This is a genomic window from Legionella pneumophila subsp. fraseri, assembly GCF_000586315.1.
GTDB lineage: Bacteria > Pseudomonadota > Gammaproteobacteria > Legionellales > Legionellaceae > Legionella > Legionella pneumophila_B.
Genome location: NZ_JFIM01000002.1, coordinates 230,687 through 283,543 on the forward strand (window position 1 = coordinate 230,687; position 52,857 = coordinate 283,543).

The window sequence follows — 52,857 nt, forward strand, 5'->3', positions numbered from 1 at the left end:
CTGCATCTGCGCCATCTTAACCCATTACCTGATGATTTGGGTTCTTTATTGAAAAAATATGACAAGGTATTGGTTGCTGAATTGAATTCTGGCCAATTATGTCAACTCATCAGAGCAGTTTATCTGGTCGATGCGCAATCGATTAGCCAATGCAATGGTCAACCTTTCAGTGTTAATCATTTGGTAAGTGCCATTAAAGCGGAAGCCAACTATGAACAGCAATTATAAGCGTGAAGATTTTGCGAATGAAACAGAGGTTCGCTGGTGTCCTGGTTGTGGTGATTATGCCATTTTGGCTGCTTTGCAAAGAGTACTTCCTGAATTAGGCTTGCCTCCTGAGCAGCATGTTTTTGTCTCAGGCATCGGGTGTGCTGGGCGGCTTCCTTATTATATGAACACTTATGGATTTCATACTATCCATGGCAGGGCTACAGCAGTAGCAACTGGTTTAAAGACCATGCGAGAGGATTTATGTGTCTGGGTTATCACTGGAGATGGTGATGCTCTAAGTATAGGTGGTAATCATTTGCTGCATATTTTAAGGCGTAATGTCAATGTCAATATCCTTCTGTTTAATAATCAGGTTTATGGGTTAACCAAGGGGCAATTTTCTCCAACTTCTCAAAAGGGACAAGTGACTAAAACATCACCCAAAGGAGTAACGAGCGAACCAATTAATCCACTCATGATCGCGTTGGCTTCCGGAGCCAGTTTTGTGGCCAGAGCGGTTGATAAAGATCCTGTCCATTTGGCTTCTGTGCTTAAAAAGGCTTATGAACATAATGGATGCTCTTTTGTTGAAATATATCAAGATTGCAATATTTTTAACCATGGAGCTTTTGATGATTTTGCAGTTAAAAGTAACCGGGCTGAAAATACCATAATATTGGAAGATGGCCAGCCGCTTATGTTTGGTGCTCAAAAAGAAAAAGCGCTGCAGTTGGATGGTGAGCAATTTGTTCAAGTTTCAATTGAGGAAAAAACGCTTTATAAGCATGATGCGAAAAATGTAATTAGTGCCATGCGTTTAGCGCGATTGACGTTCCCTGATTACCCGGTGCCTCTGGGCGTTTATTATCAAAAGGAACGCGAGCTTTTTACTCTGAACCAGGAAGTAAAGAAAAAACCGGAAGATTTGCCAGAACTTTTTAAAGCCAAGGCAAGTTGGAAACAAAGTTAATTTCACATCGATTGATCATACTTCTGGATTTTATAATGTAATTATTAGTAACTGTCCAGGGTATGAGAATTTTTCTGCTTATAAGCCTATTTATTTGAGTTGTCTTTCCCGCGAAGGAGGGAATCTAATTAAAAATTAACCCTGTGTGGTAATTTTATAGATGGATTCCCGCCTTCGCGGGAAAGACATAGGACTTAATATTCCTTAATTACATAGCCGTGAACGGTTGACAATTAAAAGGCGCAGGTCGTCTCAGTATAGATAAATTGCCTTGTACCAGACCAGCGCCTCCATGTTGAAATATTCTCTTACATTTCCTTTAAACAATTGATCGATAAAAAAATCCCGGCATACAGCCGGGACTCAGGTAGAGGAGACGATATTGATTAGTCGCGACCTGAAAATGCGCTTAGCAGGTTCAGCAGGCTAACAAATAAGTTATAAATGGAAACAAACAAACCAATCGTAGCCATTATGTAATTGGTTTCCCCTTCATGGATTATGGCGCTGGTTTGTAACAGAATTAAGCCAGATGAAATTAATACAAAAGCAGCAGAAATTACTAATTGCAAAGCTGGTATTTGTATAAATATTCCCGCTATCATCGCCAATAAGGCAACCATAACGCCAACAAAAAGAAATCCACCCAAGTAGCTAAAATCTTTTTTCGTTGTCAGGGCATATCCTGATAGAGCAAAAAAGATCATTCCAGTACCACCTAAAGCAGTAGCTACTATTTGTGGGCCATTTGAAAAACCTGTAATGTAATAATTCAGTAATGGGCCAATGGTATATCCTAAAAACCCTGTAAAAGCAAAGACGCTTACCAATCCCCAAACGCTATTTCTTAAGGCTTGAGTTAAAAACATCAAACCATAAACGCCAACTATCATTAATAGTGGATTCATTGGGCGAGCTCCACTAATAAAGGCTACATAGGCAGTTAATGCGCTAAATATGAAGGTTAAACTTAGCAGTAAATACGTGTTTCGCAATACCTTATTGGTTGCGAGCACAGATTCTCTTTGTTGACCAAGTATGGTGATATCATTTCGGTTCATTGTTCAGAACTCCAGTTATTTATTATCAGTTTAGCATATCTATGGTCAAATTTCCTATTTTTCAAGTCGCATCACTTGAAAATTATGTAATAAAATTTACATATAGACCTGTAGACAATTTATTATTAAAGCGAAAGGGCTGTCATGTCAATTTTGTTTTGGGCTTATGTCTAACGATATAGTAAGATGAAAAATACGAATGTCATTTAGGAAAAAGGATGAATCGAGTAGCGCTTGTACAAATGGTATCATCAGCCAAAATAGCAGATAATTTACAACTCATCGAACAATATGTAATTCAAGCCAGGGAACAGGAAGCCAGTTTGGTTGTACTACCTGAGAATTTTGCTTTCATGGGGATGAATGAGCGAGAGAAGTTGCACATTGCCGAACATTATGGTCAAGGGCCTATACAAGAAAAAATCAGTGAGTTAGCGAGAGATTTACGGATATGGATAATAGCAGGAACAATCCCGTTAAAAAGTAAGGGTTCAAAGGTAAGAGCAAGTTGTATAGTTTATGATGATAAAGGCCTAAATGTTGCTCGCTATGATAAAATTCATTTATTTGATGTCATAGTTTCCGAGCAGGAAAAACATCAGGAATCGTTAACTATAGAAGCAGGAAAAGATATAGCGCTTGTGGATACACCAGTGGGGAAAGTTGGGTTAACTGTCTGTTATGACTTGCGTTTCCCGGAATTGTACCAATATTTAATGCAAAGAGGCGCACAATTATTTTCAGTTCCCTCTGCTTTTACTGCAATAACGGGAGCTGCGCATTGGGAGGTTTTACTCAGAGCAAGAGCAATCGAAAACTTATGTTATGTATTAGCTCCCAATCAGGGTGGAATTCATGAAAACGGACGTCATACCTATGGGCATAGTATGGTGGTGGAACCATGGGGTAAGGTGTTGGCTCAAAAAGAAGAAGGGCAGGGAGTAATTCTGGCTGATATTGATTTAGAGAGATTGTTACAGTTGAGAAGACAATTTCCGTGTGTTGAACATCATGTTTTAATGTAAAAGGTATATAAATGACAAAATCTCTTGTGATAGCAAAAAATATTTTATTGACACCAGCATCCCTGGATGAAGTCGGCATAGAAAAATTATTCAAGACCATGTTTAATCGGAACGTCGATGATGCTGATCTTTATTTCCAAAGTTGTAGTTATGAATCCTGGTATTTGGAAGATTCAGAGGTTAAAAGCGGTAATTTTTCTCTGGATAAGGGGGTAGGAATCAGGGCGGTAAGCGGTGATAAAACCGGCTTTGCCTATTGTGATGATATCATGCTGCCTTCCATGCTTCGTGCTGCTGATGCGGCGCGTTCCATAGCCCTTTCTGGTTCAAAAACAGTACCTGCCGTCAAGGTATTAAAGGCTCCTGTCAATCGATATGACAATTTAAATCCTTTGGAAGGAATGAGTAAACAGGAAAAAATCGCTTTATTGGAAGCCATTGACAAAGAAGCCCGTAGTCTTGATCCCCGGGTGATACAGGTTAATGCCTCCTTAACCGGGTGCTATGAAGTAGTGATGGTTGCCAATATGAACGGGCAGATGATGGCTGATGTAAGGCCATTGGTTAGCATTAATGTCAGTGTTATTGTTGAAGACAGTCATGGCAGAAGAGAATCGGCACGATCGGGCGGTGGTGGACGAGTAGCCTATTCCTATTTTACCGAGAAGGAAAATGCATTGAGTTATGCGCGTGAAGCGGTACGAGAAGCATTAACCAATTTGCAGGCAGAACCTGCTCCTGCTGGAACCATGCCAGTTGTTTTGGGCCCAGGATGGCCAGGGGTGCTTCTACATGAAGCTGTTGGGCATGGTTTGGAGGGTGATTTTAACCGCAAGGGGTTATCCGCTTTTTCAGGTCGATTGGGTCAGCAGGTTGCTGCTGCGGGCGTTACAGTAGTGGATGATGGTACTTTAGAGAATCGACGCGGTTCTCTGACTATAGACGATGAAGGGACGCCCTCACAATGCACCACTTTAATTGATAATGGAATTTTAGTGAATTACATGCAGGACAAGTTGAATGCCAAACTCATGGGAATGCAATCAACAGGTAATTGTCGCCGTGAATCCTATGCCCATGTCCCAATGCCGAGAATGACCAATACTTATATGCTGGCAGGGCAGTACGACCCTCAGGAAATTATTCGCACGGTAAAAAAAGGGTTGTATGCGGTGAATTTTGGAGGCGGACAAGTTGATATTACTTCTGGCCAGTTTGTATTTTCTGCGAGTGAGGCTTATTTAATAGAGAATGGCAAGATTACAAAACCGGTGAAAGGAGCCACTTTGATTGGGAATGGCCCTGATGTGATGAAAAAAATAAGTATGATTGGTAATGATTTGGCATTGGATAGAGGGATTGGTGTATGTGGAAAAGAAGGACAATCTGTTCCCGTTGGCGTAGGGCAGCCCACTTTGAAAATTGATGCCTTGACGGTTGGCGGAACCAAGTAAGAAAATGCCAGTCAAGAGTGTACCAACTATTTCCAGGAGTTATTCTTGACAAATCAATATCCTAAAATCGGTTTGGCTTTAGGTAGTGGATCAGCGAGGGGCTGGGCCCATATCGGGGTAATTCAAACGCTCAAACGATTGGATGTAAGGATTGATTGTGTCGCTGGATGTTCCATAGGCGCATTGGTTGGTGCCATTTATGCCTGTGGCACCCTGGATCTGTTTGAACAATGGGTGTTAAAGCTTAATAAAAGAGAAATGGCTAAACTCATTGATGTGAATTTTTTAGGTGGCGGGGTTCTCTCTGGTAGTAAGCTGATGACCTTTTTCAAGGATTTTGGTCTTGAAAAAAATATTGAGGAGCTCTCTTTGCCTTTTAGTTCAGTTGCTACTGATTTGAGCACAGGACGTGAGATCTGGCTAAGTAAAGGTTCTCTTGAGCTTGCTATTCGCTCATCCATGTCTTTGCCAGGTTTATTTACCCCTCAGCGTTATAAGGATTGCTGGTTAGTCGATGGTGGTTTAGTTAATCCGGTGCCTATTACATTGTGTCGTGCTATGGGGGCAGATGTTGTAATTGCCGTCAACTTAAATCATGACTTGTTAAGAGTACCTCCGAGCACGACAGAACACCCAGGTTTTTTTTCAGTTCTCTCAGGCCAATTTGATAAGATGATAAAAAGAATAATGGGTATCAGTGATGGACCTGGATATTATGATGTTTTGACCAGAAGCATCAAAATAATGCAGGACCGAATAACCCGAGCAAGAGCGGCAGGTGATCCTGCTGATTTGACTTTGGTTCCTCAATTAGGAAACATCATGCTTTATGATTTTCATAAAGCAAAAGAGGCGATTCATGAAGGTGAAAATTGTGTTTTGCGAGAAAAAAATAATATTTTACAACTAGTTGGTCTAGAATAGTAATTAAACAAGCTTAAGGAAGAGCCATGCAAAAAGAATCCAATTCCAATTCATTATTTGACTTACTGTTGAAAAATGAAAAAAATTCGGCAGACCGTGTGTATTTAAGACAGCCAAAAAATGGAGTTTGGCATGAATACACCTGGTCGTCAGTGATGTTGCAGGCCAGAAAAGTAGCTGGTTTTTTACACCATCTGGGGTTAAAAAAAGGCGACCATATTTCCATTATCTCCAAGAATTGCGCGGAATGGTTTATCGCTGATTTTGGAATTCATATTGCTGGAATGGTCAATGTTCCGCTATTTGCTAATCAGAATGAAGAAAGTGCGCATTATGTTTTAGAGCATGGGGATGTGAAACTGGTTTTTGTTGGAAAATTAGATGATCATCAGCGAGTCAGACAATTTATCCCTAAGAGTTATCCTACAATTGGTTTTGATTACCATAAAGATTTGCAAGTTGATTACGAATGGTCTGATGTTTTGAAAAGTGACCCTATGATTAACCTGGTGGAGCCAGAGCCAGATGCGTTGTATACCATTATTTATTCATCCGGGACTTCGGGGGCACCCAAAGGCGCTATGTATACCAATCGGTCCATAGCCAATTACTTGACAGTTTTCCCCAAAGACTTGCTCAGAATAAGAGAGTTGGAACATTATAAATTAATATCTTATCTTCCCCTGGCCCATGTCTATGAGCGATCTGCAATCCAATTAGGCAGTGTTGCTATTAATGCATCGGTATCTTTTGTTGAAAGTCTGGAGAAGTTTGCAGAGAATTTAAGGGAAGTTAGTCCCACCTTTTTCACTGCAGTTCCACGCATTTGGGGAGTATTTAAGCAAAAAATTGAACAAAAATTACCACCAGCCAAATTGAATTTTTTATTAAAAATTCCTCTTATATCCAGTTTGATAAAAAGAAAGATCATCCACAGTTTAGGATTAAGTGAGTGTACTAATTGTTTTAGCGGAGCATCTCATCTGCCAATATCCATTATTGATTTTTTTGAAAAACTGGGAATTTATATTCAGGAAGGATATGGTCAATCCGAGAATTTGGCTTATGCCACCTTATCGATGTTAAATGAGAGAAAACGTGGTTACGTTGGTACCCCGAGGCTGGAGGTTGAGATAAAAGTAGGCGAAGAGAATGAATTGCTAATGAAGTGCCCTTGTCTAATGTCAGGTTATTATAAAAATGAACAAGCAACTAAAAATGCCTTTACAGAAGAGGGTTGGTTGCGAACAGGAGATGTTGTTGATGTTGATAATGAAGACAGAGTTAAAATATTAGGAAGACTTTCTGAGAACTTTAAAAACCAGACAGGAGAGTTCATTGCTCCTTCGCCAATAGAAAAACTGTTTTCAGTGAACCCTATGTTAGAACAACTGTGCCTGGTAGGCAGAGAGTTGCCCAATAACGTTTTGTTAGTTACCTTGAATGAAGGGGTGCGTTTGGGTATGCCAAAAGAGGAGATCACTCACTCATTGCAAGAAACCTTAAAGCAAGTCAATTCCAAATTGGTTAAATACGAAAAAGTCAGTCACATCCTTGTGCTGAAAGATGCCTGGACCACTGAAAATGATAAATTAACACCTACACTGAAAGTAAAGAGAAGGGTAGTTGAAAAAGATTATGCCGAGTTAATCCAAAAGGCACTGCAGCAATCTCAGTCAATCGTTTGGGAATGAGGAGACAGTTTATTTAATAAAGAACTGATTTCAAATATTCGTTCCTCTGCTGACGTGCTGTCTAAAGTAAAGCGCAGACGTTGCGGTCCTTCCATTTGATAGCGTTTGGCATGTACTTGTATTAAGCTAATCAGTGTTCCAGGGTCAATTGATGGTTTTTCACTAAAATCCAATTTACCTTGTTGAGCACTGGCACTGATTTTTTGAATGCCGAGCTGTTCCGCTTTTAACTTTAATTCAGTAATCAAAAACAGATGTTTGACTGGTTGCGGGAGTAAACCAAACCGGTCTATCAGTTCTATTTGTAGTTCTCTAAGCTGTTGGGTAGTTTTTGCATTAGCAATTCTTTTATACATGATGAGTCTATTGTGTATATCACCTATGTAATCTTCGGGGATAATCGCGCTAATTCTCAAGTCAATTTCAGGTCCTTGATGCATGGGTGCTGACAATTCAGGAGTTTTGCCGGCCTTTAAATCGTTAACGGCACGGTCAAGCATTTCCATAAATAAATTAAATCCTATGGCATGCATATTACCACTTTGTTCTTCACCAAGGAGTTCACCTGCTCCACGAATTTCCAGATCGTGTGTTGCCAAAGTGAATCCTGCTCCCAAATCTTCTAAAGACACAATGGCTTCGAGGCGTTTCACCGCGTCTGGTGTTAATAGTTTTTCATTTGGAGTTAACAAGTAAGCATAGGCTTGATGATGAGAGCGTCCAACACGACCACGTAATTGATGTAGCTGGGCTAATCCAAATTTGTCGGCACGATCAATAATAATGGTATTGGCTGTAGGAATATCAATCCCCGTTTCAATGATCGTTGTGCAAACCAGGACATTAAATCGGTGATGATAAAAATCAGACATGATGCGCTCTAATTGCCTTTCCCGCATTTGCCCATGTGCACTTTGAATTTTTGCTTCAGGCACTAAAGCTTCCAAATCCTGGCAAACTCTCTCTATCGTTTGTACATTATTGTGCAGGTAAAATACTTGCCCACCCCTTAATATTTCACGCAGTATCGCTTCTCGTATGGTGAGATCATTTCTTTCTTGCCAAAATGTTTTAATTGCCAAACGCTTTGCGGGCGGTGTTGCAATAAGTGAAATATCTCTGATTCCCGCCATCGCCATGTTCAAGGTTCTGGGAATTGGGGTAGCAGTCATGGATAAAATATCAACATGGGTGCGTAGCGATTTAATATGTTCCTTCTGTTTCACTCCAAATCGATGCTCTTCGTCAATAATCAATAATCCCAGATTTTTGAAAGAAATGTTGTTTTGGAATAATTTATGGGTTCCAATCACAATATCTACTTTGCCTGATTGCAATGCGGCAAGGACTGCTTCGGACTCTTTATTACTGCGAAAGCGGGATAATAATTCAATATTAACGGGAAACTCTGCAAATCTATCGCGAAATGACTCAAAATGTTGTCCTGCAAGCAGTGTGGTTGGGGCAAGGATACAAACTTGTTTTCCATTTTGTACCGCCACGAATGCAGCACGCATGGCGACTTCGGTTTTACCAAATCCTACATCACCGCAGATTAGGCGATCCATCGGTCTTGGTGATTGCATGTCCTTAATAATTTGTTCAATGGCTTGAAGTTGATCTGGTGTTTCTGTGAAGGGGAAACCACTGGCGAATTTTATATATTCGGATTGATTGAAATCGTATTGGTGTCCTGGCTGGGCTTCTCTTTTAGCATAGAGATCCAATAATTCAATAGCAACATCATGAATTTTTTCGGCTGCTTTCTTTTTTTCCTTTTGCCATTGATCAGAACCCAGTTTATGCAGAGGGGCATGCTCACTATCAACACCAGTGTAGCGGCTTATCATATGCAGAGAAGTGACTGGTACGTAGATTTTGTCATCCCCTGCGTAAGCAAGAACCAGGAATTCACTGGGGGTACCATTGGATTCAATGTATTGCAAACCTTGATAGCGACCCACTCCAAATTGAAGATGTACCACTGGAGCGCCTAATCGGAGTTCGGCCATATCTCGTATGATTAAATCTGGGTCAACTGATTTTTGAGTACTTCGGCGTTGGGGGGTGCTTTGTTCACCAAATAATTGCGATTCGACAATGATGACAATTTGTCTGTCCGTTAATTCACAGCCATAAATCAGTGGGCCAGTAGTTATGTTGATGGAGGACTCATCCTGAATGAAGTCTAGCCAGGAGTTTTGTATTTTTGGAATGATATGGCTTGATTTGAGCAGATCCAGTAACACTTCGCGACGCCCTGCGCTTTCAACGACAATAAGATAGCGCCGAGTTGGATCAGAACAATATTCACTTAATTGGCGAAGTGGTTCAGTATTTTTTCTGTCAATGGGTAGTTGCGGAGCTTTGGCAATATTGAAATTTAAGGCTCCTTTTTTTTCTGAAGGTTTATGATACAGGCGTACTTGTTCATAATGGTTTGCTTTGGTTAATAACTCGGTGGGATTAATAAAGCAATGATCTGGGGGTAAAATAGGGCGGCTGACATCATGGCGCCGTTGTTCATAGCGTTCATTTAATTCTCGCCAGAATTTCTCAGCATTCTCCTGGATTTCTTCAATTAAGCAAATTTTGGCATTGGCTGGCAGATAATCAAAAAAGGTAACTGTTTTATCAAAAAATAAGGGCAGGTAATATTCTATGCCGGCTGGAAATTGACTGTTACTAATTGCTTCGTATATTGGGCAATTACTCGGATTTCCAGGAAAAGACTCTCTGAAAGCGCGTCGGAAGTGTAATTGACTTTGTTCATTTAATGGGAATTCACGAGCGGGCAACAAATGGATTTGATTGATTTTTTCAATCGTGCGTTGTGTTTCCGGATCAAATTCTCTGAGACTTTCAATTTCATCATCAAATAGCTCAATACGAAAGGGTAAACCACTACCCATAGGATACACGTCAATAATGGAGCCGCGTAGCGCGTATTCACCGTGTTCGAGTACTTTATTAACACAATGGTATCCAGCTTGTTGCAACTGATTCCTGAACGAGTTCAGATCGAGTTTTTGTCCTTCTTTAAGCATTAAAGCGTATTGATTTAAAAACTCTGGTGGAGAAAGCCTGTGCATTAAAGTGCTGGCTGAAGAAATGATGATCCCATTGGTAATTTGTTGAACTCTGCTTAACGTGTAGAGTCTTTCTGAAATAATATCTTGATGAGGAGAGAACTGATCATAAGGCAAGGTTTCCCAGTCGGGAAAAAATAATAATTCCTGGGTATTTTGGTTTGGATTTAGAAAAAATTGCAGTTCATCCTGCAATTGACTGGCACATAGGTTGTCTTGCGTAATAAGTAATTTGATCCCGGTTGTTTGTTGGCAATATTCAGCTAAAGCAAGTGCCTGACTGCTACCATAGAGTTGTCCCCATATTTGTTTGTTTTTTGTGGGTTGGTAAAGTAGCGTTTTTGTATTCATTGGAATTTAATGACTAAAACTGAAAACCGCTTAGTATACCGCTAAATTAGGTATTCTGCACTATAAAGAATTTATTTTAGATTGATTCGGGCTCGACCAATTCTAAGTTAGTGACTTCCTGTTCGTCCAATTCGATATCGACCGATTCAATTTTTTGGAATCTGGAAGTGATCTTTTTGGCTGAGGTATTGACTTCATTGACGTCCTGATGTGCTAAGTCAATGTGTTTGGATAATTTATCCATTCTCTTTTCAAAGCGTTGAAAATCATTGGCCAGGGCTTGAAGATGTTTTTGAATAATATGTACTTGTTTGCGAGTTGCATCATCTTTAAGTACTGCCCTTGCTGTAGTCAGTACAGCCATTAATGTGCTAGGCGATACCAGCCAGACTTTTAGCTTTTGAGACATGGCAATTAAATCAGGATAGTTTGCATGAATTTCAGCAAATATGGATTCTGCAGGAATAAACATCATAGCACCATCTGTTGTTTCATTGGGCACGATATATTTTTCAGCGATGTCCTTGATATGCTTTTGAATGTCTTGGCGAAATTGTTGTTGTAATGACTTACGATCAGTGGATAAGGCATCACTGTTGATTAATCGTTGATAAGTTTCCAGGGGAAATTTGGCGTCTATGACAATATTTCCAGTGGGCTCGGGTAAGAACAAAACACAGTCAGCCCGTTTTTGATTACTGAGGGTATATTGCATTTGATAACTTGCGCTGGGAAGCATATTGCTGATGAGTGTTGATAATTGAACTTCACCAAAAGCACCGCGAGCTTTTTTGTCCACTAATACGTCCTGAAGGCTGACAACATGACTGGAGAGTTCAGTGATTTTCTTTTGTGCCTCATCAATGATGGTCAATCGCTTTACCACGTCAATAAAAGTAGACGAAGTTTTTTCAAAACCTTCGGTCAATTTATGATTAACCTGCTGAGTTAGTGTGTTTAAATGATTACGAATTTCCTCAGTTAGTAATTGTAAGTGAGAAGTGAGTGAGCTCGCATGATGTTTGAAGCTATGAGTCATTTGCTCTCTGACATCGGCCATTTGTCTTTGTATGGCATCACTAATGAGCTGTTGTGTAGCCAGTTGTCCTTGAGCTATCTTTTCATTAATAAATTGTTGGCTCGTTTGATATGATTGGCTTAAATCAATATGTAACTGGTGAAGCTGGGTGATTAGCGTTTGCTGTGTTCTTTCGCCAAGCTGCTCAGTCAGTTTTTTTTGTTGCGTTTGTTTTACTAAAACCCAGAGAAGCAATAAGAATTGAAGGGCAATAGCTAGCGCTATGCCCTCAAACAAAGTGACAGAAGAAAATAATGCCATTCATTAATCCACTAACTGGCTAAGCTTGACAGGTTGGTTGTATTGATAAACAGTTTTTAACTGCCCATAGTCTATCAAGCGTAAATAACCCAAATAGAGGTTATCGTCCGATAATTGATTGTGATTGTCAAAGGTAAATTGCAAAACATGCTTGCCAGGTTCAAGCCATTGTGCTCTTTGCGAGGTCTGAATAGGTCTGGCCTCTCCTTTGCCATTTTTTTGGAACAACACACTTTGTAAAGCGTATCGACTTGCAGTTGCAACATCTACAGTGACAACAAAAGTCAACGGTTTAGAGGACACTTTTTTTACATTCATAAGGCTGGCTGAGGGAATGGAGTATGAAAAGGCTGTGTGGCCAGATCGTCTGATGATTTCTTGCCCGTATTCTGTTTGAACATCGGTTTCTAAATACCAGTTTTCACCGCGATCATTTAACTCGGAATCCAACGTAGCGATTCCTTCAAATACATTGGATTTTAACTTGGTCAGATTGAGCGCAATAACTTGACCTTTAGGGCCTACAAGTCGAGCATCAACGTCATTGACGTCATACTCAGTGATATCATTGTGAAGCGATATGGTCGCTTTTAGCTTATCTCCATACTGGTAATGGAGAGAATCGGTTTCAACCTCCAGGTAAGTGATGGAAAATTTATCAAGGACACTGATCATATAAGCATCGGCATATTTGTCAGTAATGTCCTTGCTTTTTAGTATAAATTTTCCATACCCCAGTTCAGGTTTTATTTGTAACATAACCTGGTGTTTTGTAATGGCTAAAGGATTATTACCAACCTCGTCATCCTGATTATAGAGAGAAGAGGCTTCTTTCAGGGGCAAGAGTTGGTTTTTTGGCGTTTTGATAAGTAATTCCGGGATGGATTTATTCTGCAAAGGGGTAATGCGAACGACAGCGCCAGGAGCCAATGTTGATATAATAACTCCGCGTTGTAATTGTTCCAGAGAAATACGTTCTTTGTAACCATAACTTCTACGAACATTACTGATGTTGTTGTTTAATGGTTCATTGGTAATTTCCCATTTATCATGCAGATTTTCTCGTGATAATTGACTGCAATTCTCGCATTCATAAGATTTGGTTGGTTGTCTTGGTAATGTAAACGCATGAGCTTGGGCAATACAAAATGCGGATATCCATATAAGGTGAGCAGTTTTCATTTTACAACTCCTTCATTAACTAGGGCACTGATAAGTATTTGATCCAAACCAAAACAAGAATGTCGACTTTGATTATGGCTTAAAGGCAAATTGTAATCAGTTTTGTCTATATCATAGAACCATACTTCTCCTGCTTGAGCTTGTGACTCACAATCCAGAAAGCCATCAGCACACTGATTAAGATAGAGTTTGGCGATTTTTAGCCCGCTATTGAGCATGTATCCATTGCAATAGCTGGATGTTGAAAATGGTGAAGCATAGACATCAGTACCCACTATGACTTTAAAGGGGATAGATAGAGAGGGTCGACCTTTGCTTCCCAAGAGCAATTCTTCATTATAGATCAGCATGTCGCCTACACGTTGTTGTTTCACTGCATCTGAAAGATAACCAAGTAACCAGGCCAAACTCGTTTCAAATATGCCTCCATTTAATACTTCATCAGCAAGAGGCGTCCCTCCACTGGAAGGTGCAATAGCAATAACTTGAGTGATTTTGTGTTTCAGAGTCATATATCGGCCATCATAAGTTGGATTTGAAAGTATCCACCGTATGATATTAGCGCCATCAGAATGGGTGTAGACAGTGAGAGAACTCACATTTTTGTCATTGATAAATTCCAGCAGTTGATTGGCAACGCAATTGGCGGCATCTTCATGCCACATATATTGGCTAAAATCACAATGAACTACGTAGTGATTTTCAGGTTTTGCCAGGGTTTGGGAGATACTCTGAATAAAATCAATTTTCCAATACCCTCCATAGGCATCTTCTCTGTGATCTCGAGTACCATGTACAAAAGCAATGCCTTGATTAGAATTGGAATCGGAATGAGAATGGATAAGGGTTGAAAACAATAAAACAATAAGAGCGGATAAAATGCGTAGAAGTTCCATTTTCAAAATATCTCCTTCAATACAGAGACGTATCTATATCATGGTTCCGGCAAAAGATTCAAGAGAGGGGATTGATACGCTTTGAGGTATCCCAAAAAGGATTTTGTCTTGAATGATTAAACTACTCATATTTTAAAGGGATAAAAAAATGATAAACTGTTGTTTTTATTTTGGGATTCTTCATTAATGAGTGATCAAGGGATTAAGGAAACGATAGAAGCGCTTAAAGAGCAAATAAGAAAATACGATTATCACTATTATGTTTTAGATGAACCTTTAGTTCCAGACGCGGAATATGATCGATGTTTCAAGGCATTGCAACAGCTTGAAGCGCAATATCCCCAATTTTTATCGCCAGATTCTCCGACACAGAGAGTCGGTGGTACTCCTTCAGATGCTTTTATGCCGGTAGCCCATAAGCAACCTATGTTGTCTTTGTCTAACGTATTTACTGCTGATGAATTAAAAGCATTCATTAAGCGAGCAATTGAGAAATTGGATGAACCAAACCAAAAACTGGTATTTGCTTGTGAACCGAAGCTGGATGGGTTGGCAGTGAACATGACTTATGAGAGTGGAATCTTGACTCATGCCGCAACTCGTGGGGATGGTGCTGTAGGAGAAAACATCACGGCAAATATCAAGACTATTGCTTCAGTTCCATTACGATTAAGGGCGAATAATCCTCCAAAACTGATCGAAGTGCGGGGTGAAGTGTATATCCCTAAAGCCGATTTTGAGGCCTACAACGCAAGGGCTAGAGAGCTGGGTGAAAAAACCTTTGCCAATCCGAGAAATGCTGCTGCAGGCAGTTTAAGACAATTAAATCCTGAGGTTTCAGCTAACCGCCCACTGGCTATTTATTGTTATGGTATAGGGGCTTGTGAGGGTTATAAGTTACCTAACAGCCATTTGGAGCAATTGAATTTATTAAAGGAATTTGGATTCAGAGTATCTCCGGAAACGAGGAAAGAGGTTGGAGTAGAAGGTTGTTTAAATTATTATCAGTATCTGTTAGCGAAACGGAATCAATTGCCTTTTGAAATCGATGGGGTTGTTTATAAGATTGATAGTATCCCCTTGCAACAGCAATTAGGTTATGTTTCTCGTGCGCCAAGATTTGCGTGTGCCCATAAATTTCCCGCCACAGAAGAAATGACTCGACTGATAGCTGTGGATTTCCAGGTCGGCAGAACAGGTGCTGTGACACCGGTTGCGCGTTTGGAGCCAGTCAGTGTTGGCGGTGTTACAGTGAGTAATGCGACTTTGCATAATTTTGATGAAATTACCCGGAAAGACATTCGTATTGGTGACACGGTTGTTATTCGTCGTGCCGGTGACGTGATCCCTGAAGTGGTTTCTGTCGTTTTGGAAAAGCGTCCCGATAATGCCAGGAAGATTGAGCTTCCTAAAAATTGCCCAGTTTGTGGTTCTGAAGTCGTAAGAGAAGAAGATGAGGCAATTGCCCGTTGTGTTGGTGGTTTATATTGTAAAGCCCAATTAAAAAGGATGATGTGGCATTTTGCTTCTCGAAAAGCAATGTACATTGAGGGGCTTGGCAGTGTTTTGATTGATCAGTTAGTTGATGAGGGTATTGTCCACCATTTGGCAGATCTTTATGAGCTCGATTTGCAAACCTTGGCTAACTTGCCCAGGATGGGAGAGAAATCAGCAAAAAATTTGTTATCCGCTTTGGAAAAAAGTAAAAAAACGACTTTCAATCGTTTTCTTTATGCTTTGGGAATCAGAGAAATCGGTGAAGCCGGCGCAAGGGTTTTAGCGGAGCACTACTGCGATGTAGAGAGCTTGAAAGCGGCAACGATTGAAGAATTAATGACTTTGAATGACATAGGCCCAGTAGCGGCTTCTCATATAGTCCATTTCTTTGCCCAACCGCACAATCTTGAAGTGATTAACCGCCTTCTTGAGTTGGGTATTCATTGGCCTAAGCCTGAAAAGGTACAAGTTAATCCACAAAATCCATTTTATGGTAAAACAGTGGTATTAACTGGAACCCTGAGTAGTATGGGGCGAGAAGAGGCAAAGGCAAAGTTGATGGCTTTAGGCGCAAAGGTGAGTGGAAGTGTGTCTTCCAAAACAGATTATGTGATAGCAGGGAGCGAGGCCGGTACAAAGCTAATTAAAGCCACAGAACTGGGAGTAGCGGTTATAGAGGAAGATGAGTTTTTAAAACGGGTCAATTCATGAGTAGCCAGCTCTTTGTCATTTGGTTTATGATGGAGCTAAATAAATCAGGTAAAGTGGTTATTTTGAACTTGTAACATTGACTGGTGGGCACGAGGGAATTAAGTGCGGCGATATTTGTTAATTCAATTCATGTTATTTTTAATGCCCTGCTGTGTCAATCTGGCTTACAGCAGTTCTTGGGTATTCAATAATCCTTACCCTGAGAGCGAGGCCAATGAAAATATTTATTATTCTTCTTTTAATGAACAGCCAAAAACCCTGGATCCGGCACGCTCCTATTCTTCCAATGAATATCTTTTCATAGCCCAAATCTATGAGCCGCTGCTGGAGTATGATTACTATAAAAGACCCTATGAATTAATACCATTAACGGCTACCCGGTTACCCACGATTCGATATTTGGATGCACAGGGAAACCCTGTCCCGGCAGAAGATAATACGAAACCAGCTTACAGTGTCTATACCATTCAAATAAAAAAAGGGATTTTATATCAACCTCATCCTGCTTTGGCCCGGAAGAAGGATGGCTCTTATCGATATCATCATTTATCAGAAGATTATTTGGAAGAGCATGATATTAGCAAGTTGTCAGATTTTAAATACACGGGCACCAGGGAGCTGATCATCGATGATTACATTTATCAAATTAAAAGATTGGCTACTCCGGCTGTGAGTTCTCCTATATATGGATTGATGAGTCACTACATTCTTGGTTTCAAGGAGTATGGTGATAGTCTTCCTAAAGGAGCGACCAATAAAAATTCTTTTATAGATTTACGTCAGTATCCTTTGAAGGGGATTAAAAAATTAGATGATTACACCTTTGAGATTACATTGAAGGGGCAATATACACAATTTTTGTTTTGGTTAGCCATGCCTTTTTTTGCTCCAGTCCCTTGGGAAGCGGATTTATTTTATTCCCAAAAAGATATGGATGATAAAAACTTATCTTTTGGTTGGTATCCTATAGGTACAGGGCCTTTTATGCTGACTGAAAATAATCCTAATAGAAGCATGGTATTGGAGAAAAATCCCAATTTCAGAGAAGTATATTTTCCTGTCAATGGCTCAGATGCCGATAGACGGGCAGGTTATTTAACCAATCAGGGAAGACGCTTGCCATTAATTGATAAAGCCGTTTATACCCTTGAAAAGGAATCCATACCTCGTTGGAATAAGTTCTTGCAAGGTTACTATGATATGTCAGGGATAAGTGCTGACAGTTTTGATCAGGCTATCCATATTAATCGCTTTGGAGAGCCTATTCTCAGTAAGGAAATGAAAGATAAAAAAATATATTTAAGACAAACCCTGGAACCGTCTGTCTATTATACTGGCTTTAATATGCTTGACAGCGTCGTTGGAGGCAATAGCAAAAGAGCGCGAAAATTACGCCAGGCGATTTCTATCGCGGTTAATTTTGATGAAAATATTGCCATATTTTTTAATGGCCGAGGTATTCCGGCACAAGGTCCTATTCCACCCGGTATCTTTGGGTACAAAGAAGGTAAAGAGGGTATTAATCCCTATGTTTATCAATGGGTGAACAATGCCAGGAAACGAAGACCCTTAAGGGATGCGCAGAAATTAATGGTTGAGGCAGGGTACCCGGGAGGGATTGATCCGAAAACTGGTAAACATTTAATTCTTCATTACGATGTGATGACAACAGGAGGGCCTGATGATAAGGCAAGGCTTGACTGGATGCGAAAGCAATTTGCAAGTATAGGGATTGACCTCAATATTAGAGCAACCCTTTATAATCGTTTCCAGGAAAAGATGCGGATAGGTCATGCTCAAATATTTAGTTGGGGTTGGAATGCCGATTATCCTGATCCCGAAAATTTTTTATTTTTGCTTTATGGAAAAAATGGAAAAGTCAAATATGGTGGTGAAAATGCATCGAATTATGAAAATCCTGAATTTGATAGGTTGTTTAATTTGATGAAGAATCGTCCAAACGACCAACAAAGACAAAAACTAATTGATAAGATGTTAGCAATTGTCCGGCATGATGCTCCATGGATATGGGGTATGCATTCTGAAGATTTTATTTTATCGCAAGATTGGGTATCTAATGTAAAATCCAATACGATTTCTCTCAATACGCTAAAATATGTTTCTGTTAATGTTCCTGAACGTAACCAGTTGCGACGAATCTGGAATCAACCAGTATTCTGGCCTTTAGGTGTGCTGTTTGGACTATTGCTTGCTTTGGTAATCCCCCTTTTCATCGCTTTTTTAAAGAAAGAAAAACAACCGGCAGAAAGAGTTAAATTAAAATGATTAAATACATGCTGCGCAGAGTTTTATATGCGATTCCAATTTTGTTTGGTATTAATCTTATTACTTTTGCATTGTTTTTCATGGTGAATTCTCCAGATGATATGGCTCGTATGCATTTAGGTAATAAACATGTGGAGCAAAAAGCCATTGATGATTGGAAGGCTGTTCATGGCTACGATTTACCATTATTTTATAATGCAGAACAAACTGGATTGAATCAATTTAAACAGACTTTGTTTTATGAAAAATCGCTTACGTTGTTTACTTTTAATTTCGGTGTTTCAGATGCCGGAAGGGATATCAGTCATGATATATCTTACAGAATGTGGCCAAGTCTTGCCATTGCCTTACCTACTTTATTATTTGCGGTGTTGGTGAATATCATTTTTGCTATGGCTATGGCATTTTTTCGTTCGACTTATCTTGATTTATCGGGGGTGATTATTTGTATTATCCTCATGTCCATATCCAGTTTGTTTTACATCATTGGTGGGCAATATCTCTTTGGAAAAATATTAAAATGGTTTCCTATCTCAGGCTATGATGACGGCCTTGATGCTTTGAAATTTACAATTTTGCCAGTCCTAGTGGCTGTTTTGGGACAATTAGGGGCTGGGGCACGCTGGTATCGAACCTTGGTTTTGGAAGAAATTAATAAGGATTATGTAAAAACTGCAAGAGCAAAAGGACTCTCTGAGCAAAGGATTTTATTTAAGCATGTATTAAAAAATGCCATGTTACCTATTTTAACCGGAATTGTGGTCATCATTCCTACTTTGTTTATGGGAAGTTTGGTTTTAGAGTCATTTTTTGGTGTGCCGGGCTTGGGTAGTTATATTATTGATGCGATACAACAGCAAGATTTTGCTATTGTAAGGGCTATGGTTTTTTTGGGGTCGGTTCTTTATATCATAGGGTTGGTTTTGACTGATTTTTCATACCTTCTCGTTGATCCCCGAGTGCGATTATCCTGATAACCAAGGAGTATGTGGCAAAAATGACATTTGAATTGCTTTGGACTGACAAATGTTTTCTTACTTTACTGATGGTAGTTTTATTTACTGTTTTGATGAGTCTTAGAAAACAACACATCAAATTGTCATTTGCAATCATTTTACACAGGCCATTGGCAATCAGTGCTGGAATTGTGTTGTTGTTGTTTTTAACAATAGGAGTATTGGACTCTATTCATATCAAGTCTATCAATGATAAAACAGAAAAAACTCAGTCTCTTTTGGATAAAGTTCTCGCACCCATAGGAAGTACCTATGAGAAAACCTATTCAGCGCCTATGGCTTTAAATCAATTTATGAGTGAAACGAAGTTAATTAATGGTGTAACGACTCAGATCTATCCTCGCTTGAAATATCCACCAGTCTCTATCAAGAATGAAAAAGACAAATCGCTGATTATCAAGTCGGTAATAATCAAAGGTTTAACCTATAGCATTTTGATGATTTTAGGTAGTTGGTTATTACTGGTTTTAATAAAGTTTAGTTTTGGATACAAAAATATTTTTATCTTAAGCCCTACTCAAGTGAGTGTCATAGTAACAGTGGCCATACTTACTTTAGCCGTAACTATTGGTTATGGATTATCAAGGTATTTTCACGTGTTGGGTACTGGACAAATTGGTCAAGATATTTTTTATTTCAGTTTAAAAAGTATTCGAACGGGGCTGATCATTGGCTTTTTAACAACTCTATTCATGTTGCCACTGGCTTTGTTTCTGGGTATCGCAGCAGGGTATTTTGGTGGACTTGTCGATGATATTATCCAGTATGTTTATACTACTTTAAGCTCTATTCCTGGCGTTTTATTAATCACTGCTTCGGTATTGTCATTGCAAACCTATATAGCAAACCACCCTGAGCAATTTACTACTCTGGCCAAGAGTGCCGATGCTCGTTTATTGGCGCTTTGCCTGATTCTTGGAGTGACCAGTTGGACAAGTCTGTGCCGTCTTTTGAGAGCAGAAACGTTGAAATTGCGGGAAATTGATTATGTTTTGGCCGCGCGCGCTTTAGGCAGTAATTGGTTTACCATCGTTCGCAAACATTTGGTGCCTAATGTCATGCATATCGTCATCATTACCTTGGTGTTGGATTTCAGTTTTTTAGTATTGGCAGAAGCTGTATTGACCTATGTGGGAGTAGGGGTTTCTCCCATGACTATCAGTTGGGGGAATATGATTAATGGGGCACGGCTTGAATTGGCGCGTGATCCTGTTGTATGGTGGCCTATGTTTGCAGCTTTTTTATTAATGTTCATATTGGTTTTGGCAATGAACTTGTTTGCAGATGCAGTACGGGATGCTTTTGACCCGCATCAATCTCATTTATAGACAATATCTGTTAGTTTCCTATTTCCGGAATTTAGGGTAAAGTTTCCCAATTATCGTGAATGGGTTAATCCTCTATGCGACAACGATTTGTTCATTTAAGAGTACATACAGAATTTTCATTAGTCGATGGTTTAGTGCAGATTAAACCTTTGATGAAGGCCTTACCTGCAAGGGGTATGAGCTCAGTTGCTGTAACAGATTTTTGTAATTTATTTGCTGCTGTCAAAGTATTCAAAAGTGCGACAGAGGCGGGAATCAAGCCCATTATCGGTAGTGATTTACCGTGCCATGATTTGGAAACCCCGGATACTATTTTTTCTTTGGTTTTATTATGTCAAGACACTACAGGCTATAAAAATTTAACTTGTCTGGTTTCCAAAGCTTATCAAGAAGGGCAATACCATGGCCAACCCAGAGTACAATTACAATGGATTCCAGAGTTTTCTCAGGGTTTAATCGCTCTGTCTGGGGGAAAGTTTGGCGATATTGGCCAAGCATTACTGGCAAACGATGATGCCTTGGCAAGAAAACGTGCTTTACATTGGATGAGTTTATTTCCGAATCGTTTTTATCTGGAAATTCAGCGAACCGGAAGGGCTGATGAGCTGCATTATAATGAGAAGTTGGTCGCGTTAGCGGATGAATTGCAATTACCCCTTGTTGCAACCAACGATGTAAGGTTCATCAATGAGGATGATTTTGATGCTCATGAAGCTCGAGTATGTATACACGAAGGCTATACGTTGGCTGATCCCAGGAGGGTTCAACAATACAGTTCCCAACAGTATCTGCGTTCAGCAGATGAAATGGAGCTTTTATTTTCGGATCTCCCCAGTGCATTACAAAATACGGTAGAAATCAGTAAACGCTGTAATGTAAAACTCGAGATCGGCCATAATTACCTACCTAATTTCCCAATACCTGATGGCTCTACTGTTGAAGCGTATTTATCACATCTTTCTGAAATTGGTTTGGAAGAACGTTTAAAACAATTATTTAGAGACAAGTCTGAGGATGAGGCGCTTGTTGCAAGAGAAGCGTATGACAAACGTCTTAAAATTGAGCTGGATGTTATTAATAACATGGGCTTCGCTGGTTATTTTTTGATTGTTGCTGACTTTATTCAATGGGCTAAGCAAAATGGGGTTCCAGTAGGACCAGGCCGAGGTTCCGGTGCTGGTTCTCTGGTTGCTTATGCCCTTAAGATTACTGACTTGGATCCTTTAGAGTACGAGCTGCTTTTTGAACGATTCTTAAATCCAGAACGTGTTTCCATGCCTGATTTTGATATTGATTTTTGCATGGAAGGCCGTGACCGGGTCATTGAATATGTGGCAGAAAAATATGGAAGGCAAAGCGTTTCCCAAATCATCACTTTTGGAACTATGGCCGCAAAAGCCGTAGTGAGAGATGTTGGGCGTGTTTTAGGTCATCCTTATGGCTTTGTGGATAAGCTGGCGAAATTGATTCCGTTTGAGTTAGGCATTACTTTAAGTAAAGCGATGGAGCAGGAAGAGGAGCTTCGCCGACGATATGAAGAAGAGGAAGAAGTAAAGGAGTTATTTGATCTTGCTCTGAAGCTGGAAGGAATTACTCGTAACGCAGGCAAGCATGCCGGAGGAGTAGTTATTGCACCTTCTCAGTTGACTGATTTCACAGCGATTTACTGTGAAGAAGGGTCAACACAAATAGTCAGCCAATTTGATAAAGACGATGTTGAGGCGGTTGGATTAGTCAAGTTTGATTTTTTAGGATTAAGAACACTAACCATTATCGATTGGGCTCTGGCTACAGTTAATAAGCAATGTGAAAATGCCGGGCTGTCGCCAATTGATATTAGCCAAATACCAACGGATGATGATGCTACTTTTGAGTTATTAAAAGCATGTAAGACCACTGCTGTGTTTCAGCTGGAATCTCGGGGTATGAAGGAGCTGATTAGCCGGCTTCAACCCGATTGTTTTGAAGACATTATTGCGTTGGTTGCTTTATTCAGACCAGGTCCTCTTCAGTCAGGGATGGTGGATGATTTTATCGACAGGAAGCATGGCAGGGCTCGAGTTGATTATCCGCACCCAGACTTGGAACCAATTCTTAAGCCTACTTATGGGGTTATCCTCTATCAAGAGCAAGTAATGCAAATCGCCCAGGTTCTGGCCAATTACACACTTGGCTCCGCTGATTTGTTAAGACGAGCCATGGGGAAGAAAAAACCGGAAGAAATGGCAAAGCAAAGGGAAATTTTTACCCAGGGTGCTGTTGCGAGAGGAGTGGATGAGCAGGTTGCAACCCATATTTTTGATTTAATGGAGAAGTTCGCCGGATATGGATTTAATAAATCACATTCTGCCGCGTATGCTTTGGTAGCTTATCAAACTGCTTGGTTAAAAGCACATTACCCTGCGGCTTTTATGGCTGCAGTGATGTCCTCTGATATGGATAACACGGATAAGGTTGTAACTTTTATTGATGAATGCGCGCACATGAAATTACAAGTGTTGCCTCCTTCTATTAATAACTCCATGTATCATTTTACTGTATCAGATGAAAAGACAATTATTTATGGTCTCGGAGCAATAAAGGGAGTTGGAGAGTCTGCGATTGAGTGTATTATTCAGGAGAGAAACCAGAATGGACCCTATTTGGATTTATTTGGTTTTTGCCAAAGATTGGATTTACGCAAAGTCAACAGGCGAGTGATTGAAGCTTTGATCAAGAGTGGAGCTTTCGATGATTGGAAAGTGGAAAGGGCTGTATTAACTGCGTCATTGGAAAAAGCGTTAAAAGTAGCAGAAAAAGAACATCAAAACCAATCGAGTGGGCAATTTGATTTATTCTCTCTTTTAGAGGACAAAGCGGATGAACAAAATTATATAGAGAGTAAATCCTGGTCGGAAGCTCAACGATTAGAAAGTGAAAGAGAAGTATTAGGTTTTTATCTTACCGGTCACCCTGCTGATCAATACAGGCGTGAATTGGGGGATTTTATTGTTCCTGTTAGCCAATTAAATCCGTCCTTACATAAAAAAGCGATTATTTGCGCTCAGGTTGCAGCGATTAGAAAAATCATAACCAAACGTGGTAAGAAATTAGTGATTATCGGAATGGATGATGCGACTGCCAGGATTGATGCTGTAGTTTTTGGTGAGATTTTTGAACAGTTTTCTGAACCATTAATGACGGGCAACATGCTGGTAATTGAGGGGGAAGTTGCCATTGATGATTACAATGGTGGTGTTAAAATGACTGCCAACCAACTTTTAAGTATTGCTTCAGCCCGAACAAAATTCGCTCGTTGCATGGAATTGCGTTTAAATCAAAACAATGTTGCCGTATTGCCTTCCATCCAATCCTTACTAAAGACTTATTCAGGGAGGTGTCCAGTGCAACTGGCTTATTCCAATGATGTTGCAAAAGCTAATTTAAATCTTGGCCAGCAATGGTGTGTGACACCTAGCGATGAATTAATTGGGCTATTGAACAATCTTTTAGGGGAAGAACAAGTGGTAATGCGTTATTAGACATACTTTTGATGATAGCACTTGTGGAGTTGAGCATTTAGTTCAGCTCAACCCACACCGACACTATGAAACTTTTTAATTATTAAAGCGTTGTAAGCAGCGTGGAAGTTGAAGAATCTTCTTCAGTAACTTTTTTCTCTTGTAACTTCAATTGAGCCTTTAATTCATTAATTAACTCAAGAGGAAGTTGAACTCCACCGTCAGGAATCGTGACTTCTTTTCCATTGATAAGGAGTTTCCCTTCTTCGGTAATTTCAACTGTTTGTTGTCCTTCTTCAGTTTTTAAATCAGAGCTTGGAGTGTATTCAATCACTATGCCATTAATGATGGATTTGCCATCAGCAATACGAATACCTGTCATCTGAGAGGTATTAGGGTAGTTGCTGTAGTAATTTATGATGGTGGCACTGGCTTTCCATAACAGTCTATAGGCATAATCCAAAGGTAACCCGATGCCCATGCCTACGCCCTGTCCGAGAATTCCCATGGTTGTTCCTAAAACATGAGCCAAACTGATACTGAAAAAAGCAGTAACTAGTTTGCTTGCTATGACTTGAGAGAATAATGCGACACCCATAGGCCCGGTTGTACCAAGCATCAACAGGGTACTTCCTACCATGGTCGTAATTTGCAGTTTGGTTGACATTGCTTTGGAGGATTGGCTAATGACATCTCCCCCAAGATAACCAATTGTTGCTCCCGTGTAAGAAAAAGCGGCTCCAAACATCGGTTGGGTAATGGATGTGATGGGATAGTCTTTGTAAGGATTGGTAGATACTTTTTTTATACTCACACTGGCAACAAATTTGGAAAACTCACTCCATTCCTGTTCAGTAAATGGGGGTAAATCTTTTACGTTGGCTTTACGTATAGCAGCATTAGCATCACTAAAAGCGGATAAAGAAGAATTAATCACTCGATTAGCGGCTAAAAAGCATATTTCCTTGTCTTCTTCATCTAAATAGTTAGTATCCGTAATGCCTAAATCTTTATTAATTAAATTATATAATTTTGAGTTGCTTTTTGGGGATGAAATTTGCGATTGTACGTATAAACAGGCTGCGATGACTACTCTTGAGGCAGTTAAATTTGCTTCCCATTGTTCGGGAGTAGTGATCTCTTCCTCTTTCGCCAGATTTGCTCGAAGAACGAGAATCATTTTTTTTATAAATTTGGTTTGTTTGTCTCTGGATACGACATCAGTGCCTCCAAAAAAAGTAGGTACTCCAATTAAAGAGGGGGGTTGATCCAAATCCACCTGTTTTTCTGTTTTATAGTCTTGGCGTAAAAAGTTAAGGCTGGTAAGAGCTCCTGCTGGCAGTATATAGCGCATATTAACCTCATATCCATTGAAAATTTATTTGTGTGTTTTTTATCTTACCGATTCACTGGTTAAATGCAATCTGATTTGATTAATTTTTACTAAATTGTTGCAATCAGGTAATGCAACAGATTTTATTTATGATTTAACTCTTTGAAATGATGATTTTTTTGCGATTATACTATTTTTAGCCTTGAGTTAGATATGTTACTCTTATAGGGGGTTAGGGCAAAATCATATTTTGATTACAGAATGCAAAATTTGAGTCATTCCCGCGCAGGCGGGACTGACAAACACAGACTCAAATTTATAAAGTATCATGGCATATAATCAACTTAAATTGATATGATCTTGCCCTGTATAGGGTATAAATTAATTTAAACTGAAAACAAATCCATGTCCTGTAGCCTGATTGAGGCGGTCATTAATACTTTGATTAGAAATGACAGAACTGTTTTAGCTGTTTTTGAGAGAAGGGTAGATTTGTATGATGGAATTGGCAAATAAAATCATCAGGATAAGTTACATGGATAAGTTATACCAATATCTTTTACTTCTGCGTTTATCGCATTGGAGTAAAGCAATTTTTGTTATGCTTGGTTTCATTTATACTCCTGTTCCAGGGTATTTGTTCCCGGCATTAATGGCCTCATTTTCTTTCTGTCTTATTGCAAGCGCTGTTTATATTTATAACGATATTCAGGATAGAACTGAAGACAGCTTACATCCTTTTAAATGCAACAGGCCTATTGCCAGCGAGCAGGTTACTTTATTTGACGCGATCATTGTAATGCTATTATTGATGGTTATTGGACTTGCGCTGGGTTGGCTTATTTCAAAAAAATTAGTGGTCATTTTAATTGTTTATTTGATAATCAATCTTGCGTATAACCATGTTTTAAAATTGATTCCGGTTTTTGATGTTGCTTGTATTGCTCTGGGATTTATGCTCAGAGTTTTGGCCGGTACAATAGGAATTGATTTGGCTATATCGGCCTGGTTAACTGTTGCAGCGACGTTGCTGAGTTTGTTTATCGCATTAAATAAAAGGCAATTGGAAATGCAGTTGGGATTGAAAAATTCAACTCGTAAGGTGCTACGACGATATAATCCCGTCTTTCTGCAAAGACTTATCGTTATTACCGGAATAGCCTGCTTTATTACGTATCTGTTTTACACTATTTATGCCAGGGCAGAATCGTTCTTTTTCATTTTAACCTTACCTTTTGCAGCTATTGCACTATGGCGTTTTGCCTGGCTTGCCACTCAGGATGTAGAGAATGATGATCCGGTCAATGTTTTTTTAAGTGACCGATTATCTCGAATAAATCTTTGGTGCTTTGCTATCTTGACTTTCATGGCATTGAATTGATGAGTGTGAAGTGGCGCTGGTATGACAGTCTGTTTATCCTTTTGTTTGTTTATTTGCTGGTTTTACAAATCCAGGCCATTTGGCCGTTCACTATCGATGACATGTATATTTCTTTGCGGTATGCCAAAAACTGGGCTGCAGGAAATGGTTTATTATGGAATTTAAACGCTGAACCGGTGGAGGGCTATTCCAATTTCAGCTTTGTTGTTTTGGGGGCGATATCCATTGTTCTACACATTAATCCGGTTCTTACCCTAAAAATCGCCGGGTTTGCTGGATTACTTATAACCTGTCTTTTTATCTTTCTTATCAGTCGATTTTGGTTTGCCAAACGCGAGTCTCTTATCCCCTGTATTTGGCTTTTGCTATACAAGGGACAAATTATTTGGTCAGTTAGCGGCTTTGAAATGACTGTTTATCAGGCGCTGATTAGTGGTTCAGTCTATTTTGCCTTTCGTGGATTGGGATACCATTTTTATCCTGCTTCTCGAGGTACCTTTAAGACAAGTGGTTTTATCATGGCAGGATTGTTCCTTTCATTAGCAGGAATGACAAGGCCTGAAACACCAGCTTTAATGCTTCTCTTTTTTCTTTTAATAAGTTGGGATCAGAATAAGTTATCTGGTAAGAGGCCATGGAGAGGGGCAGCATGCTTTGCGACTACTATCTTATTGGTCTTTGTGCCTTATTTTCTATGGCGCTGGAACTATTACGGGTTATTGTTCCCTAACTCAGTGTATTGCAAAGGCTTTAATGGAATATCCTATTCACTGGATTTGAATTATCTCAAATTAATTTGGCCATTCGCTATTCTGGCTTTCCCAGCCTGTTTTTATGCTCAGGACAGAAGACATTATTTTTTATGGTCTCCCAGTATTATCTATCTATTAATGCTTTCAAAAGCAGATCCCATTGTTGCTTTTGAGAATCGATTGTTCTTGCCAGCGTTTGCTCTTATGTTACCTCTGACTTGGCAGGGTATAAGTCATCTTTTATTAAGATATTTCAAAAAACAAGATCATTACTTTAAAGCGGCATTGTATGTGAGCGCTTTTTTTCTGGCATTGCTGTTTATACCTAAAATGTCCCTTGGTGATTATCGCTATTTTAGCCAGAATCCGGTACATGGAGAGCAATTACGAATAAGTGTTGTTCAATGGTTAAATACTCATGCCAGGAGTCAAGATAAAGTGGTATTGGCAGATTCTGGTTTGATTCCATTTTTAAGTGAATTGACTTTTATTGATTCCTACTGTTTGAATAATAAAAAAATGGCTCAATTTCCTGTTGTGAATAGATATGAATTATTTTGTCATCAGATTTTAGAGGAAAACCCCTCGATAATTATTTTGACCTCACTTACTGATAAAGGAGAAGTCATTTATACTCCTGGTGATGCTTGTTTAAAGCCATTGCTTGATGATAATAAAAAATACAAATTGAGCGGGGTTTTTTCTTTTGGTAGCGCTGATTCACAATACCGATATGAATTGTTTGCTAATTTTTGATGCGGGAAACTGTAACATAGTGTACGATCTTTCCTTTATAAAGGATTACAGACTGTGGTTTTTATAATGCAAAAAATAATCATGTTGACAAAAAAAATCATTGCAAAACTACCAGTAATTTTGTTTGATGTGGCTGCAATACCGGTTGCCTGGTATGCTGCTTACTGGTTGCGCTATAATATGCAGCCATATCCCAGCAGTCTGACGTCCACCCATTCTTTTATTGCTTTGGCTTTATTATCAATTGTTCAGATTAGTTGTTACTATTATTTTAAGATTTACAGAGGTTTATGGCGTTTTTCCTCTCTCAATGATGTCATCAGGATATTGAAGGCTACTATTACAGCGATGGTTTTGGTAATCCCTGTTTTTTACTTAAGCTCAATTCTTCAGCATCTGCCCAGATCAGTATTTCCCTTGTATTGTATTATCCTGGCTACCATTCTTTGCGGGGGAAGATTGGTGATCCGTCTGCATTGGGATAAGCCTGGCAGAGGAAGCAGAGAACTTGAATCTAAAAGAGTTTTGGTTGTCGGTGCCGGGCAGGCTGGGGAAGGCTTGGTGCGTGATTTGAAAAGAAGCAGTTATTATCAGCCCATAGGCTTTGTAGATGATAATAAAAGTAAGAAGGGATTAGAGGTTCATGGAGTGCGAGTGCTAGGAACGACTAATCAAATTACCGAGTTAGTCAATCAATATGAAGTGGATTTGATTTTCATTGCCATACCTTCTGCTAAATCGGCAACCATGCGAAGAATTGTAACGCTTTGTGAGCAAAGTCATGTGTCTTTTAGTACTTTGCCCAGTATTTCAGCTTTGGCTTCAGGTCGAGTTGAAGTGAATGCATTGAGACCGGTGAACATTGAGGATTTGTTGGGCAGGGATCAAGTGACGCTCGAATGGGAAAAAATTGCTCGTTCAATCGCGGGAAGACGTGTATTGATTACCGGTGGTGGTGGCTCAATCGGTTCGGAATTGTGCCGTCAGGTTATGGCTTTAGAGCCTGCAAGTATAGCAATCGTTGAGAATAGTGAGTTTAACCTTTATCAAATTGAACAGGAGTTGTTAAAGAATTTTCCAGGAATCCCTATTGAATTAAGTTTGGTCAGTGTGACGGATGAAATTGCGATCAATCACTTATTTCGTCGCTTTCAACCTGAAATAGTATTTCATGCGGCTGCTTACAAGCATGTTCCCATGCTTCAGCATCAAGTTCGGGTTGCTGTGTTTAATAATGTCATAGGTACTCAGGTTGTTGCTAAAGCCAGTGTGACATTCGGAACGGAGAAATTCATTTTAATTTCCACTGATAAGGCAGTGAACCCTACGAATATCATGGGAACTACCAAGAGAGTCGCTGAAATTTACTGTCAGAATTTAAATACACGAGTTAAAACCCAGTTTATTACGGTTCGTTTTGGAAATGTCCTGGGTTCAGCAGGTAGTGTGGTGCCTTTGTTCCAAAAACAGTTGCAGGAAGGTGGCCCACTAACTGTAACCCATCCCGATATGCAAAGGTATTTTATGACTATACCAGAAGCTTGCCAGTTAATTTTGCAAGCTATGGTGAATGGGGAGGGTGGTGAAATTTTTGTCCTGGATATGGGGGAACCTGTTAAAATCAGTTATCTTGCAGAACAAATGATTCGCTTAGCAGGCAAAGAGCCAGGAAGGGACATCATGATCGAATACACAGGGTTGCGTCCTGGTGAAAAAATGTATGAAGAGTTGTTTCATGAGACTGAGCAGTTAACCTCAACAAAACATGAAAAATTATTCAAAGCAAGATTTCGTGAACTGGATTGGAATGATTTGACACAAACCATACGAATGATACAGGCGGCCTGTATTGAGCACCAGGATGAGGAATTGCTCGTTCTGTTAAAAAGTTTAGTACCTGAGTTTCAATTGGAACCTATGGTTGAAGCTTAAGCAATAGACCTAATGTAGTCAATCAAGATCGTGTGTTATGGCAATTACTTATGATGATTTTAAAACTCCATTTTCTCCTAATTTGATGGTAAAATGAAAACAGCAAAATAATTTCTTAGCTTCTTGAGTCTTCCTGTGTCCTTGCTCTAGAACCTGGGGCCGTGATTTGGCTCTTCCGGTTCTTCCAGTTTCTCTGCATGTATTAAATTTGTGGCTGCATCACGAAATGCCAGCTTAGCCTGATTAAAAGCTTGTATGCAACGCTCAGACTCAGGCAGACACTTCGCCACTTCTATAGTTTTATATTCTGCTCCCTCGTGGATCGTGTGTTGAAAATCTTCCCATGCCGAACCAGATTGTCCAGAAGTAAGAGAACCAAGTTCTTTATTTGCAGCAGCTACAATACTTTGCCTTGCGGGTTCCAATTTTTTTTCCAATACATCAAGCGCAAAATCAATGTAGTCATCTATTGTTAAACCCATTTCGTCCTCGAAGCGCTCATCGAATTCATCTTGTGTTTCGTTAGGCCGGATCTTTACCCCGCTTGAGTTTATTATAGCTTGCTTCATACCTTCATCTATTGGAGTTTCACTCAGCAATGCCCTTGCTTTGTCGTGTACGTCCATCATTGCCATACAATACTCTCTCCTTGCGTTAAGGTATTCTTCCTCCAGTTGTTCAGTATTTGACCTTGTCATGATATCTACCCCACTTATATACCCATATTTAAAAGGTAGCATTTGATTTAAAATTATTCAAAAAGTAATTAAATTAACTAATTGGGTATAATATATACCAAGCAACGTCCCTGAAGTTTTATTAAACATTTAATCTTGAACTGAGCACAGATTTTTAATTTCACCTCGAGGTGCTCTCTCCAGACCTAGGGGCTTTAGTAGTATGATGATGCTTTTCGCAGGAGATTGTTGGGGAGAGAGAGTAGAAAAATCTTTGCTAATCTCGCCTGACCCATTACGTATCGGATGCATAATCTAATCATAAAGAGCGCCCCGGATTATAAGAAAGCTGTAATCCGGGGAGCCTATTTGATAACGGCTATATTCCATGTCAAATATTTTTTTAATTTCGCTTTAATCTTTCATTAAAGATTAAAGGCTTAGGCTTTCTTCCTGTGCTTTTTGCAAGATTCCCAAAGTATCTTCAAGTTTAACTTTAATTTTATTGATTTCATCGGATACCTGATCAACACAAGTTCTGGTTGGAGCCAAAAACTGTGGCGGCGTGTTGAAACCTATTAAACTAATCGCCCAACGGGCAATGGCTGTCAAAATATCGGCTATTTTTGTCAATACTGGGCGATTGTCAGCCAGCTTTTGAGCGGCTTCTGCACCGTATTGACTACAGTGATTAAAAAATTTCTCTACATCCTGTGGAGCAATGTCTTCAATCAGTTTATTGCCCAACAATTGGTTTTTTGCATTTTTTATATTCGTATAAAACTCCTGAGCTATAGCGACAGTTGCTTGATCCTCAGATTGGGAGAGAGCGGTCATAAGTGTCTCAATTCCCTTGAAAGTTGGAATTTCAAAGCCCATAAAAGTTAATAACTCAACTCTTTCAGGAATTTTGTCCAGGATTGATTTGGTTTTAGTTTGAATATATTCATTAATTTGTTCGAGATTCATCTTGGCAAAAAGATGGATCTGTTTATCCATGGTTCTCCCAAGAAGCTGATACAATTCTGTTGCAGCTTGTAGTCGAATTTTCTCATTAGGATCAACTTGTTTAAAAACTTCTGTCTTAATAATTTGATAAATAAATTCTTTACTATGGATTAGCTCTGCAATGGCCTTGGCCTTTTTGTTCGATATAGATTCAACAATGTAACTTTGGGAATCAGGAAATGCCATGCTTAATAATTGGGCATCACATTGTTGAGCAGTATATTGCAAAGCATCTTGTGGTGATATTTTCAGAGCTTGAGAGTAAATCTCTTCAATTTCCCTGATATCCAGGCTAAATTTACCTAATTTGACTTTGCTTAAAGCATTTAATTTTTCGTTTTCCTCAACAATTCTGTCGATGCTATCAAGTAATGTTTTTGTTAATTCATCAGAACTGGATAGTGCCGATAATTTATCTTGTAAAACCTTGCTTGAAAGTTTCGGCATGGCATAATCTATCATAGCTTTGACTAAAATTTTCTGGTCTTCCGCAGGCAAAATGCCTTCAAAAGGTGATTCTTCAGGCTGTTCTTTTACATACCTTTTAAACAAGAGATATTGCTCATCTATCTTTTCGTTACCCATGGCGAGCAAATGCAATGCCTGTTTAAACAATAGGTTGATGCAGTCATTATCTTGTGTAATTCCATATTGGGCTATCTGCATTTGCAAAACGGAGGTCATTGCTCTTAGAAAATGATTTTTAGGGGTAGACTCTGCATTTTTGATGTAGTCTGTTAATCGAGTGAGCTCATTGAGTTTGCTATAATAGTCACTTTTCCATAAATTCGCATGGCTTTTCATCTTTTCATATTCAGACTCAATCAGGTCTATTTTCATTTTGAAAGGACTGGTTAATGAAACAAGCCGCTTTAATTCTTGTAATACCAGAGATCTTCGGCTTAATGCATCCAGATCATTAGGGCACTTTCCTGATTTACTGGCTTCCAAGATTTCCTCAAAACGATAATTTTTTTCTGTCCATATCAATATATCCTGGTAATCATCCCTTATTTTTTTCAAATTATTCTCAGGATCAATGTCTTGCATGCATCTGGCGATATATCCAATTTTGCCAACTACTTGACTGTAATATTGTTCGCTAGTTAATCCACCCATGTTTATACCTACCTTGATAATGCCAAAAGATAATAAATTGCCCAAATAGTATCAATAATGAGTAAAAAACTCAAGGTCTAATCACTAAAAAGTTTCTATTTAGTAAATAATGTGTGAATTATGTTAAGAGCACAGATTTGCAATTGATTAGAGCAGTCTATGTGGGTAATAAAATTAACTTCATGAATAAAGATTTTATTAATTCAAAAATTTATTTCCATTGAGTAAATGGAAGTGTCATACACACTCTAAATTTACCTTTAAGAAAAAAGTATATTCAAACAATTCACAAAAAATCTTGACTGAATAATTTTAATACCAAATAATGAATTGATTGAAACATATTTTGATCAGTTTGCTATCTTTGATTTCTTTATGATTGCAGGGATTTCTTACAATAAGGAGGGGTATTATGGTAAGTCTGGAACATATACAAAAACTTATTTCGGAATGTAGGAAGTTGGGTGAAGGTGGTCTTGATAATGGTACTAATGGGTTGATTCCTGAGTTAGAAATCGATGTTGTTCCTCCCAGCGAGTTTTTAGGAGTAGGTAATAATCCGGCAATTTTTGTGAATTCTAAAACATATAAGTTAATGCGTACGACTCATGAAAAATGGGTTGAAAATAGAACAATAGTTTTTAAAAGTTATTTACTGTTCCAGCCGGCAATTAAAATTATTGGAGCGATTGTTCATGAAACTGGCCATGCTTTTAATGTCGCTGCCAAAATTCCCAATACTGAAGCCAATGCCTGTATTTTTGAAATCGAAGTCCTAATGAGATTATTTGAAGTTAAAAGCCCCTTGTTGTTAGGATGTACGGAACTGGATATGCAATCTTATTTTAAATCGCGATTAGCTGATTACGGTAAATGTTTGAAAGACTGCCAATGTCTAACTGATATGGTCAAATTGATTACTCATCAATTTAAGCTGAACGAGGCATCCAGCTCAGAGAAAGAAAATCTACAACCACTTCTGCCTATTTCAAATAAATGGTCCGGTTTATTCGCAAAGAAACAGACTGTTGCCAACAAGGATAAATTATTAACTTCTCCTGAGACTATCACACCAGAGGTTAAAATCCTGTTTTATCAATTAATCAAAGAGGGTTTTCATTCTCCTGATACAGCGATAAAGCTTAGTATGTAACAATGGTTTTGATTGATGCTGGTTGCTGCTATTGTAGGAATGGGGCATGCCAAAATGAATTTTGGCATGCCCTGAAATACTTCAAAAGTAATGTTTAATTTACTGTGGCGGAAATAAATCCTGGAATTTGACACGGCTTTTCACATGCAAAGCTTTTTTCCTAACCTTGGATAAATCAAATACCTTATAGATAATGACCGGTATTATGAAGCTGACTACACCAATGATAAATGATAATTTATAGATTGGATCTTTATTTAGCAGTAAGAAAAACAAGGATCCAACCATTAATATAACAGCAAGAATTCCAGTATAAGGTGAATAAGGTGTTACATAACGGAGATCTTTAATAGAGTAACCGGCTTTATACAAACGATTTCTAAAGCTGATCTGTGCGATACACAAAGAAAGCCAGGCCAGAGTACCAGTAAATCCAGATACTAATAATAAAGCGATATAGAGTTTCGTTTGACCAAAAAAGTAACCCACGCCTAAAAGAATCCAAACTCCAATTAGTGTAGCAATCACGGCATTTTGAGGGACTGCATTTTGATTAAACTTGGCAAGGACATGCGGAGCCATACCATCTCGCGCCAAAGCATTTAAAGAACGCACGGCACCATAGAATCCTGAGTTAGCACAGGATAAGGTTGCAGAAAGAGTGACAAAACTGGTTACTGCTCCTGCCCATTTCAATCCGTAGAAATTAAGTGCATCAGCAAAGACAGAGTTGGATAATCCCGCCTTTTGCCAGGGAAAAATTAAAACCAGGCAAAACACCGGAATGATGTAGAGAAACAGGATTCTGAAAGTAACATTGCGGATGGCGTGAGGGATCATACGGGCGGGGTTTTCTGATTCTCCCGCTGCAAGTCCTATGATTTCAGATCCTTGATAATTGACCAGCAAAAGAACCATGGCTGTCAATAATGACATTGCCCCATTAGGTAACAAGCCTCCATCACCTAACAGGTACTTAAATCCTATCATACCGGGTGGTTCTGAGCCATGAATGAGACCAAAGAAAATGAGTATTGCCAGGAAAACAAAGGCTAGCAATGAAATAATTTTAATTAATGCAAGCCAGAATTCAATTTCACCGAACGTATCGACTTTGGCAAGATTAATATAGGTAATGATTAATCCAAAACATATCACCCATATGTAGCCGCTGACTCCTGTAAACAATTCCATTATGATCCCCCCGGCAACACATTCAGCGGGGATATAGGCAACCCAGGTAATCCAATATGACCACCCGACGCCACAAGCGACAGTTGGGGATATAAAATCAGAAGTGTAAGTAACAAAAGAGCCGGAAATTGGTATAGCAACTGCTAATTCACCCATACATAACATGGTTAGGTAAATTATTAACCCACCAAGTAAATAGGCAATAAAAACAGAGGGACCAACAAGATTAATTACTTCACCGGTTCCCAAAAAATATCCTGAGCCGATAATTCCACCTAGTGCAATCAGTTGGACATGACGATCCTTTAAACCACGTCTGTAACCACTGTCTTTAATGGGTTTTGATAGGGTTGGAATATTAGTCTTCACGGGCTGTTTTTTCTCACTATGTTAGTAAAAATAATAGAGCTAATGTTATATTTATCCATATAAATTTAAAACTGCTCCGGATTAAAAAATATTTTTCATCTAATTGATAACTATCATTTTTGTTACATGGAAATAACAGAAATGCTGCTCCAAAATGAAAAATTTCGCGTTTATAGCATAAATTTTGAACTTTTAAAAGGAACAATTTTATTAATTTTTAATTTTTTATCTCTCTTCATTTTGATGGAAAAACTGAGTTTCACATTGATATGGATATCCAGGTGTTTCACTTATATTTGCAAATTCAGTTCCTGTTTTGACCAAAAAAGCCAATTAATGTAGGATAAATGCGTTATTTGATGTGAATTAAGGAAAGACTATGTTGCGATGGAGCGTGTTAATTTGTATCTCTTTGTTTCTACCTTTATCTGCTTATGCAGACAAATCCGAGTGTATTAATCATCATTGCATTGCAGTAATTGATGCTGGAAGTTCCAGTTCACGATTACACATTTACGCTTATGATTTGGATGAAACAAGTACACCCATTGCAATTAGAGAGATTTGGAACCGAAAAGCTGTTCCTGGATTATCTACAATTGAGCATGAAAACAAATCGGTGTCGGCTTATATGGAGAAATTGTTTTCAGATGCCCCAGCTGTTTTGATGCCAGTTTATTTTTATTCCACTGCGGGTATGAGATTGTTACCTAAAACTCACCACAGAAACGTCAATCAATTGGTAGCTGATTGGTTTGACAGGCAATATTATTGGCGACTTGTGACAGCAAGAACTATTTCTGGCACAGAGGAAGGTATTTTTGCCTGGCTTGCAACCAATTATCAACTAAACCTGTTTCAACAAGAGTCGCAACCTTTGGCTGGTGTGATGGATATTGGTGGAGCTTCTGTTCAGATTGTTATTCCTGTTTTAAATCCCTCTTTGGTGGATCATGAGCATACAACCACAATTCGTCTCTACGGCAGAGAGTATACGGTTTTCTCGCATAGTTTTCTTGGTCTTGGTCAGAATGAAATGGGTCATCAGTTTTTTGATTTAAAATTCTGTTTTCCAGAGGAATACGAATTACCAAGTGGGCGGCAAGCTCGAGGGGATGCCTATGCTTGTAAAGATGAAATTGCCATTTTGGTCAATAGTGTTCATTCTGTAAGCCGAAAGATTAAATCGGTACTGGCCGCTAACCCTATTGAAAAATGGTATATTTTGGGCGGCATTACTTTTATGCTGAATGACAAACTATTTTCTCTGGACAACCAATATTTTACCAATCGTGATCTTATTTCCTTTGCTGATCAAAGCATTTGCCATCAAAAATGGTCAACTCTTGAAGACCTCTATCCAGATAACCTCATGGTTTTCAACTATTGCATGCTGCCTTCCTACCTCTACGCTTTATTAGTTCACGGTTATGGACTTAAGAGTTACCAGAAAGTTAATTTCATGCCGAATAGCAAGAATATTGATTGGACCTTAGGTGTAGTATTGCAACATAAGCAATCTTAAGTATACTTTCCTTTATGCCGTTGTAGCTCAGTTGGTAGAGCAATTGATTCGTAATCAAGAGGTCGGAGGTTCGACTCCTCTCAGCGGCATAATAAAATCAATAAGTTATAAATTGCAGTTTAAAAATTTAAAAAATTTGGTACCTTTTTTGGTACCACTTTTCAAATGTAATTGATAGACATTAATTGATATCAATACAACGGTTATTTTGGGGCATTCTCAAATATTAGCCGCATTTTATCAAGCACAAAGTTTCTAAACACATGACCTCTTCGTTGAACGGATCTTTCTAAATTTATTCGATCTAAATGAGAACAAAATATAATGTAAATAATCATTTTGTGAGTTTATTTGGATCATAGTGTAAAAAAATACTACTTAAACCAATTGTTTTGGTGGAATAATAAAACTATAATCCGAACCTGTTATTCAAGGATATTAATAAGGAGATGTTATGAAAATATATTATTCTAATAGAATTGATGACGATGAAGACAAGGACGAATATATGCCTTGGTAATCAAAGGAGATAAATATCTCCTTTGAAAGTAGTATCGATATGAAAATAGTTCTAAACAATGATGTACTTGCAGTCATCGATGACTTCCTAGAGTTACAATCTTTTGAAAAAATTTGGAATTTTATTCAAACTGAAAAATTTAAGTTTATCCATTCTTCTAGATGGGTAAATGCTTTTAGTCTTGAGGATGGTTCTCCTTTATGGGGCAACGTTACTATTTCTCATCCTAGGCCTGAGGCTTGCACAACAGAGCAAGTTTATCCTACAAACTCAACCATTGATTTATTTATACAAGAACTAATCACAAGCTCGTCTGAGTATCATCATTTAATTGGTTTCAAGGATAGAGATTGGGATTTTTTCTATGCTAGACCCTATCTATATCCTAGAGGTTCAGGACTTTCTTGGCATACAGATGGTAAGTACAAAATTTCAGGTGCATATGTGTATTACTGCCATCCAATTTGGGACATAAATTGGGGAGCTGAGCTACTAATAAATCCTACTCCTCAACTTGACTTTAATTATCCCGAAGTGACGTTAATCAATAATAATATGAAAAAGGTAGGATACCATTTAAATAGTGCTGAATTGAATAAGTATGCTGCTGATGGAATTGGATATTATATTGTACCCAAACCAAACAGGTTGGTTATTTTTAAAAATAATATTCTGCATTGTATAAAAAAAGTAGAAAATTCAGCCGGTAGCCATGTAAGGGCGTCGATAACAGGTTTTTTTATGAGTAATGACAAAATAAATGAAACGAAAGAGGCTGAAAAAGAACGTTCAATCAAACAATAATTTGATTATTGTAAACATCAAGATATGACCTGACTGTAGTGAGCTGGTTCCAATCTAATTTGACGGCTAACAGCAAGAAGTAGTTAATATTGAAAATATGATTATTGAAATTAATGACAATATCAAAATCTGGAAAAAATTTAATCCCATTGAATTATCTATGGATCAAAACTTATTCAATTCAACTGATGTTGATCGAAATTTAGCGAAATTAGGATTTAATAAAGAACGAATTGAAATTAAAAATCGCTGGTTTGATGTGTTAACCCCAAGTGAATTAGTTCGAAAACGAAACAATTCTGATGGTTATTACAGAGTTGTTTATATTCAAATAAATGTGGAAAACGGCGAATATTATATCGGTAAAGCTAATCGCCCCAAATGGTCTGAATTAAAACGATATCAAGGGTCAGGATTAAAATTTGCAAATAAATTCAATAGACATTCAGATAAATTTGTACGTTTTTATATCGCATCATGCGAAACCGCGGAGGAAACTGAACTACTTGAATCATCACTAGTTGATTCAGAGCTTTTGTCTGATGAAAAGTGTCTTAATCTTGTAGTAGGTGGAGGTGGGACAACTAAATATCCATCAATTGCTGAAACAAGCAAAAAAAAACGTGAGTATATGAAAAACCATCCTAAACAATTTCAACCAATGCTTGAAGCATCAAAAAATGCTTTTCAATCAGGAGATACCCCAGCTCTTCGTATGCGTAGTCAAAGGATTAAGGAAGTTATGAGTGATAAAAAGTATCGCGAAATGACTAGTGAGCGAATAAAAAACTGGATAGCAGAAAATCCTGAAGAGTATGCTGAAGCCAGAAAAAATAATCATGAAGCAATTAAAACACCAGAATGCCAAGCAAAACGAAAAGCCAGTTTTGAAAATTGGGTTAAGAATAACCCAGAGGAACATCAAGCTTGGCAAGAAAAATTAATTTGCTTACGTACAACTCCAGAGGCTAATGAAAAACGTAAAGCATCACTAAAAGAATGGAGCGAAAAAAATCATGAAAAAGCCAATGCAAATGTAAGAAAAAGAGCTACTGCAGCCGCAGCAAAATTAAGTAAATCGGTTTGTATGATTGATTTACAATCTGGAGAAATTTTAAAAACATTTCCTAGCCAGCGTGCAGCAGCTAAATGGCTAGTAGAAAATGGTAAAGCTAAAAATTTGAATTGTGTTTCATCAATTAGTTCTGTTTGTTTGCATAAACCCTGCACAACCGGTTATGGTTATCGTAAACAGGCTTATGGATATGACTGGCGTTTTGCATCGGAAATTCAAATCAAGGATTAACATCTTATAGATGGGCTTTGGTAGCTGTGCTGTTATATTAGGTCAAAACTCATTTGTTGAAATTGTCAGATTAAATCTAGATATACAGATTAATTTACTCTGCCAAAATTATAGAAAAGCATCTGTTTTAATATGGTTGGATATTATGAAATGAATTTACTGCATGAAATCAGACCCACTCAAGCTCAAGAAAAAGTAAATTTTGTTATTTTTATCCCTAATTCTGATGAAGTGGAATTATCTAACTTTAAACTCAGAGAAGAGGATGTTCCCTATAATGAACAACCAAGTCATTATCAATTTAAAAAATGGTCCGCTTGGTGTTCAGCCCATTTCTCTTCCTATTGTTACAATATTAAGTATAAAAATACACTCTTAAGATGTAAGCAATTTTTGTATGACTTTGGGCCTTTATCAGCATTAGACCACGCTGCTTTATACGATCATTGGGTTTGGGAAATGAAGCCTTATGTATTGAATGAGGAAAATATTTGTTGGATTGGTTATGATTACTCAAAATCGAAAACGTTAACCTTTTTTTCCTATGGGACTAATATTGAACTTCGTCTTCTTGAAGGAAATTTGAAGGATGAAGAATTTTTAGAGCTTTGTAAATTTTTTTCTCCTCTTTCATCATCAAGTGAAATATTAGAAAAGAGTTTTTTTGAACTATCTTATTGGTCACGTTACCGCAATTGCATAGAAAATGCTTGCATTAACAGCAATGTATATAAACCACCTTCGAGTTTATGGAATTTAAGATGGCCAATGCATAATATCCTGAGAGGCAGCAACTCGGATTGTTATAGGAAGTACTCAAACCAACTTAACTTAGACTTTATTCCAGATAGCCAAATTATTTATGGTAATGAAAATCAAATAGAAGAAATTCAATTTGTCCTGTTCATCAGGGTCAGGTCTTGCTTTTTGCCAACTTCTAGTCAGAAGTCAAAAAGCAGGGCCTGCTCCCAGATATACTCTCAATTCAGAATCTGGAAATGCCAGGTTGTTAACTCTATTTAAAAACAAGCAGTGATTAATAAAACCATACTTTATTAATCATTTTTATGCTATATTTTGATTAATAAAAAGAGAGGTTATTAATCATGACATGGAATTGGCAGCTTGAGAATTGGCCTAATTTTATTTGGGACTCTGATAAATTAGTTGCGTTTGAACAGTCTTTTACTGAGGGTGCCGGTATTATTATTGGTTCTTCGCAACATATTTCTCAAGAAGGTAAGCAAAATTTGTTTATCGATCTAATGTGTACTGATGCTGTGGATAGCTCTGAAATTGAGGGAGAACATTTAAATAGAGACAGTGTTCAATCTTCTATAAAAAAAGAGTTAGGCTTGTTTACAGAAGCTCCTAGAGCCAGCTTGGCAGAGCGTGGGATCGCTAAAATGACGGTTAATTTATACCAAACGATTTCTAGTCCCCTAACACATCAGGTGTTATTTGAATGGCATCAATTTTTAATGGGTAATAGCCATCATTTGGAAAATATTGGTCAATATCGTAGCCATGAAGAAGCAATGCAAATTGTTTCTGGTCCTGATTATGATCGAAAAATCCATTTTGAAGCGCCTTCTTCAAAATGTGTTCCCGCTGAAATGGATCAATTTATTAATTGGTTCGAAAGGAGTTCTCCAACCGGTTCAGCGCCTTTATCCGCATTAACCCGAGCAGGAATAGCTCATTTATGGTTTGAGAGTATCCATCCTTTTGAAGATGGGAATGGAAGAATAGGGAGGGCTATAGCAGAAAAAGCCTTGTCCCAAGGTTTTTCAAAACCCGTCATGACGGTATTGGCAAAAATATTATTAAAAAAGAGAAAGGAATATTATCAGCAATTAGGTTTAGCAAGTAAAACCCTAGACCTGACATCCTGGCTTTTATGGTTTGCGAACATTGCTCTGGAGGCGCAACAAAGCACTTATATTTATATTGATTTTATTATTAAAAAATCTGTTATTTTAAAGGAAGCGGAAGGGAAAATTAATCCAAGGCAAGAAAAGGTGTTATTAAGATTATTTCATGCTGGGCCTGAGGGATTTGTAGGTGGTTTAAGTGCTAAAAATTATATGAGCATTACTGGCGCAACGATCGCTACAACAACCAGAGATCTAAATGACTTGGTTAAAAAAAATATTCTCAAACGAACTGGCGAACTTAAAGCGACTCGTTATTTTTTAAATCTCGAAAAGTTTTAAAAAGGATTTGTGAGCTTTGTACGCAGTGAGTTCCAAAATGGAACTTACTAAAACTTACAATTTGTCAGGTATTGTAAAATGTTTAGGTGAGATCCCTATTTTTAAATAAGTCAAAAAATTAAGTTAGATAAATTAAGAAACTCTATTTTTCTCTAAAGAAATTAACTCCCTTAATAGTGATTTAAGGTCAGCTCCTGATGAACTACGATGAAATCCCGGTCTTTTGAAGCACTCATGCTGTACATTTGGCGGGTTATGTATTTAAATATACGCCATCCAGATCGACAATGTTGCAATTTATGTTTTTTGATGACACTTATTTGAATTATAAAGCAAGAGTTAGTTACTCTTTGTTTTGCGCTAAAGATTTTAATGAAACCGCTGCTTTTATCAAGACTAATCGAATTTTAATGACCAGCACCGAGTTAGCCGCTTATATGCTGAAACCAGAAAATTACAAATATGCTATTATTGCTAGAATAAAGAATAACATTGTGGGCATTGTCTTATTCACGGATTTTGAATCGGAAGTATTTATTAATCACCTTTGTGTAAGCCCTATACATCGTTTTAAAGGGATCGGCTCAAATTTATTGAAAGAATTAAAAGCTTTTATGGGACAAAGAACAGTCTCTTATATAGATACAAGTAACAACTATATGCCTTGGATGGAAGTTTTGGATGTTTCTAAGAAAGCTGCGGTTATTAATCAATTAGGCTCATTTTATAAATGTAGTAGATGACAGCCAAAGTAATTCCTCATAAAAACATATTCGATTTTACCATCAAGAGATTTAATTGTTTGTAAATTCATTTGCATAATGTTTTGGATGGCTACTCCAATTTCAAACTAAATTTCTTGCCTCGATTGAAGTTTTCTTTTGTAAGTTTTCTATGCTTTTCTTAACACATGTAAGAATCATTGCGTGTATTGAAGAGCAGAGGCTGATTCACAAAATTTTGGCGCACATGAATCAACAGCAAAAATCGCAGGCATCAATTAAAGCATCATTAGGTATTCGTGCATCACCAACCAAGGTAGTTAGCCAAATGACACTATAAACAAAGAGTAAATGGCCATGAAATCATTATAAGGCTTGTTGTCGACCCGGATTTATAAATGGGCACAAATAGTACATAAAAATGAAGTAGTGCAGGGATGGTATGCGAAATTGTTCATGAAAATGGTCTGGGTGTTAATAAAAAATAATAGTTTCTTGTTACTATTTTAAGCTCTTTACTTTTGAAAAACAGGAAATAGGTGGTTTAAAAATTCCTATACTACTTTTGATTAAGCAGACCAATACAAGAAATTTTAAGAATAGTTGTCTAAAATAATATGAAAGTAATTTCTCTTGGGTAATTGACAATACATATGTTTAACAATGTCAATCTACTGAGGCAATACATGATAGATACGATAATCTTTGATTTTGACGGTGTAATACTTAACAGTGAACCCATGCATTTTGAAGCGATAGTCCAAGTACTGAATCAATCGGGGATTAGTCTTGATTATGAAGAATATATGAGTCATTACCTGGGATTAAGCGATATCAGTATATTTCCCAAAATACTGAATGATAAGGGTCTTGCTTTCTCCTCAACTGAAATACATCGACTTATAGAACGCAAGGTCACAGTTTATAATGAGTTAATCGAGAACAGTGAGCAATTACCTATGACTCAGGATCTGGATTGGTTTTTAGTTCGAGCAGAGAAAAAATATGGAAAAATCGGTATCTGCAGCGGATCCAATCGTTATTCGATAATAAAAATTCTTGAAAAAATTCATTATGGCCGTTTAGCTAGGTTTTTTACAACGATAGTAAGTTCGGAAGATGTGAGTTTGGGTAAACCGTCTCCAGAAGGTTATTTGCTGGCAGCGCATCGTTTGCAATCCAAGCCTGAAAACTGTTTGGCTATAGAGGATTCGGAACACGGCGTAGCAGCTGCGAAAGCGGGAGGAATGCTGGTTGCGGGTTTACTGACAACCCTGAGCAGGGATCAGCTTGCCAATGCGGATATGATTGTGCATGATTTTAAAGAGCTGGCTTATTTGTTGAACTCCCACTAAAAAGAGGCAGGTTACACTGATTTGAATTAGGGTCAAATCCTGATCAATCCCGTCAAATTTTAAAAAAAGATATATAAAACAGCAGATTGTAAAATATGAAGAATAGACATGCATGGTAGTTCGTGATCTAATTCATTAGAAGCATTTAACTTTTTATAAAGTGAGTAAAAAACCACTGATACAAGCTTTTTCTTATATCAGTAATTATGCCTTAGATTGGGGAAATTATAATTGTGTAAAATTATGACGGTATCGTTCAGGCTCTGACCCGAACTCGTATTCATGATCCTGATGTATACAAGCTTGCAGTATATAAATTAGTGGAGTGAATAACGGCAATTAATAATTATGAGTAATTATGTACGTATTTGGTGTAGAGCCAAAAACTGGCAATACTTCAGAGTTTTACACTGTTGATTATTTAAAACATGCCATTGCTATTGGCTGCTTCATCAGGAATAGGTTGTATGACATCCCAGTGTTCATAAATTTTCCCATTTTCCAAGCGGAAAATATCAATAATGGCCCGTCCTTTAGTATCCGGCTCCAATACAGAATGAACATGTACCACAACATAATCTCCATCAGCAATGATGCGTTTTATCTCGCTATGAGATTGAGGGTAGGTATTTTTTAAATAAGTAAGATAATTTTTTAATCCATCCAAACCATCTTGTGCCATCGGATTATGTTGAATATACCAGGACCCCAGATAATTTTGTGCTTCATCAAAATTTTTTTCATTTAATGCTTTTTGATAAAACTGCGTTACGATTTGTTTATTCGTTTCCTGAACGGATCCTGCGACTCCCAAAGCGGCATGACTCATTAAATAACTGGCTAGGGTTAACATGACTTGTCGTTTCATTGGTACTCCTTGTTGTTAAAATCATTTAAAAAATACCCTAGATCATTTCAATTAACAATTAGTTACTAATTGGTAACTAGAAATCAATCGAGCCTGACCCCATTGATTATTGTGTCCGAAGCTTTTAATTTTAATTTGCAGTCAGGAAGGGCATGATCACCTGAGAAGGCAGAGGCGTTTTTGGAAGTATGACATGACAGCAAGCCGTAGCCCGTTTGCTTGCAAACGGGATTTTACGTTAATCATTGGATCCTCGTTTTATCATTTTAAGCATAGATACACCCATCTCATAATCAATTTGAGGCTGAGTGACTGAAATTGCCAGCTTATCCATTAATACTTTGCTATTAAAGAATTCTTTAAGACGATTTTAAGTTTCTAAAGACAACTCTTTAAAGTCGCGCCCTAAAAGACGGCAACCGCTTAATACATAATCTAAGTGCTCATTTAAAACAATGATCTGAATATTATTTTGTCAGCTTAAGGAGGCCAAATGCTCAATGGATCCATGTATTTTTAGTATGGATAGATTATGCTAGCGCCAAAAGCTACGAGGCACGCTCCAACCCACTGGTATTGAGATATCTTTTCACCAATAAAATAAGCAAATATTTGCGCAAAGACTACTGAGGTGTTACGGAGAGTAAGGGCAAGTCCCGCTTCAGAATGACGCAAGCCGATTAAAAATAGTAAGAAGGATAATGCGCTTATAATTCCCCCTAGAGAAGTTATTTTCCAATTTGATTTGACTTGTTCTTTGAATAATTGCCTTTGTTTTTTCTTCATCAAGAGAAAAACACAAGGCAAGCCTACCCATAAAGCTGCAGAAAAAAGTGCGGCCGGGTTTGCACCATGTGCTAAAGAACGACCATAGCATAAATGATAGCCCGCAATACAAATACCACATAGAATGGGGAATAATAATTGCCTTGATTCATCATTGTTAAAGGTTTGACTTGTAAGAATCAATCCCAAAAGGACAGAGGATACGCCCAGGATATTAAATAAATTTATATTTTCACCAAGGAAACATGCAGAGATAAACCAGACAATTATCATGGCACTCCCTCGCATAATAATGTAGGCTTTTCCAAGTGAAGACTGACTAAGACTGATAGCTAATGTGATTATATAACCCCCTTCAAATAAACCAGAGGTTAGCGCCCATAAAAAGGAATCAGATGTTTCAAACAAAGGACCAGAGAAAAAGGGAATAAATAGAAGTGAAAATATAGTTGCAAAACTCATAATTCCCAATACTTCGTAGTAGGGTGCTGAGTTACGTTTAGCAAAGGTATTCCATGCGGCATGGAGTATTGCGGATAAAATTATAAATATAGTAGAACTCATTTCAGTTCATTTATGAGTTAAATAATCGATTATTGTAACATTCAATCAATAGGCTATAGCATAATTTCTTTAAAGCGAATAGACGTTTAACGTAGTAAAAAAGTATCAAAAAGGAGATTAATAGCTTGAAATAGTTCAGGGGGCAGCTTTTGCTTTTTGGCTGCTGCCCCCGAACTCACGTGTGGCCCTCGCCCTGGTAAATGCTTGTCTACATACTCAGTAAGAAAGTACTCAAAAATTTGACATATTCGAAAAATATTCTTCATCACAAAGCTTATCGAATTATAAGTTGCTATATGACCCAAGAGATATTTTTTGAAGTCAGCTACAGATGGCACAATGCATTACAAAGTCTATACTTAATGTTATTAGAAAAATAATGAACTAAAAAACTCTGAGGATAAGAAGAGCAAGATAATTTTTTGTAAAACACGTATAAATTCTAATCAAAATGCAACAGGAGTTTTACGATGCTTGGTCATGGAAGATTTAAGAAAGTTATTGCTTTAATGTTCTCGTTGAGCTCAATATTCATTTTGGCTTCTTGCACATTATCATCCAATGCCGGTAATGCCTTACAGGCTGATGGGCAATCGGCTGCACATGAACACCAAAAGCATAAAGGGCATGGCGGATATGGGGGTGGTCGTGGGGGAGGTGGTGTTGGCGGACGGTAATTTTCAAAAGTTTGCTTAAAATATATCCTGTTATATTATGGATGCTTATATTTTAAAATTTAAAAAGAATAATTTTAGTGAACTGGGCATTTTATGGAAGGAACCTATGGATAATAGTTGGTATGATAACAATAGCAAATTATCTGTAATGGGAATAATTTGTTTGATTATTTTTTTAGTTCTCTTGTTCTTTAGTCTGTTTATAATGCCTTTTTTAATCTGGGAATTGCATTATAATGTTCCCGATTTTGTTAGCAGGATGATGGCATACCTGGAAGACACATATTATTATTCTTCACCTGTAAGTAAAATTCTTGTCTGGTTAACTTTTTTTATACCTAGCTTAATTACAGGGTATTTTTCCTATTACATTTCTCGGAATATTGATAAGAAAAATTTGCTGAAAGACGCAAACATTGATGAAGAACAATCAAAAGAAGCGTCTTCAGAAACTAATAAACAGATTAAGGAGTCAGCAAGTCTAGGATTTAAAATTCTTATTCTAATGGTGGCTATTATTTTAATCATTTTCTTATTACAAGAATTCGTTAAGTTCACATCATAGCTTGAAGTACTCCTGTGTTTTCTGCAGACATAGAGAAAAGATGTGCTTCAAAAGTTCTTAAGGTAAAAATTTCCTCAAACAGATGGTAAATTAACTATATATATTTTGATTTGGATTTTTTATGAAAAAAAGCATTAAGCGCTCTTCTGATACCCTTTTAGAAATTGCAAACCATAAGGATTTAAAAGGGGAAGTAACCTATCAACGAATTTTGCAAGTGCTTGGAGAGCGTGCTTTTGGAGTTGTGCTTTTATTTTTTGCATTGCCGAGCGCTCTGCCTTTTTCATTTATTCCTGGTATCTCCCTGATTTTTAGTGTTCCAATATTGCTATTTGCATTTCAAATGGTTTTTGCTAGAAAAACAATGTGGCTACCCAAAATTATTGCGGAACGAACTATTCACCAGGAAACAATAACCAAGTTTATACATAAAACCGTTCCTTATTTGATTAGAGTTGAATATTTTTTAAAACCCAGATGGTTGTTTATGACTTCCCGCTTTATGGAAATAATCAATGGAATTGTTATTTTCTTCCTTGCTCTATTATTGATGTTACCAATTCCATTTAGTAATTTTATTTTTGCTACCATATTAATTATTATTAGCTTGGGATTGATAGAAAAAGATGGGCTATTTCTCATTATAGGGTATCTTGGGGTTATGATTTATGCAAATTTTGTCTATCTGTTTGTCTTGACAGCGATGAAACATTGGCTTAGTTGATTGATAGAAGGCTTATATTGTTAACCATTAAGTTTCATCTCTTTATCAAGATTTCTCATTATTTGGCTCTAAGTGGTTAAGCATATCATTACATAGACTTATATAGGTTCTTTTTTCGGTTTTATTGAAAATGGGTTTGGAGTAGTGTAAGTATTTTCTTGTGGAGTTATTTCTTCTTTAGTGAAGTCTTTTTCCTGTTTGGGTAACGCTAAATTAGGTTTCATAAAAATTTCACTTTCAATTCTTCTCAAACCAGTTTTCATCTGCTCATTATCAGGATCCTTTTTTAGGTCAAGCGCTAACTGCATACGGATTTCTGATAATGAACCTTTATAAAAACGCCCATTACCACAAGATAGACAAGCATCTTCTTTTGAGTTGGGTGGGATAAAAAACGGTTTACCGTTTTTAGCTATCTTTTCTAAGTCTTCGTAAGCAATAAAAGTGTTATTACCGCTGGCCGCACCTTATAGTGAGTTTTAGCGATATGTTCAGATGCCTGTATCAGGTTTACTCTTTCTGGACCTTGTCATGCCTTAGTCAATCGATATCAATTTTGTCATCAATTCTTTCAAGGGAATGCTTGGTCTTCCATGTCTTTGAAATGATGATGTAAAGCTTGCTTTATCACAAGCTCTCATCAATCGGTAACAGCACAATGATCCATAAATTAAAAATAATAGGCGTGCTATCGAAAAAGCTTCTAATATGCGTTTTTTAGATTCAAAATTTATATAATTTTTAAAACAAAAACTCTTGAGCTTCAGATAGGCATCATCTTTGTCTGTTAGTGCATGATGTTTTTTTATTTGTTGCAACCAATTTAGCAAGGAAAAAAATGGATGCGAAATCACTATTTCACCCAAATCAATGATGGTGATATCTTGCGATACATCATCTATGAGTGTGTTGTTGTCATTAAAATCAGGTTGGACAATCGTTTGTTTGATAGAGTAGCCAGATAATTTTTTACATAAATTAAAAACCTTCGGGCACAATGCTTCCAAGTTGCTAATTTCTATTTCTGATAGTCCATCTGCTATTAATATGTCTTTTTGAGACAGCAATTGCATGTATAAGTCCGGTAATTTATCCAGGCGCCAGTCAGGAACATCAATATCAAGAAAAACATCCACATGATCTGCAACAGTCAATTGAAGTAATGTAAATTGATTAACAGCTTTGTGAAGCAATACCATATCGAATTTCTTTTTTAGAATTTCTCTCAAAGATTGGCCTGCATCCTTCATTAAAAAACAATTTAATTCAGCATTGTGTGCGATAATTTTGGGAACAGGGGCATGAAATTGATCTCGCAAAGTTTGGATAATGGTTGCCTCCAGTGCAAGCTGTTCTGGTGTATGTTTCAAATAAATGTAACCATCAGATGTTGCAAAACGAGCGACATAAGACCAAGGTGTATCTTGTACAGTTTCTGGCAGATTGTTTTTTAGTTTATAACCATGAGATGAAAGGAATTGGCAACCCCATTGGATAATTTCTTTATTCGGATGAATTGCCATAGATAACCTTTTTATATAATTCTAACTTTCTATGTTTTCTAATAGAACACTTGGTTATTCCCAATAGGAAAGCTTCGTTTTATTTTAAAGAATCTGGAATAATTCGCCAGCCATAGATAATCGGTTAATTGTATCATTAGCAGTAATGCAAGTGTCAGATTCATTTGATTCTTCTTATTAAACATGTAATTATCTGCATCTTTTTTAACGATGGTTATGAAAACAATGCGTGTATTGAAAGGGATTTTTTTTACATTTTGTGGGATTATTTTTTGCTTTAATTCTCATGCTGCTTTGGATCATGACAAACTGGTTGATTATATATCTCTTGGTGAATTCCCCAGGGAAACAGCAGAAATTACCTTAAAAAAAACGCCGCCTTTAGACACGCTTTCAGTACATTATGATCTGCAATTATATAAAATTAATTATAAAACCCGGGCACCAGATGGAAGCTTGACTATTGCCTCAGGATTAGTTGCAATGCCAACTCATCCTGTGGGGCAAGTGGGAATTGTTAGCTATCAACATGGCACCCGATTTGAACGCAATGATGTACCTTCCAGAAATAATGAAAAAAACTATATATACCTTGCTGCCTATGGCAATAGTGCAGGTTACATGACGGTGATGCCTGATTATCTTGGTTTGGGCGATAATGAATTAACACTTCATCCTTATGTTCAGGCAGAAACTCTTGCCAGCAGTAGCATTGACATGTTGCTTGCCGCTAAGGAGTTAGCCAACAGGTTACATTACCCAATCAGTGATAAGTTATATCTGGCTGGCTATTCAGAGGGCGGATTTTCAACTATTGTTATGTTTCAAATGCTTGCAAAAGAGTATCCTGATTTACCTGTCACTGCGGTTGCCCCAGGTTCAGCTCCTTATGGTTGGGAAGAAACCATGCATTTTGTGATGTTGGAACCAGGACCTCGAGCTACTGCCTATCTGGCTTATTTCTTTTATGCGCTGCAAACTTATAAGAATTATTGGTCTAATTTTGATGAAATTTTTGTTCCACCATACAATACGCTTATTCCAGAATTGATGGATGGATATCATACTGTTGCCGAAATTCTTCAAGCCTTGCCACAAAATCCCCTAATTATTTTTCAACCTGATTTCTCTAATGGAATTATTAGTAAGACAGATCGAAATACCGAGATTTTAAAAATTAATTTCAACCACTACGACTTTATACCCACAGCCCCTTTGTTATTGGTAGGTACTAAAGGTGATCGTGATGTACCTTATGCCGGAGCTGAAATGGCTTATCATTCTTTTAGAAAATATAGTGATTTTGTGTGGATTAAATCCGTCAGTGACACATTGGATCATGTCCAGGCCCATCCTTTTGTACTTAAAGAGCAGGTGGATTTTTTTAAACAATTTGAGTGTCAAGAAGCAGTGAGTCAGTAAGATCACTTAGCGAAACTCAGCAAATATAGCCTTGATGTAGCAGTCAAGCTAAATGAAAATGGTTTAAGAATGATCTTAGGCAGCCAGCTATGGAGCCAGGGTGCTCCTGTTGTACGGTTAGTGATTGATCCATAGTTGCGTCATAAATTCGCTTATAACTTAATGCCGCAAAAACTCCATTGAGTTGGTTGGCAATTTTTAGCGCATCTATTAAATCAGTTTCGTCATGCAGATCTAACCAACGAGTAATACATTGTCGTTGCAATGTTTCATATATTTTATCGGTTTGTTTTATTTGATAAAAGTAAGTCATGTTCCACAAGCAACCATTTAAAGAAAAAAACGGATGGCTGATAACAGTTTCTCCCCAGTCAATGATGCTTATGGCTCCTGTCTTTTGATTAAGAACCATGTTATTTTCATGAAAATCGCAATGATTAATCGTTTCTGGAATTTGGTAATTGGATAATGACTCACATAAATTAATGCAAATTTCGTGGGCTTTGTTTAGGAAGGTAATTTCATCTGTTGATAGGCCATCACTTATTAATAGCTCTTCTTGTTGTATCAGCTGGTAATAAAGTGAAGAAAATTTTTCAAGCCGCCAATCGGGAATACCCAATCTTATGAGCTGTGGCAGTTTGTTTTCTAATGTTCGTTGAATTTTAGTATAATTTAGAATCCCTGCCTTAAGCATTTCCAAATCAATTTTTTCTTTAAACAGATTCCGTAAGGTCTCCTCGCCACAAGACAGCATCAAAAAGCAATGTAAATGCTTGTTTTTCGCAATTATTGTTGGGATATGGCGGCATCGTTGTTCATGAAGACAGGCTATTGTTTGGGGTTCCAGGTACAACATTTCCGGTGTTTGTTTTAGATAATAAACATTATTTTTGGAAGTGGTGATTCTATGTACAGTTGAATAAGAGGTTTCAATAATTTTCTGTTGATTAATGATTTTAAATTCATCACTTAATTCCAGATGCTCCAGAGCCCATTTTAAGGCGAGTTCATTTTCTATTTGCTTTTGATGTGTATTCCGGAGCGAAATGATCACCAATTCCGGCGGCATT

General features: G+C 37.8%; 40 protein-coding genes, 1 tRNA gene and 1 pseudogene (1 of these 42 running past the window's edge). 28 read left to right on the forward strand and 14 right to left on the reverse strand.

Annotated features, from left to right (window positions below; translation table 11 throughout):
- Together CC34_RS0103625 and CC34_RS0103630 are read left to right on the forward strand one after the other, a co-directional pair.
- Positions 1 to 228 carry the 3' portion of a 2-oxoacid:acceptor oxidoreductase subunit alpha gene (locus CC34_RS0103625; RefSeq protein WP_027227649.1) on the forward strand. 1,590 nt of this gene lie to the left of the window's left edge, so the window shows 228 of its 1,818 coding nt (coding positions 1,591-1,818); its start codon lies beyond the left edge, outside the window; it ends in the stop codon at positions 226 to 228.
- Complete coding sequence (locus CC34_RS0103630) at positions 212 to 1,180, forward strand: 2-oxoacid:ferredoxin oxidoreductase subunit beta (RefSeq protein WP_028377957.1); 969 nt, start codon at positions 212 to 214, stop codon at positions 1,178 to 1,180. Before CC34_RS0103625 ends, CC34_RS0103630 begins: the two co-directional genes overlap by 17 nt.
- Positions 1,181 to 1,566: 386 nt before the next feature.
- Here CC34_RS0103630 and CC34_RS0103635 read toward each other — a convergent pair whose 3' ends face one another.
- Positions 1,567 to 2,241, reverse strand: a complete 675-nt coding sequence (locus CC34_RS0103635; RefSeq protein WP_014841292.1) for a Bax inhibitor-1/YccA family protein — start codon at positions 2,239 to 2,241, stop codon at positions 1,567 to 1,569.
- A gap of 218 nt (positions 2,242 to 2,459) precedes the next feature.
- Here CC34_RS0103635 and CC34_RS0103640 point away from each other — a divergent pair, with 218 nt between their 5' ends.
- Genes CC34_RS0103640 through CC34_RS0103655 form a run of 4 tightly spaced genes read left to right on the forward strand, consistent with a single transcriptional unit; the run spans position 2,460 to position 7,338 of the window.
- A complete protein-coding gene (locus tag CC34_RS0103640) occupies positions 2,460 to 3,266 on the forward strand; it encodes a carbon-nitrogen hydrolase family protein (RefSeq protein WP_027227651.1) in 807 nt (268 codons plus the stop codon).
- Between the two features lie 11 nt (positions 3,267 to 3,277).
- Entirely contained in the window at positions 3,278 to 4,720 is a 1,443-nt protein-coding gene (gene tldD / locus CC34_RS0103645) for a metalloprotease TldD (protein WP_028377958.1), read from the forward strand.
- Between the two features lie 45 nt (positions 4,721 to 4,765).
- A complete protein-coding gene (gene rssA, locus CC34_RS0103650; RefSeq protein WP_028377959.1) occupies positions 4,766 to 5,644 on the forward strand; it encodes a patatin-like phospholipase RssA in 879 nt (292 codons plus the stop codon).
- Between the two features lie 26 nt (positions 5,645 to 5,670).
- Positions 5,671 to 7,338, forward strand: a complete 1,668-nt coding sequence (locus CC34_RS0103655) for an AMP-binding protein (protein WP_028377960.1) — start codon at positions 5,671 to 5,673, stop codon at positions 7,336 to 7,338.
- On the opposite strand, the gene mfd is transcribed toward CC34_RS0103655, so the two are convergent.
- The 4 genes from mfd to CC34_RS0103675 form a co-directional block, all read right to left on the reverse strand.
- Entirely contained in the window at positions 7,317 to 10,778 is a 3,462-nt protein-coding gene (gene mfd / locus CC34_RS0103660; RefSeq protein WP_028377961.1) for a transcription-repair coupling factor, read from the reverse strand. The genes CC34_RS0103655 and mfd overlap by 22 nt on opposite strands.
- A 76-nt stretch (positions 10,779 to 10,854) precedes the next feature.
- A complete protein-coding gene (locus tag CC34_RS0103665; protein ID WP_028377962.1) occupies positions 10,855 to 12,117 on the reverse strand; it encodes a DNA recombination protein RmuC in 1,263 nt (420 codons plus the stop codon).
- 3 nt (positions 12,118 to 12,120) lie between these two features.
- Complete coding sequence (locus tag CC34_RS0103670; RefSeq protein ID WP_028377963.1) at positions 12,121 to 13,299, reverse strand: DUF4785 domain-containing protein; 1,179 nt, start codon at positions 13,297 to 13,299, stop codon at positions 12,121 to 12,123.
- The gene (locus CC34_RS0103675) at positions 13,296 to 14,195 is read right to left on the reverse strand and encodes a hypothetical protein (protein ID WP_028379157.1); all 900 of its coding nucleotides are present in this window, start codon (positions 14,193 to 14,195) and stop codon (positions 13,296 to 13,298) included. The genes CC34_RS0103670 and CC34_RS0103675 overlap by 4 nt, the downstream gene beginning before the upstream one ends.
- 186 nt (positions 14,196 to 14,381) lie before the next feature.
- On the opposite strand from CC34_RS0103675, the gene ligA reads away from it, so the two are divergent.
- From ligA to dnaE, 5 genes are all read left to right on the forward strand, one after another.
- Positions 14,382 to 16,403: an NAD-dependent DNA ligase LigA gene (gene ligA / locus CC34_RS0103680; RefSeq protein WP_028379158.1), complete on the forward strand. Its 2,022-nt coding sequence runs from the start codon at positions 14,382 to 14,384 to the stop codon at positions 16,401 to 16,403.
- 129 nt (positions 16,404 to 16,532) lie between these two features.
- Positions 16,533 to 18,689: an ABC transporter substrate-binding protein gene (locus CC34_RS0103685; RefSeq protein WP_050598192.1), complete on the forward strand. Its 2,157-nt coding sequence runs from the start codon at positions 16,533 to 16,535 to the stop codon at positions 18,687 to 18,689.
- Complete coding sequence (locus tag CC34_RS0103690) at positions 18,686 to 19,663, forward strand: ABC transporter permease (RefSeq protein WP_028377967.1); 978 nt, start codon at positions 18,686 to 18,688, stop codon at positions 19,661 to 19,663. Before CC34_RS0103685 ends, CC34_RS0103690 begins: the two co-directional genes overlap by 4 nt.
- A 23-nt stretch (positions 19,664 to 19,686) precedes the next feature.
- Entirely contained in the window at positions 19,687 to 21,033 is a 1,347-nt protein-coding gene (locus CC34_RS0103695) for an ABC transporter permease (protein ID WP_028379159.1), read from the forward strand.
- A gap of 74 nt (positions 21,034 to 21,107) precedes the next feature.
- Positions 21,108 to 24,554, forward strand: a complete 3,447-nt coding sequence (dnaE, locus tag CC34_RS0103700) for a DNA polymerase III subunit alpha (protein WP_027227662.1) — start codon at positions 21,108 to 21,110, stop codon at positions 24,552 to 24,554.
- An 82-nt stretch (positions 24,555 to 24,636) separates the two neighbouring features.
- Here the strand turns inward: dnaE and CC34_RS0103705 are convergent, their stop codons facing one another.
- Positions 24,637 to 25,887 (reverse strand): hypothetical protein, encoded by a 1,251-nt coding sequence (locus tag CC34_RS0103705; protein ID WP_027227663.1) that lies wholly within the window; start codon positions 25,885 to 25,887, stop codon positions 24,637 to 24,639.
- Positions 25,888 to 26,362: 475 nt separating this feature from the next.
- Here CC34_RS0103705 and CC34_RS0103710 point away from each other — a divergent pair, with 475 nt between their 5' ends.
- The 3 genes from CC34_RS0103710 (at position 26,363) to CC34_RS0103720 (ending at position 30,687) form a co-directional block, all read left to right on the forward strand.
- Positions 26,363 to 27,247, forward strand: coding sequence for a decaprenyl-phosphate phosphoribosyltransferase (locus CC34_RS0103710; RefSeq protein WP_028377970.1), 885 nt, complete (start codon positions 26,363 to 26,365; stop codon positions 27,245 to 27,247).
- Positions 27,247 to 28,755, forward strand: coding sequence for a DUF8728 domain-containing protein (locus CC34_RS0103715; RefSeq protein ID WP_032833074.1), 1,509 nt, complete (start codon positions 27,247 to 27,249; stop codon positions 28,753 to 28,755). The genes CC34_RS0103710 and CC34_RS0103715 overlap by 1 nt, the downstream gene beginning before the upstream one ends.
- A gap of 66 nt (positions 28,756 to 28,821) precedes the next feature.
- On the forward strand, positions 28,822 to 30,687 hold the full coding sequence (locus CC34_RS0103720) for a polysaccharide biosynthesis protein (RefSeq protein WP_161513071.1): 1,866 nt from the start codon (positions 28,822 to 28,824) through the stop codon (positions 30,685 to 30,687).
- A gap of 146 nt (positions 30,688 to 30,833) precedes the next feature.
- On the opposite strand, the gene CC34_RS0103725 is transcribed toward CC34_RS0103720, so the two are convergent.
- Together CC34_RS0103725 and CC34_RS0103730 are read right to left on the reverse strand one after the other, a co-directional pair.
- Positions 30,834 to 31,427, reverse strand: a complete 594-nt coding sequence (locus CC34_RS0103725; RefSeq protein WP_080272115.1) for a lpg0967 family Dot/Icm T4SS effector — start codon at positions 31,425 to 31,427, stop codon at positions 30,834 to 30,836.
- A gap of 369 nt (positions 31,428 to 31,796) precedes the next feature.
- Entirely contained in the window at positions 31,797 to 33,491 is a 1,695-nt protein-coding gene (locus CC34_RS0103730) for a hypothetical protein (RefSeq protein ID WP_028379161.1), read from the reverse strand.
- A gap of 412 nt (positions 33,492 to 33,903) precedes the next feature.
- Here CC34_RS0103730 and CC34_RS0103735 point away from each other — a divergent pair, with 412 nt between their 5' ends.
- Entirely contained in the window at positions 33,904 to 34,644 is a 741-nt protein-coding gene (locus CC34_RS0103735; protein WP_028379162.1) for a hypothetical protein, read from the forward strand.
- Between the two features lie 99 nt (positions 34,645 to 34,743).
- Here CC34_RS0103735 and CC34_RS0103740 read toward each other — a convergent pair whose 3' ends face one another.
- On the reverse strand, positions 34,744 to 36,207 hold the full coding sequence (locus tag CC34_RS0103740) for an amino acid permease (RefSeq protein ID WP_027227670.1): 1,464 nt from the start codon (positions 36,205 to 36,207) through the stop codon (positions 34,744 to 34,746).
- Positions 36,208 to 36,586: 379 nt separating this feature from the next.
- Here CC34_RS0103740 and CC34_RS0103750 point away from each other — a divergent pair, with 379 nt between their 5' ends.
- From CC34_RS0103750 to CC34_RS0103790, 9 genes and pseudogenes are all read left to right on the forward strand, one after another.
- Positions 36,587 to 37,732 carry a multidrug DMT transporter permease gene (locus tag CC34_RS0103750; RefSeq protein WP_027227672.1) on the forward strand — a complete coding sequence of 382 codons (1,146 nt, stop codon included), beginning with the start codon at positions 36,587 to 36,589 and terminating at the stop codon, positions 37,730 to 37,732.
- Between the two features lie 16 nt (positions 37,733 to 37,748).
- A tRNA-Thr gene (locus CC34_RS0103755) sits at positions 37,749 to 37,821 on the forward strand.
- A gap of 470 nt (positions 37,822 to 38,291) precedes the next feature.
- Positions 38,292 to 39,056 (forward strand): 2OG-Fe(II) oxygenase, encoded by a 765-nt coding sequence (locus tag CC34_RS0103760; protein WP_028379164.1) that lies wholly within the window; start codon positions 38,292 to 38,294, stop codon positions 39,054 to 39,056.
- 97 nt (positions 39,057 to 39,153) lie between these two features.
- Positions 39,154 to 40,362, forward strand: coding sequence for a GIY-YIG nuclease family protein (locus CC34_RS0103765; protein WP_028379165.1), 1,209 nt, complete (start codon positions 39,154 to 39,156; stop codon positions 40,360 to 40,362).
- 150 nt (positions 40,363 to 40,512) lie between these two features.
- Positions 40,513 to 41,268 (forward strand): annotated as a pseudogene (locus CC34_RS01000000116140) (hypothetical protein); the annotation flags it as partial.
- A gap of 200 nt (positions 41,269 to 41,468) precedes the next feature.
- Entirely contained in the window at positions 41,469 to 42,578 is a 1,110-nt protein-coding gene (locus CC34_RS0103780) for a Fic family protein (RefSeq protein WP_028379166.1), read from the forward strand.
- 299 nt (positions 42,579 to 42,877) lie between these two features.
- Positions 42,878 to 43,321: a GNAT family N-acetyltransferase gene (locus CC34_RS0103785; protein ID WP_028379167.1), complete on the forward strand. Its 444-nt coding sequence runs from the start codon at positions 42,878 to 42,880 to the stop codon at positions 43,319 to 43,321.
- Between the two features lie 151 nt (positions 43,322 to 43,472).
- Positions 43,473 to 43,640, forward strand: a complete 168-nt coding sequence (locus CC34_RS1000000117325) for a hypothetical protein (RefSeq protein ID WP_161499094.1) — start codon at positions 43,473 to 43,475, stop codon at positions 43,638 to 43,640.
- A 346-nt stretch (positions 43,641 to 43,986) separates the two neighbouring features.
- Positions 43,987 to 44,655, forward strand: coding sequence for an HAD family hydrolase (locus tag CC34_RS0103790; protein ID WP_027227678.1), 669 nt, complete (start codon positions 43,987 to 43,989; stop codon positions 44,653 to 44,655).
- A gap of 421 nt (positions 44,656 to 45,076) precedes the next feature.
- On the opposite strand, the gene CC34_RS0103795 is transcribed toward CC34_RS0103790, so the two are convergent.
- Positions 45,077 to 45,523 carry a nuclear transport factor 2 family protein gene (locus CC34_RS0103795; RefSeq protein WP_028379168.1) on the reverse strand — a complete coding sequence of 149 codons (447 nt, stop codon included), beginning with the start codon at positions 45,521 to 45,523 and terminating at the stop codon, positions 45,077 to 45,079.
- A gap of 516 nt (positions 45,524 to 46,039) precedes the next feature.
- Positions 46,040 to 46,873 (reverse strand): DMT family transporter, encoded by an 834-nt coding sequence (locus tag CC34_RS0103805; RefSeq protein WP_028379169.1) that lies wholly within the window; start codon positions 46,871 to 46,873, stop codon positions 46,040 to 46,042.
- A 470-nt stretch (positions 46,874 to 47,343) separates the two neighbouring features.
- On the opposite strand from CC34_RS0103805, the gene CC34_RS0103810 reads away from it, so the two are divergent.
- The 3 genes from CC34_RS0103810 (at position 47,344) to CC34_RS0103820 (ending at position 48,839) form a co-directional block, all read left to right on the forward strand.
- A complete protein-coding gene (locus CC34_RS0103810) occupies positions 47,344 to 47,550 on the forward strand; it encodes a hypothetical protein (RefSeq protein WP_027227681.1) in 207 nt (68 codons plus the stop codon).
- 106 nt (positions 47,551 to 47,656) lie between these two features.
- Entirely contained in the window at positions 47,657 to 48,115 is a 459-nt protein-coding gene (locus tag CC34_RS0103815) for a hypothetical protein (RefSeq protein ID WP_028379170.1), read from the forward strand.
- A 121-nt stretch (positions 48,116 to 48,236) separates the two neighbouring features.
- Complete coding sequence (locus CC34_RS0103820) at positions 48,237 to 48,839, forward strand: exopolysaccharide biosynthesis protein (RefSeq protein ID WP_028379171.1); 603 nt, start codon at positions 48,237 to 48,239, stop codon at positions 48,837 to 48,839.
- Positions 48,840 to 48,937: 98 nt separating this feature from the next.
- Here the strand turns inward: CC34_RS0103820 and CC34_RS1000000117330 are convergent, their stop codons facing one another.
- Positions 48,938 to 49,147, reverse strand: a complete 210-nt coding sequence (locus CC34_RS1000000117330; protein ID WP_229309784.1) for a hypothetical protein — start codon at positions 49,145 to 49,147, stop codon at positions 48,938 to 48,940.
- 228 nt (positions 49,148 to 49,375) lie between these two features.
- Positions 49,376 to 50,362 carry an aminoglycoside phosphotransferase family protein gene (locus CC34_RS0103830; RefSeq protein WP_028379172.1) on the reverse strand — a complete coding sequence of 329 codons (987 nt, stop codon included), beginning with the start codon at positions 50,360 to 50,362 and terminating at the stop codon, positions 49,376 to 49,378.
- 210 nt (positions 50,363 to 50,572) lie between these two features.
- Between CC34_RS0103830 and CC34_RS0103835 the strand changes: the two genes are divergently transcribed.
- Positions 50,573 to 51,784 (forward strand): alpha/beta hydrolase family protein, encoded by a 1,212-nt coding sequence (locus CC34_RS0103835; RefSeq protein ID WP_028379173.1) that lies wholly within the window; start codon positions 50,573 to 50,575, stop codon positions 51,782 to 51,784.
- Positions 51,785 to 51,827: 43 nt separating this feature from the next.
- Here CC34_RS0103835 and CC34_RS0103840 read toward each other — a convergent pair whose 3' ends face one another.
- Positions 51,828 to 52,856: a phosphotransferase gene (locus CC34_RS0103840; protein ID WP_050598193.1), complete on the reverse strand. Its 1,029-nt coding sequence runs from the start codon at positions 52,854 to 52,856 to the stop codon at positions 51,828 to 51,830.
- Position 52,857: the final 1 nt, after the last annotated feature.

What these genes read in the sequence shown, in the direction of transcription:
- CC34_RS0103715 (WP_032833074.1), top strand. Translation starts at nt 27,247, where the DNA reads ATGAGTGTGAAGTGGCGCTGGTATGACAGTCTGTTTATCCTTTTGTTT.
- CC34_RS0103705 (WP_027227663.1), bottom strand. Translation starts at nt 25,887, where the DNA reads ATGCGCTATATACTGCCAGCAGGAGCTCTTACCAGCCTTAACTTTTTA.
- CC34_RS0103765 (WP_028379165.1), top strand. Translation starts at nt 39,154, where the DNA reads ATGATTATTGAAATTAATGACAATATCAAAATCTGGAAAAAATTTAAT.
- CC34_RS0103690 (WP_028377967.1), top strand. Translation starts at nt 18,686, where the DNA reads ATGATTAAATACATGCTGCGCAGAGTTTTATATGCGATTCCAATTTTG.
- CC34_RS0103780 (WP_028379166.1), top strand. Translation starts at nt 41,469, where the DNA reads ATGACATGGAATTGGCAGCTTGAGAATTGGCCTAATTTTATTTGGGAC.
- CC34_RS0103760 (WP_028379164.1), top strand. Translation starts at nt 38,292, where the DNA reads ATGAAAATAGTTCTAAACAATGATGTACTTGCAGTCATCGATGACTTC.
- CC34_RS0103830 (WP_028379172.1), bottom strand. Translation starts at nt 50,362, where the DNA reads ATGGCAATTCATCCGAATAAAGAAATTATCCAATGGGGTTGCCAATTC.
- CC34_RS0103655 (WP_028377960.1), top strand. Translation starts at nt 5,671, where the DNA reads ATGCAAAAAGAATCCAATTCCAATTCATTATTTGACTTACTGTTGAAA.
- CC34_RS0103750 (WP_027227672.1), top strand. Translation starts at nt 36,587, where the DNA reads ATGTTGCGATGGAGCGTGTTAATTTGTATCTCTTTGTTTCTACCTTTA.
- CC34_RS0103725 (WP_080272115.1), bottom strand. Translation starts at nt 31,427, where the DNA reads ATGCTACCTTTTAAATATGGGTATATAAGTGGGGTAGATATCATGACA.
- CC34_RS0103665 (WP_028377962.1), bottom strand. Translation starts at nt 12,117, where the DNA reads ATGGCATTATTTTCTTCTGTCACTTTGTTTGAGGGCATAGCGCTAGCT.
- CC34_RS0103685 (WP_050598192.1), top strand. Translation starts at nt 16,533, where the DNA reads ATGTTATTTTTAATGCCCTGCTGTGTCAATCTGGCTTACAGCAGTTCT.
- CC34_RS0103640 (WP_027227651.1), top strand. Translation starts at nt 2,460, where the DNA reads ATGAATCGAGTAGCGCTTGTACAAATGGTATCATCAGCCAAAATAGCA.
- CC34_RS0103735 (WP_028379162.1), top strand. Translation starts at nt 33,904, where the DNA reads ATGGTAAGTCTGGAACATATACAAAAACTTATTTCGGAATGTAGGAAG.
- CC34_RS0103810 (WP_027227681.1), top strand. Translation starts at nt 47,344, where the DNA reads ATGCTTGGTCATGGAAGATTTAAGAAAGTTATTGCTTTAATGTTCTCG.
- CC34_RS1000000117330 (WP_229309784.1), bottom strand. Translation starts at nt 49,147, where the DNA reads ATGCAGTTAGCGCTTGACCTAAAAAAGGATCCTGATAATGAGCAGATG.
- CC34_RS0103675 (WP_028379157.1), bottom strand. Translation starts at nt 14,195, where the DNA reads ATGGAACTTCTACGCATTTTATCCGCTCTTATTGTTTTATTGTTTTCA.
- CC34_RS0103805 (WP_028379169.1), bottom strand. Translation starts at nt 46,873, where the DNA reads ATGAGTTCTACTATATTTATAATTTTATCCGCAATACTCCATGCCGCA.
- CC34_RS0103695 (WP_028379159.1), top strand. Translation starts at nt 19,687, where the DNA reads ATGACATTTGAATTGCTTTGGACTGACAAATGTTTTCTTACTTTACTG.
- tldD (WP_028377958.1), top strand. Translation starts at nt 3,278, where the DNA reads ATGACAAAATCTCTTGTGATAGCAAAAAATATTTTATTGACACCAGCA.
- CC34_RS0103785 (WP_028379167.1), top strand. Translation starts at nt 42,878, where the DNA reads ATGTTTTTTGATGACACTTATTTGAATTATAAAGCAAGAGTTAGTTAC.
- CC34_RS0103710 (WP_028377970.1), top strand. Translation starts at nt 26,363, where the DNA reads ATGATGGAATTGGCAAATAAAATCATCAGGATAAGTTACATGGATAAG.
- CC34_RS0103630 (WP_028377957.1), top strand. Translation starts at nt 212, where the DNA reads ATGAACAGCAATTATAAGCGTGAAGATTTTGCGAATGAAACAGAGGTT.
- CC34_RS0103720 (WP_161513071.1), top strand. Translation starts at nt 28,822, where the DNA reads ATGCAAAAAATAATCATGTTGACAAAAAAAATCATTGCAAAACTACCA.
- ligA (WP_028379158.1), top strand. Translation starts at nt 14,382, where the DNA reads ATGAGTGATCAAGGGATTAAGGAAACGATAGAAGCGCTTAAAGAGCAA.
- CC34_RS0103815 (WP_028379170.1), top strand. Translation starts at nt 47,657, where the DNA reads ATGGATAATAGTTGGTATGATAACAATAGCAAATTATCTGTAATGGGA.
- CC34_RS0103840 (WP_050598193.1), bottom strand. Translation starts at nt 52,856, where the DNA reads ATGCCGCCGGAATTGGTGATCATTTCGCTCCGGAATACACATCAAAAG.
- CC34_RS0103730 (WP_028379161.1), bottom strand. Translation starts at nt 33,491, where the DNA reads ATGGGTGGATTAACTAGCGAACAATATTACAGTCAAGTAGTTGGCAAA.
- CC34_RS0103635 (WP_014841292.1), bottom strand. Translation starts at nt 2,241, where the DNA reads ATGAACCGAAATGATATCACCATACTTGGTCAACAAAGAGAATCTGTG.
- dnaE (WP_027227662.1), top strand. Translation starts at nt 21,108, where the DNA reads ATGCGACAACGATTTGTTCATTTAAGAGTACATACAGAATTTTCATTA.
- CC34_RS0103795 (WP_028379168.1), bottom strand. Translation starts at nt 45,523, where the DNA reads ATGAAACGACAAGTCATGTTAACCCTAGCCAGTTATTTAATGAGTCAT.
- CC34_RS0103670 (WP_028377963.1), bottom strand. Translation starts at nt 13,299, where the DNA reads ATGAAAACTGCTCACCTTATATGGATATCCGCATTTTGTATTGCCCAA.
- mfd (WP_028377961.1), bottom strand. Translation starts at nt 10,778, where the DNA reads ATGAATACAAAAACGCTACTTTACCAACCCACAAAAAACAAACAAATA.
- CC34_RS0103820 (WP_028379171.1), top strand. Translation starts at nt 48,237, where the DNA reads ATGAAAAAAAGCATTAAGCGCTCTTCTGATACCCTTTTAGAAATTGCA.
- CC34_RS0103790 (WP_027227678.1), top strand. Translation starts at nt 43,987, where the DNA reads ATGATAGATACGATAATCTTTGATTTTGACGGTGTAATACTTAACAGT.
- CC34_RS1000000117325 (WP_161499094.1), top strand. Translation starts at nt 43,473, where the DNA reads ATGCTTTTCTTAACACATGTAAGAATCATTGCGTGTATTGAAGAGCAG.
- CC34_RS0103835 (WP_028379173.1), top strand. Translation starts at nt 50,573, where the DNA reads ATGGTTATGAAAACAATGCGTGTATTGAAAGGGATTTTTTTTACATTT.